Raw genomic sequence first — 55,348 nt, 5'->3', positions numbered from 1 at the left:
CTTGCCATGCAGCGCGGAGCGCACGGCCCGGCAACGCAGCTGGCCATGGAAATCCTTTTGCATTTCGCGGCCATAAAAGGCGCACGGGAACTGATCGACGTGAGACGCGCTCATATCGACGGCTGCATCCTGGCGAATTCGGCGAACCTGCGATTTGCGGAAACATTTCGGGATATGAAGGCCCGTGTCCGCGTGCCGACGACGATGAACGCGATCTCGGTCGAGCAAGACCGGTGGCGAGCGCAGGGCGTGCCAATTGGGTTCGGCGTCCCCGCAAATACGCTGGCAGAGGCTTATATCGAGATGGGCGCGCAGCGCAGTTTTACCTGCGCACCCTATCTGCTGGAAGACGCGCCTCAGGCTGGTGAGGAAATAGGCTGGTCAGAATCAAATGCCGTTGTCTACGCCAACACTGTTCTTGGCGCGCGCACGGAAAAACACCCTGATTATCTCGACCTGTGCATCGCCCTGACCGGCCGCGCGCCGTTGTCAGGCGTTTATCTCAAGGAAAACAGAACAGCGCGAAAAGTGATCAACGTCTGCGGTATCGACCACTGTGACGACAGTTTCTGGCCGATGCTCGGATACCTGGCCGGAATCCATGCGCCTGACGCGATCCCGTTGATCCGCGGTGTTGACCAGCTCAAACCTGCAAAAGATGATCTGAAAGCGCTTTGCGCAGCCTTTGGAACCACGTCCGGAGCGCCGATGCTGCATGTCGGCGGGGTCACGCCGGAAGCGGCCTCTGGCGCGCCCGATGCTCCAGCCATTGATCTTGGTCCCGCGGATTTTGAAAGTGTATGGGACAGCTTCAACACCGGTTCTGCGAAAGTGGACCTTGTGGCGTTTGGCAGTCCTCATGCATCGTCTTCCGAATGCCATGCGCTTGCAAGGGCGCTGGACGGAAAACGCCTTTCCCGAGAGGTCACCGGAATTGTCACGCTCGGACGGGCAACGCTTGCCGCTATGCGCAAGGACGGAACCGCGGCCACTTTGGAAGCCGCCGGTGTGAGGCTGCATGCCGATATTTGCTGGTGCTCGATCACGGAACCGGTGTTTCCGCCTACCGCCAGGGTGATCATGACCAATTCCGGCAAATATGCCCATTACGCGCCGGGTCTGAGCGCCCGCGCCGTACGTTTCGGCAGCCTGTCCGATTGTGTTGTAGCCCTGTTGAGTGGTGAGGCCCCGAACCGACCGCCGGACTGGCTGGCGCCAATATCCGGATAAGGCCGGTATGGAAAGGCACTTGCGTTTCAGCAGCACTTGAAAGCTTCACAAACCGATTCAAGCAAGTGGTAGTCTTGTTGAGGTGGCTTGGCGAAAATATTGTTTCTTTTCAGCTCGTTGTATTGCTGTTTTTCTAATCTGATTCAGCGGCGCCACCGGTTGCGGTCTTCTTGAACGGCGCATGTTCGGCAAGGACTGCGTTTTCGCGCTCAACCGCGCGGCGCTCTTGCTCCAGAAAGTCTGCGACGGCGTCCCGAAGACCCGGATGCGCGATCCAGTGTGCTGAGTAGGTGGTTGTCGGCATGTAGCCGCGGGCCAGCTTGTGCGCGCCTTGCGCACCGGCTTCGACACGGTGCAGCCCGCGTGCGATCGCAAAGTCGATGGCCTGGTAGTAGCAGACCTCGAAATGCAGGAACGGGTGGTGTTCCGTGCACCCCCAGTTCCTGCCGAACAGGGTGTTTGAACCAATGAAATTCAGCGCGCCCGCGATGTATTTCCCGTTGCGTTTTGCCATGACCAGAAGTGTCTGGTGAGCCAGTTTTTCACTGACCACAGAGAAGAAAGAACGATTGAGGTACGGCCGCCCCCATTTGCGCGCCCCGGTGTCCTGGTAAAAGCGGTAAAAAGCGTCCCAATGGGCTTCTGTCAGGTCGTCACCAGTGACCCACTCGATCTCTATTCCTGAGTTTTCAAGCGCCGCGCGCCGCTCCTTTTTGATCGCCTTGCGCTTGCGCGAGGCAAGGTCCGCGAGGAAATCGTCGAAGGTTGCGTAGCCGCGATTGTCCCAATGAAACTGCTGATCGGTCCGCTGCAGATACCCGATTTCGCCAAGATCGTCCCATTCCGGTTTTGTCAAAAAAGTCGCGTGAACCGACGATGCACCGCTGCGGCTGCAAACCTCAACGAGGCCGCTGGCCAGCGCTTGAAGGCCGGCCTCGCGATTGATGTCGGGTGCGATGAGAAAACGCCGGCCCGTGGCGGGGGTGAAGGGGACAGAGATCTGGAGTTTTGGGTAGTAGTCGCCACCGGCCCTGTAAAAGGCATCGGCCCAGCCATAGTCGAAAACGTACTCGCCCTGCGAATGGCTTTTAAGATAAGCTGGAACAGCGCCCCATATCGCCCCGTCTTCGGCTTCCAAAATCATATGCCTCGGCGCCCAGCCAGTGTTGCGGGTGGCGCAGCCGGTTTCTTCGAGGCTACTCAAAAAAGCGTGTGATAAGAATGGGTTGAATGGGAGTTCTTCATGTTGCGATTCATTTTGTTCGCAAAGTGATTCAAGCGGGGCCACCGCGGGATCGCGGCCCAATACGCCCTTTGGTCCGAGCGTCCAGCCAGGGTTCGCAACACGGTCCCATTTCTCCGGGGCAATGTCGTCCAGGGAAGACAAAATGCGAAGCTGTGCGGTCGGAACGTCCGGTTCATCCATTGCGGACATGCAGCCTTGCCTGTTCTGAAATGCGGATCATACGAGATCAAGTAGGGTGCGGGTGAAGGCACGCAAGGTGTGCCTGCCGCTAAGCTTTGTCTGGATCGAAGCCTTCAAAGACGATCTGGTCCGCATATCGGGTTGCCCGATCCCTTTGGTCTGCCGTCCTGACAGTCCATGTCATGATCGGGATGCCAAACGCCTTGCGCCAGAAGGATGGGCCCAGAGCCGGCAGGTCATTGATGCCATATGAGATAAAGTGCGGCCGGGTGCGCGGTGTATGCAGCATGTTGCGCAGGATGAACCGGTCCATACGCGTGAAGCGGCGGTAGTCGGCCTTGTTGTGGGCGCCATCGGCCACGACACCGCGCAGCACGGCAGGATTGTGCCCTCTGGCAATCGACAGCATGTCGGCATCAAAGCTCTTGATGCAGGCGGGGCCCCGATAGGCCGCCACCTGATCGACAACGTGTTTGACGAAATCCTGCTGAGCGCCGCGCGTCATGAGGGACTTAATCTCAATCACCAGCGGAACGCGCCCGTCCACCAGATCAAAAAGATCCGAAAGCAGCCAAAGACTGTCTGTTCCCGTGCGCATGTTCATCCGGGTGAGGGCTGCGGCCGGTGTGTCTATGACCTTCCCCGTGCCATCCGCCAGACGATCAAGGGTGTAGTCGTGGAAAACCAGCGCTTCCCCATCGGCAGTTTCCTGAACATCCACCTCGATGCCGAAGCCGTGTTCAACCGCTGCGGAGATTGCCGATGGGGTGTTTTCAATGATCCCGTTATCGGCATCATGATACCCACGGTGGGCAATCGGCCGGGCCATGATTGCGTCCAAGTCGCTCATGTAAAATCCGTGTCGGGAGAGCAGATTATTCGATCTCGAAGATCGCCTCGATTTCAACCGCAACACCAAATGGCAGGCTGCCTGCGCTCACGGCTGAGCGGGCGTGGCGGCCCTTGTCGCCCAGAACTTCGACCATGAAGTCGGAAGCGCCATTGACGACTTTCGGCTGTTCGGTGAAGTCGGCTACCGAGTTTACAAAGCCGACCAGCTTGACCAGCCTGACCTTGTCGAGATTGCCGGTTGCGGCATTCGCCTGTGCCAACAGATTGATGGCACACAGTTTCGCGGCTGCTTGACCATCTTCCACGGAAATTTCGGCACCGAGCTTGCCGACAAACTGCAGGCCGTCGGCGTTCATTGGCAGTTGGCCGGACACAAAAAGCTGGTTGCCGGTTTGGACAAACGGAACGTAGTTTGCCGCAGGTGCAGCAGGTGTGGGCAGGTCGATGCCGAGTTCGGCAAGACGGGCGTCAATGGTTCCGGTCATAGTCAAAAGCTCCAAATCAAAAAACTGATTGTGTCTTGGCCCATCTTGTATGCGCACGCAAGACGAAAGGCTGTTGAGAAAGCGACACGGTGTGACGAGCAGGGGCGGACGGCGTCTTTGTCTCAAGATCTTTACGCCGCGCTCATGAACTGAGGAAGAATGCATGGTCAGGTAAAGTGCGTGGTGGTGCTTTGGCTCAGAAGCGCCTAAGATTCGGGCCGCACCTTGCCGGTGTGTCGTTTTCACGACGATGTGGTTTGGAGACTTTTATGCATCGTAATCTAGGGACCGCCTTGTTTGCCGCCACACTGATCCTGGGAGTGGCTCCTGCTGTATCTGCCGCCTCAGGCGTTGCACTGGCACCCCACCGGGCTGTCTACGACATGAAGCTTGGTGATATCGATGCCAATTCCGGGCTGGCCGGTTTGAACGGACTGATGGTCTACGACTTTTCCGGAAATGCCTGCGACGGCTACAGTGTCAGCTTCCGGTTTGTGACCGAGTTTCAGGACACGTCCGGATCGCGTCAGGTAACAGATTTGCGCACGACTTCTTTCGAGGCACCGGACGCCCAATCCTATCAGTTCCTGTCCAAGACCTATGTTGACCAAAAACTGTCTGAGTCCACCAAAGGGGAGGCGAGGGTCGAGCAGGGCGGCAAACAGGTGAATCTCAGCGAGCCGGACGAACGGTCTCTTGAAATCGCGTCCAGCGCCATGTTCCCGACAGAACACTTGAAGCGCATCATCAATGCCGCATTCGCGGGCGAAAAATTTGTCGCGGCCGACATTTACGATGGCTCGGAAACAGGTGACAAGGTTTACGCCACGACAACCGTCATCGGCGCTGCGAAAACCGGCGATCTTCCCGCAGACGCGGTCGCGGCGATGAAAGAGCGGTTGAAGGATTCGGAACATTGGCCGGTCACGATCGCCTATTTCGATCCCGCAAAAGATCAGGTCGGCGAGGAAACCCCCGCCTATCAGCTGTCCTTCGTGCTCTATGAAAACGGCATCAGCCGGCGGCTTAATCTCGACTACGGCGACTTCACAATCGAAGGCAAACTGCGCGAGTTGGAGTTTTATGACCACGCGCCGTGCGCTGCGGAATGACAGTCCGCGCTAGTGCTTCTTCTTCGGGTCTAGCACGAGGCCGAGTTCCACTGCCGATTTGCCGAACTTGGTCTTGAGATTGTCCATGGCAAGCTCTGCCTGCTTTCGCCGCTCGGCTTGCTCGTCGATCAGATCTGTCGGGTCGGCGGTGTCGGCTGCACTGAGATCGCTAACACCGATGCCGATCAGACGGAACCGCCGGCCATCGGTCTCCTTGGCCAGGAGATCAACGCCAGCCTGATAGATCCGGTTTGCCAATTGAGTGGGGTCGGATGATTGGCGGGCCCGGGTGATGGTTTTGAAATCCGCGGTTTTGAGTTTCAAATTGATGGTCCGGCCTGCAATGCCCGCTTTTTTCAGACGGGCAGAGACTTTCTCGCACAATTGCCAGAGCACGGGACGCAAGGCATCAAAATCAGAAATGTCCTGATTGAAGGTTGTCTCCGAACTAACGCTTTTGGCCCCGCGTTCGGGTTTCACCAGGCGCTCATCCTCTCCCTGACAGAGCTGGGCAAGGCGCAGCCCCATCGACCCATATCGGGCTGCAAGGTCCGACGGTTCCATGGTCTGCAGCTGGCCTATGGTCTTGATGCCGTCGGCAAACAGCTTTTTCTGAAACACCCTGCCAACGCCCCAGATCAGGCTGACAGGCTGATCTGCCAAAAACCGCTTTGCCTCAGATTGGCCAATGACTGAAAAACCACGCGGTTTCTCCAGATCGGAGGCGACTTTGGCGAGGAATTTGTTGGCGGCCAGTCCGACCGAAGCGGTGATACCGATGTCGTTCTCGATTTCCCGGATCAGCTTTGCAAGCGTTTCAGCCGGCGTTGCGTGATGCAGGCGCTCCGTGCCGGTCAGATCCAGAAAGGCTTCATCGATCGACAAAGGTTCGACGAGCGGCGTCAGGGCCTGCATGCGCTCCCGGATATCCCGTCCAACCGCCGCGTATTTTTCCATATTCGGCTTGATCACAACCGCATCCGGACAGGCTTCTAGGGCCTTGAACATGGGCATGGCGGATCTGACGCCGTAAATCCGCGCAATGTAACAGGCGGTCGACACCACTCCGCGCTGACCGCCGCCGATAATGACCGGCTGATCCTGCAGTTCCGGATTGTCGCGTTTTTCGATGCTGGCGTAAAACGCATCACAGTCGATATGGGCAATCGTCAGGCTGTCCAGCTCCGGATGAGACACAAGACGCGGACTGCCACAGGCCTTGCACCGGACCGTGCCCGCAGCCGACCTTGCCCCGCAATCCCTGCACAGTGCGCGGGCTGTTTCAAATGGCTTTTCCGCCTTGTCCTTTTCCGGCATGTCTACGTGTTTGTGGACCATTGGCCGCCTGCAGCTCACGGCGTTGCTAAGGTGACAAAATAGCTTTGATGAATGCAGCTGTCTCGTTCCAGTCTCCGGTCAGCAAATCTATATGTTCGGCAGGTTGATAGTTTTTCCGGAACCGGTGATCGGCAATGAATTGAATTTTCTTGGAGCTCGGCAGGCTTGCGTGCACCGAGCTGTGGTTCGTCGGGCTGTCGTCGATAAAGGCGACTGGTACCGGCCGGCCTGCTGACAGGGCCGCGACTGCGCCGCCTTTCGGCCCCGAATTTGTGACAACCGGATAGGGAATGCCGGCATCTCGCAAGAGCTTTTCCCGCACAGGCTTGTTGTGGGCACCTGGCAGGTTGGTCAATAACACGATGTCCCAATTATCGGACAGCGACCGGAGCGCGCGTTCCGCGCCGTCGACGGGTTGCTGGCGGTGGCTTTCTTCATCGAAAAACGCTTCGATATGGCGTTTAACCGCCTCAGCCGGCAAGGGCACTGTCTCGCCTTTCCGCGCAATGTTGCCGGTCAGCCGGTATTCAAAATTCAAAAAGATAAGCCCTTGGGCTTTCAAATACTGTTCCAGATGGCTTGCAAGGTGCAGGATGACCTCGTCGACATCGCAGATGATCAACGGCCTGGCGGATCTGGGCAAGCGCGCAATCTGGTCGAGAACCTCCCGCCGGACCGGTTGCGGTTCAGGCATCGAACAGACCGTCGTCTGACAGTGTAAAACGTGCCGCCGCGATCATCGTCGGGCGAAGGTTCGCGTTCTCACAAAAAGCCAGAAGCAGTGCCTCATCTCCCATATAAAACTCCAAAACGCCGGCCAGAAAGCCGGGCTCTGCGGCCGCTTCGCGAATCGATTCCGGCCCGATGCCGGCTACAGCGAGAAATCGGCCAACCTGTTCGGGGTCGCGGGCAAGCTGTGTGAGCGCTTCCGTTGCGATTCCTTGAGCTTCTTCAACAGACATCGTTTTGCCGGGCTTGTTTAGCATTGAGATTTTTTGCCTTTCTGAAACGATTACGGTTTACAAGGAGCCTACTTCGGAGTGGGGGCGTGTGCCACTGCCATCAAAGCAGGCACACAATTTAACAATAGAATGACCGGCAAGTGCCGGAAAAGGGCCGTGCTATGGCAAAAACCGTGCTGATCGTTGAGGACAACGAGCTCAATATGAAGCTCTTCCATGATCTTTTGGAGGCTCACGGCTATCAGACGCTGCAAACCCGGACAGGGATCGAGGCCCTTCAGCTGGCGCGTGAACATCGTCCCGATCTGATTTTGATGGACATTCAGTTGCCCGAAGTCTCCGGGCTGGAGGTCACGAAATGGATCAAGGAAGATGAGGATCTTTGCACGATTCCGATCATCGCCGTCACCGCCTTTGCGATGAAAGGCGACGAAGAACGCATTCGCCAAGGTGGCTGTGAGGCCTACATTTCAAAGCCGATTTCGGTTGCGAAATTTCTTGAAACGGTGCGCACCTATTTGGGCGACGCCTAGACGCCGTTAAACTGTTAAGGCTGGACCAATATTGGGCGGTTTGCGCGTGCGCTTGCAGCTATTAACATTACTAATTTACTAAAAATCCTTCACAGATGTGTAAAAAGTCTGGATTGTGTTGATTTTCTACACCAGATAAGTACGGTGCGAGCATCGGGGTAGGCAATTTTGTTTGCCTGCTCAAGTGTTTCCCGGCGTTTCTTCGAAGATGCCTCATAGAAAAACACACTAAGAATTCCCTACGGAGTGCTCAGGTCCGCCGCATCTCCTGGGTCCGTGGGGTTGGCCGGTGGTGAGACGGGTCGAAGAGTGGCCTCCTCGACACCCCAGTCTCCCGCCGGCCACCAGTTTCTTGTCACTGTAAATACGTACAAAACCGGCGCTGGCCTGGTCCTGGCTCACATTTGGCAATTTCCGGTGCCAGGCAGAGGGTCGGTTCCTGTCAAAAATGCCCAGCCAGCCCCGTATGACGGCTAATTTTTCCCTTTTAAAGAGCGTTATAATCGATTTCCCTTTTATCTTGCGTTAATTCCGCGGTGGAATACTCGGTCCGGTTTCAATTCCCTTTGGGAGACGGGATGTGGCTTTTCTAAAAAGACTTAAGATTACCACTGCACTTGCTTTGGCGAGCGCGTGCTTCTTGCTCCTTGCCATGGCTGCAGTTGGTTTTATTGTCTATTCCGTTGCAGACAATCAGGCGAAGGAAACGGCGGTTTCCAAGCAAAACGCAAGTTTGCGCGTCGCTGCAACGATCTTTCAGGAACGCATTGAGGGCACCCAAGTGACTTGGGCCGGAAACGGCAATGTCAGCCGGATCGAGCTGGCAGCCCTTCCGGTTTTCAATGATCACGAGATGATCGAGACCATCACGCGCATGACCGGCGAAACGGCAACCGTGTTCGCCTTTGACCCGGAAACCAGTGATTTTTGGCGCAAGACGACCAATATCATCAAACCGGACGGCAGCCGGGCCGTCGGTACACCGCTTGGTGTAAATGGCGCGGTTTATCCGGTGATCATGGCGGGCAACACGTTCATCGGCGAAGCCAACATCCTGGGTAAGGACTATTACACCATCTACGAGCCGATCTTTACACCGCAAAGCGAAATCATCGGCATTCTTTACGCCGGCGTTGAAAAGGCAGCAGTCCAGTCGAATGTCGGTGAGATCATGAGCAACTTCGCCATGCTCTCGCTCCCGGTGATTGGCGTGTTCCTGGTATTGACTTGGTTCATGGTCAAGTGGCAGCTCCGCCCGGTCACGGAGCTGGCAAGCGTGACCCGGAAGATCGCAGAGGACGAATTGTCGGAGGATGTTCCATTTGTCGATCGCAAGGATCAAATCGGCGACTTGGCCGAGTCAGTGGAAGTCCTCAAGGTGCGTTCCCAGGAACGGTTGGAACTCGCGAAAAGCCAGGAACGCGCCAAGATGGAAGAGCAGTCTCGGCAAACGGCGATTCAGGGTCTTATCGAAACCTTCCGCACCAGTTCGTCGGCACTGCTCACTTCGGTTGAAGAAACGGCCGACAGTCTCGACCAAACCGCCACCGAATTGAGCTCAATCGCCACGGAAAGCGCAGATCATGCGAGCGAAACCGCGGCCTCTTCTGATGCAGCAACCCAAAATGTGCAAACGGTTGCCAGCGCAGCGGAAGAACTGGCGGCGTCAATCAGTGAGATTTCCGGACAGGTGTCGCGGACCACGGATGTCGTGGGCCGGGCCACCGAAGGCACCCGGGCGACCAATCAAAAGGTCGAAGGCCTTGCGGAATCGGCCGCCAAGATCGGTGAGGTGGTTAACCTCATCCAAGCGATTGCCGAGCAAACCAATCTTCTTGCCTTGAACGCGACCATCGAGGCCGCCCGGGCAGGAGAGGCGGGCCGTGGGTTTGCGGTCGTTGCGTCCGAGGTCAAGGAACTGGCGACGCAAACCTCCAAGGCAACGGAGGAAATCGGATCGCAAATCGCCGCCATCCAGGGGGCTACCAAGGAATCGGTGCAGGCGATTGCCGAGATCACCGAAATCATGGAGGAGGTGAACAAGTACACTGCAACGATCGCCTCCGCCGTTGAGCAGCAGGGATCGGCAACATCCGAGATTTCGGAAAACGTTCAGCGCGCTTCCGAAGGCACGGCGGCAGTATCTGGGAGCATGACCAAGCTTTCCGCCGCTGTACAGCACACGTCCAACTCTTCTCAATCGGTGCTGTCAGCTTCCGGTCAGCTGTCGGAAAAAACCGATGCGCTCAAGGATGAGGTCGAAAAGTTTCTGTCCTCCGTCGCCGCTGCCTGATCGCCGCTGTTGTCACCTGAGGAAAACCTGCCGGCCTTCGGCGGGTTTTTGTCTTCAAAGCTCTGACTGACAGGTCACGCGGAGCGTTTTTCGAAGGTTGAGGGAGCGCCATTCCGATCGTCAAATGCCTGGCGGTTTTTCTCGACCGCGTCCGCATTGGACACCGCCCACTGGGCAATCGCCGCCAGATGCGAGATCAGAGAGGAACCAATAGGGGTTAGACGATACTCCGTGGTTGGTGGGCGCGTATCGAAAACGCTTCTGGACGCAAGACCATCCCGCTCAAGGCTCCTCAGTGTTACAGTCAGCATACGTTGCGAGATGCCTGAAACGGACCGCAGGAGGCTGTTGAAGCCCTCCGGTTTGCTCGCGAGACGCAGCATGACGTGGACGCTCCACTTGTCGCCAATGCGGTCCAGGACATCCCGAACCGGGCAGGGTGTTTGCCCACTGCTGCTGACAGCCTCCTCGATCTCGCGCAGAATGCCCGTCACCGGATTGACGGTTACTTTAAGGTCACTATCCACTTTTTTCGTGCCTCCTTACACCCCGGTTTGCCGGCGAATATATGGAAAGAGCCGATGCGGCATCGTTTCGGCTCACTCTAGTTTAAGGAAGGTGCGATGACCATTTCAAACGATCTCGCTGCGGCCAGGAGCGCCCTGAAGGCGTGGCTGGCCGCTTTTGACCGCCGGGATCTGAATACGCTGATGAGTCTCTATGACAAAGACAGTGTGTATGCGAATGCCGCGTCACCGATCATGCGCGGACCCGGTGAAATCAAGCCGTGGTTTGCCGGTGCTTTCGAGTCAATCGAAGGGCATATGCGTTTCAAGGAAGAGGCCAGTTTCATCCAAGGCGAAACTGCGCTTCTTGTGGGAAAGTACTTCATTCAAAACGACGGCGCAGAGCCGGCCCCTGGCAGCACCGGCCGTGTAGGCTTGATGTTTCGGCGGGATTCGTCCGGGGCATGGAAAATCTTGTTCGATATGGACAACACACCGCCGGACGTGTCGCCGGCCGACTTTGCCTGACCGGCTTCCTGGACTTTGGAGAAAGATGACATGACAAGAATCGCGAAAAAGCCGCAGGACGTCGGCGCCTGTGTAAGTGCCTATCTGGAAGAGGGGGATCTGGAGGGCATCGTTTCAATGTTCCACCCCGACTGCGTCATATGCTTTCCGCCAGAAGAGCCACCCAAGCATGGGCATGTGGCTGTGCGAGAGGTGTTTGCCGGATTGATTGGGGTCAAGCCCAAAGCCTACAGCAAGGTTGTCAATCTGCAGGTGAAAGGGGACACGGCGCTGGTGCAATCCGACTGGCGCTTTTGTGATGCCGGGGGCACCCTTTTGGCCGAAGGCAAATCAACTGAAGTGGTTCGCAAACTGGAGAACGGGGGTTGGGGCTACTTTATTGACTGCCCCCTTGGTCCTCCTGTTTTCAAAGACTGACGTCAGCGACTGAAAACAAAAAACCGCTGGTTTTTGCCAGCGGTTTTTTTTGAGTTGGTCGTGCAAGATCTTACTTAATCTTGGCTTCCTTGAACTCAACATGCTTCTTTGCAACCGGATCATATTTCTTTTTGACCATTTTTTCGGTCATGGTCCGGGAATTCTTCTTGGTGACATAGAAGAAACCTGTGTCGGCCGTCGAAAGAAGCTTGATCTTGATTGTTGTCGCCTTGGCCATGGCCTTGGATCCTGTTTTGGTTGTTTGGGCAAACGGTTCTCATGGCCAGAATGGCTGGCGGGTGATCTGCCCCTGTGTCTGAAATCAGCGCGCAACGTACTCAACGGCGCGCCAAAGTCAAGGGGAAGCAGTCAGTCGGCAGTGAATTCTTCAAGGCCGCAGCCAGCCTGAACTCAGATCTCCTCGCGCAGGAAAGCCCCGTTGCGGAAAAAGTAGTAGGGAATGCGTGTGTCGGGCCTGAGCTCTGGATCTGTCTCGATCCGTTGTTCCAGGTCGGACAGGATGGTCTTGGTGATGAACGGCAGCTCTTTGCCGCGCGCTTCTTCTAGAGTAAGCCAGGCGACGTCTTCAAGTTCTCCGGAGGGGCCAGTCCCGCCGTCCAGCTTGTCGGCAATGGTGTCTGCCCAGACCGCGAAAAACCGCGTATCGAAGCGCCGGGGCCGCTTTGGTGGGGTGATTGCCCGGGCCACGAGACGCAAGGGCGCAAGATCCAGGCAGATGTGCCGCTCCTCGAACGCTTCAAACCCCTTTCCGAGCTTGAGCGCCCCCTCCGTTTTGCGGCCGATGAACAGGCCGGCTTCCTCATAGGTTTCCCGGATCGCCGCAAGGGCGAGCGCCTTAAGCCGCGCATCGGTGCGAACCGCCTTTGGATCCCGGCGCAGTTTCTCCTCAACGGCGGGATGATAGGGAGCTGAGATGGCGATCCGCGAATCGCTTGCATCCAGACGGCCGCCCGGAAAGACATACTTGCCCGGCATGAACGTGTGCCGCATGTGACGCCGTCCCATTAGAACGCGGACCGGACCCTTGCCTGTCCTATCCAGGATCAACAGTGTCGAAGCATCTTTGGGGCGGATATACGGATGGTCGCCGACTTGCTCGTCGCGGGCCAGCTTGTCGGCCATTGTTTCGCTCATCTCATTCCTGCAGCTGGATCGGGTTCCGGCAGGTCTTCGGCCGCGTCCGGGTCGAACCCGTGCATGTAGAGTGCCCATTGCAACGCGACCAAAGCGCCTTTTACAGGACGCATCAGAACGAATGTCAAAAGCAAGGTCAACGGGATCCAGAGCGCCATATGGATCCAAAGGGCTGGCCGCCACATGACTTCGACGATCAACAGCGCGGGGATGATGATGTGTCCGACAATCGTCATGTTGAAGTAGGGTGGGGCGTCATCGGCCCGGTGGTGATGCAGCTCCTCGCCGCAAACCTCGCAAGCATGAGTGGTTTTCAAAAAACCATCGAACAGCGAGCCCTGTCCGCAATTCGGGCATTTGCCGGCAGCACCCCGCAACATGGCCGGCATGACCGGCCGTTTCGGTTTCTCCGGTTCATCCTCGGCCTCGGGTGCACCGGTTTTGTATTCAACATTCATCAGCTTTTCTTGCCCCGTTTGGAGCGCGCAGGCGCAGCACCGCGTTGGCTGGCCCGGCTTTTCTGGACCCTGGACTTCGAGCCTGTCCTTTGCGCGCGCTTTCCGCCGGTGCGTCCTTTGCTCAGGATTTCAAAACGCAATGCGCCTGCGAAAGGAGCTGCCTCCACAAGCCTTACGTCAACGACATCCCCAAGCTGGTAGGTTTCACCCGTCTTGTCACCTATCAGGGCGTGCGACCCTTCGTCGTAGCGATAGTAGTCGATACCGATGGTGGAAGCCGGAATGAAACCGTCGGCACCGGTGTCTTCAAGGCGGACGAACAGTCCGGATTTGACGACGCCGGCGATTCGGCCCTTGAAACTTGCGCCGATCTGGTCGGCCATCCACAAGGCAATCAACCTGTCAATCGTATCGCGCTCGGCCAGCATGGCACGCCGTTCGGCTGCTGAAATCTCGGCACCGATCGCCTCCAGCTTGGCTTCCATGCCATCTTGTAGGCCATCATCGCCAAGCTCCAGCGCCCGGATCAGACCGCGGTGGACGATCAGGTCGGCATAGCGTCGGATGGGCGAGGTGAAATGCGCATAGCGCCGAAGATTCAGACCGAAGTGACCAATGTTCTGAGGGTTGTATTCGGCCTGTGCCTGGGAGCGCAGAATCACCTCGTTCACCAGATGGGCCTGGGGCGTGTCCTTGACCTTTTGCAGGATCCCGTTGAATGCAGATGGCCTGAGACCGCCGGATGAGGGCAGTTTCATGTTCAGCGTCGACAGAAACTCCTTGAGGCTCTCCAGCTTTTCCGGTGTTGAGGCATCGTGGATGCGGTAGACCAGCGGGGTCTTTTTCTTTTCCAGCGTTTCGGCCGCCGCCACATTCGCCTGGATCATGAATTCTTCAATGAGTTTGTGTGCGTCCAGGCGCTCGGGCACGTAAACATGGTCAACGGTGCCGTCGTCTTTCAGCTTGATCTTGCGTTCCGGGAGATCAAGCTCAAGCGGTTCGCGCGCATCGCGCCCCTTTTTGAGGCAGGCGTATGCCGCCCAAAGCGGCTCCAAAATGCCGTCGACGAGCGTTTCGGTCGCTTCGTCCGTAACCCCGTCGATCGCCTTTTGCGCCTGTACGTAAGACAGTTTGGCCGCTGACCGCATCAGCACCCGGTGGAAGCTGTGGCTCGTCTTGCGCCCGGTCTTGTCGAACACCATGCGCACCGCCATTGCAGGGCGGTTCTGCTTCTCCTTCAAGGAGCACATATCGTTGGAAATCCGCTCGGGCAGCATCGGGATCACCCGGTCGGGAAAATAGACCGAATTGCCGCGTTTGAGCGCTTCCTTGTCGAGCGCGGACCCAGGCCGCACATAGTGCGCGACATCGGCAATCGCTACGAAGACAATATATCCGCCCTCATTGTCCGGATTTGCATCAGGTTCCGCATAGACAGCGTCGTCGTGGTCCTTGGCGTCCGGTGGATCGATCGTAATCAGGGGGATCTTGCGCCAGTCTTCTCGCTGGCCAAGCGTGACCGGCCTGGCGGCCTCGGCTTCAGCTTCGACGCTGCCCGGGAAAACATGCGGGATGCCGTGGGATTGCAGCGCAATTTCGGAAATCGCCTTTTCCGAATGCATGGAGCCAAAGCGTTCGACGATAGAGGCAACCGGATGGCCGTAGCGGCCGGACCGGGTCACCTGGACACTGACAAGATCGCCGTCGTCTGCTTCCTTCAGGTCCGTCGGGTCGATGTCGAGTTCGCGCTGCTTGCGGTCGATCGGCTCCAGATAGGGCGGGCGTTTGCCATCCCGTTTTCTGAAAATACCCAGGATCGCGCCTTGGCGCTTTTCCAGAACGCGGATAACCCGCGCTGCGTGGCTGGCCTCATTGCCGGTGTCTGCCTCGGTCAGCCGGATCAAGGCGCGGTCGCCGACGCCAGGCTGAGTGTTTTTTGCTTTTCCCGTGATAACCAGGATTTTCGGCGGCAATCCTGCCTCTTCATCCCAGTCCAGCGGTTCGCCGAGCAGTTCTCCGTCGCGGTCGCGGGTCACGATGTTCGCAACAAAGACCGGCGGCAGATCGCCCGGACGGATCATGCGCTTCTGGCGCTTCTCGATCAGTCCTTCCGCTGCCAGATCCTTGAGCAGTTTTTTCAACTGTATGCGGGCCCCGCCGATAATGCCGAAATGGCGGGCGATCTCACGTTTGCCGGCCTTGCCGGGATTGTCGGCCACAAAGGCGAGAATGTCCTCGCGAGACGGCATCTCGCCTGGAACCTTGGCGTGGGCGCGGTTGGAATGCTTTCGCGGATTGATGCGTTTGGCACTCAAGACGCGTCGTCCCAGGGCACCGCATCCGCAGACGTGTCGACCTCAGCTTTTGCCGCAGCTTTTTTGGTGGCTGTCTTTTTTGCCGCCGGTTTTTTAGCTGCCGTCTTCTTTGCTGCGGGTTTGGCGTCGCCGTCCGCAGCCTTTTTGGATGCCGTTTTCTTGGCAGGAGCCTTTTTTGCCGCTGTCTTCTTTTTGCCGCCGCCCTTGGCAGCCTTGTCCGCGATCAGCTGCACGGCCTGTTCAAGCGTGATCTCCTTTGGGTCACTGTCCTTCGGCAGCGTCGCATTGATTTTGCCGTGTTTGACATACGGGCCGTAACGCCCGTCATAGACGTTGACCGGACCGCCTTCTTCGGGATGTTCGCCCAATTCTTTCAACGGTGTTGCAGCAGCACCGCGCCGCCCGCCGCCCTTGGAACGCTTTTCAGCCAAGGCATCAACAGCGCGATTGATTCCGACTGAAAAAACCTCGTCGGGGGATGACAGGTTGGCATAGGTGCCTTCGTGTAGCACGAATGGCCCGTAACGGCCGATACCGGCCGTGATAATCTTGCCGTCTTCCGGATGCGGGCCAACTTCACGTGGCAAAGAGAGAAGTTGCAGCGCCTTTTCCAGATCGAGATCGGCAGCAGACCAACCTTTCGGCAGCGACGACCGTTTCGGTTTGGCTTCCTCGCCGAGCTGGACATAAGGACCGAAACGGCCCGTGCGCAAGGACACATCCAATCCGGTTTCCGGGTCCTGGCCAAGCACTTTCGGGCCATCTGCGGCTGCATCGCCATCCCCTTCGCCCGGTTTTGCCAGCTGGCGGGTGAAACTGCATTCGGGATAGTTCGAGCAACCGATGAAGGCACCAAAGCGGCTGACCTTCAGGGATAGCTGGCCATCAGAACAGGACGGGCATTTGCGCGGATCGGTTCCGTCTTCCTTGGGCGGGAAAATATGGGGCCCGAGCAATTCGTTAAGCGCGTCGATCACCTGGGCAACGCGCAGGTCCTTGATGTCATCGACATTGCCGGAGAACTGGGTCCAGAAATCGCGCAAGACATCTCTCCAGGACAGCTCGCCTGCTGAAATCTTGTCGAGCTGTTCTTCCAGACTGGCAGTGAAGTCGAACTCGACATAGCGGTTGAAGAAGCTCTCAAGAAACGCGGTAACGATCCGGCCCTTGTCCTGCGGGACAAGCTGTTTCTTTTCCAGCTCGACATACTCGCGGTCGCGCAGCGTCTGCAGCGTGGAGGCGTAAGTGGACGGGCGCCCAATGCCGAGCTCTTCCATCTTTTTGACAAGACTTGCTTCGGTGTAGCGCGGGGGCGGGGTGGTGAAGTGTTGGCTGGCCTCGATCGGGGCCGAAGTGCCATCGACTGCGGCAGCGGTCAGGGCTGCGCCTTTATCCACTGCAGGCAAGCGCTTGGAGGCTTCATCCTCTTCATCATCGCGGCTTTCCTGATACAGCGCAAAGAAGCCGTCGAAACGCACGACAGAACCGGTAGCGCGCAGGGTTGCCGACTTGCCGGACCCCTTGGCAACGATCTCGATCGTGGTCCGCTCCAGAACAGCAGATTCCATCTGACTGGCCATCGTCCGCTTCCAGATCAGCTCATAAAGCTTGGCCTGGTCCTGGTCGAGGAACGGAGCAACATCCTTTGGACGGCGCGTCAGGTCGGTTGGCCGGACCGCTTCGTGAGCTTCCTGTGCGTTTTTGGCCTTGGACGAATAAAGGCGCGGCTTTTCCGGAACATATTTGCTGCCGAAATCGTCGCCGATCACCTGCCGGGCGGCCTCGATAGCTTCATTGGCGATTTGCACGCCATCGGTCCGCATATAGGTGATCAGGCCGGAGGTTTCGCCGCCGATCGCGATGCCCTCATAAAGCTTTTGCGCCACCTGCATGGTGCGGGACGCGGAAAAGCCAAGTTTGCGCGAGGCTTCCTGCTGCAGCGTCGATGTGGTGAAAGGCGCAGCCGGGTTGCGCTTGGCCGGCTTCGAGGCAACGCTGTCAACCGTGAAGTCGGCGCTCTCCAGCATGGTCTTGATGCGGGTCGCATCGGCCTCAGTGGTGATGTCGAGCCTGTTGATCTTCTTGCCGTCAAACCCGGTCAGACCGGCCTGCAGGCCGTCGCCGCCCGGTGTCTTCAGATTGGCAAGGATCGACCAGTATTCCTGCGGCTTGAAGACCTCGATTTCCATTTCGCGGTCACAAATCAGGCGCAGGGCAACCGACTGGACCCGGCCGGCCGAGCGCGCGCCGGGCAGTTTTCGCCACAGAACCGGCGAAAGGGTGAAACCGACCAGATAGTCGAGCGCGCGGCGCGCCAGATAGGCATCGACCAGGGGCGTGTCGAGGTCGCGCGGATTGTCCATCGCTTCCAAGATCGCCTGTTTGGTGATGGCATTGAAGACCACACGCTGAACCGGTTTGTCCTTCAGAACCCGCTTTTTCGTCAGAACCTCAAGTACGTGCCAGGAAATGGCTTCGCCTTCGCGGTCGGGGTCGGTCGCGAGAATGAGCTTGTCGGCGTCTTTGACGGCGCTTGCGATTTCGGAAAGGCGTTTTTGGGATTTGGAATCCACCTGCCAGCTCATGGCGAAGTCTTCATCCGGCTTCACCGATCCGTCTTTCGGCGGCAGGTCCCTTACATGGCCGTAAGAGGCGAGCACCTGATAATCGGAGCCAAGATATTTGTTGATCGTCTTGGCTTTTGCCGGCGATTCCACAATGACGATGTTCATCAGTACCCAAAATGCACAAGGCCGGAAGGCACGCAATGACGGCACTTTCCGGCGATTAAAAGTGTTGTTATGGCCCGAGACGATCTAGGATCAGAGGCCGCGTGTCAAATGGACCTTTGCTCAGCGCCGGTCAAGTGACGGTTCGGTTTCGCTCTTGATCAATACAAAAGAGAGACCCGTTGTCCACGGTGGCGTTCGAGGCGCCCGGCCAGTTCCAGCTCCAGCAGGATGATATGAACGACGCGTGCCGGTTCTTCGGAAAACCGGATAAGTTCATCCAGTTCCACAGGTGTGGGGCCGAGCGCCGAGATGATTTTTTCGCGCGCTTTGTCTGTCGGCTCGCTTGCCTCATAGCCATCGCTGCTCGCCCCGGACTGGAAGGTCTGGTCAAACGGGAGTTCAGGCGCAATGCGCCCGCTCAGCGCTTCCAGAACATCGCCCGCATGGCGGATTAGCATGGCGCCCTGACGGATGAGCGTGTTGGCGCCTTCCGAGCGCGGGTCGAGCGGTGAACCCGGCACGGCGAAGATCTCGCGGTTTTGCTCAAGGGCAAAGCGCGCAGTGTGCAGCGAGCCGGATCCCTTGGCCGCCTCGATGATAACAACGCCGAGCGCCATTCCCGAAATCAGCCGGTTGCGCCTCGGAAAGTCGCGGCCGCGCGGTTTCCAGCCGATCGGCATTTCGCTGATCGCGTTGCCGCCCATTTTCAGAATCTGTGCGAGCAACTGACCGTGTTCGGGCGGGTAAAGCACGTCTATTCCGCCGGCAAAGGCGGCGACTGTGCCGCTGGCAAGCGCGGCCTCATGCGCTGCCGCATCAATGCCGCGGGCAAGACCCGACACGATCACGAAACCTTCCGATCCAAGATCCTGCGAAATCTGGCCTGCAAGCTTTCGTCCGGACAAGGAGGCATTGCGCGCGCCCACGATAGCAATGGTCTTTGGCAGGCGAAGCACATCGCCGCCAACAACGGACAACAGCGGCGGCGGCCCGTCGACATGGCGCAGATGCGACGGGTAATCCGGCTCGCCCATGGCAACCAGCCGGGCGCCGAACCTGTCATGGGCGTCAAGCTCGGCTTCCGCTTCGCTGACAGGACACACGCGAATTCGGGTTTTGCCACCTTTTTTCGACAGGTCAGGCAGGGCGTCCAGCGCCGTTTCTGCCGACCCAAAATGGTTTACCAGATCCCGGAACGTGTGCGGGCCAACGTTTTCGGAGCGTATTAGCCGGAGCCATGCAAGGCGCTGAGCCGTGGAAAGGCTGGGTGTTTTAGTCTGGTCCGTCGCGCCGCTCACCCGGCCTCGCCAGGGGAAGGGGCTTTTGATTTCGAGCCGATTTTGCTTTCCTTGCCTGTCAGCAGTCGCCCGATGTTTTCATGATGTTTTGCCCAAAGCAAGAGCGATAATAACCCGAACAACTCTGCCATTTGAACCTGTTGAAAGCCCAGATAGAGGATCAGCGGCGTTAACAGGCTTGCCGTCAAGGCGGACAGCGAGGAATAGCGGACCGCAAAGGCGACACCGACCCAGATCAGCGCGAATAGCAGCCCCATCGGCCAAAAGACCCCGATCAGGATGCCCAAATAGGTCGCAACACCCTTGCCGCCCTTGAACCGCAGCCAAACCGGAAACAGGTGCCCGAGAAACGCGCCGAGCCCCGTGACCAGCGCCATTTCCAAGCCATAGAGATAATTGACCAGCACCACCGCAAGCGTGCCCTTCAGCGCATCACCCAGAAGGGTTGCCGCCGCCAGTTTCTTGTTGCCGGTCCGCAGCACGTTTGTGGTGCCGATATTGCCCGAGCCAATCTTGCGAATGTCACCATGGCCAGCCGCTTTCGTTAGGACCAGGCCGAACGGGATCGATCCGCAAAGGTATCCAAAGGCGAGGGCCGCGAGATAATAGGGCCAGGCGAATTCCCAACTGATCGGATCAGGCATTTTTGTTTTTCTCTCCAGGCATCGGCCGCTCGGTGCGGTGAAGAGGCGGCGCGGGCGAAGGGCTTCGTCATGCCACGGGCCGCCCGTTTCATCAACATCGATCCACGAACAAGGCGCCTTGGCCCACAGCGTCTTGTCAGCAGCAATTACCGGAAAAATCGATGTCCGAGCCTTCCTGCGCAGACGAGGTCCTGCCGACCGAAAAACGAAAAACCAGCTCGAAGATCAGATCAAAAATCACCGCCCCCTCTGGGTTCACGATCACGGCGTCTTCTGGGGCCATTCATAAAAAGGATGACCAAGAGCCGTTCGCTGATTCCAATGGCGAGCAAATGGGAGCGATCAAGATATGTGATCTCTTTCATCGAGGCGGCGTCGCGGGAAACGGCATTAAACGGGGGCCGCTTTGGAGCCAGCGCCACACAGAGGCGACCGGCTTCGAGAATCTGCTGGTCCCAAGGCCTGTGGGGAGAGAAAACTGGATGAAGCCGGTATCCCGCCAAGTGGTCAGGAAGATGCCATGCCAGTCCTACCAAACGGGCCGCAGCAGCGAGGCTTCGGCCCGATCAGCAAAATCATCCGGCAACCATCGGGTTCCCGGCACAACAAAAGCGCCTGGACATATCTTATTTCCAATCGGCGCCTTACCCGTACTCAGCCAGGCCGGATCTTAAAATCCGTTTGGATTGCCGTCGACAATCGTGCCGGTCCCGCCGGTTTTGCCATCTTTGATCCATGACACGCTGGTGCCGTCCAGCACGACACCCCAGCAGCTTGGTTCCTCACCATAGGCGAAGCACATTTCATCGTCACTGACCGTCCAGGTGCCGGTGTAGCCATTGCCCCGGATCGTGCCGTCCGCGGCATAGAACTCGGTGTAAGCGCCGCTATCGCTCATGCTGCCCTGAACGGTTTTTCCTGAAATTGCCGCTGTGATCGCTTCGCCCGAAGCAAGTTCGGCGGCAAAGGCTCCGGTGCTGAGGGCGGCGAAGGCGGCGGCGAGTGCGAGGGCTTTCATGTGCTGTCCAATCCTACGTGTTCCGGTCAGGCAACCAGATCCGGCTGCATGACCAGTTCTAGGGCAGGGCGCGAAACTGGGAAGTTTTCGTCTCTCCCGCCGTGAAAATGAAACACTGCTGAACCGTGTTCGGACAACTTCGATAACCCTGCTGGTTGCCTGCAGTCTTCCTGATGCGCGGTTCCGGGCCTTGAGAAGATGGTTGAGCAGTCGGCCCTGAACGGAGCGCTGTCTCAACGCGATGGGGCTTGGACGGGCGCGACATTCCAAAAGAGACCGATCTTGTTTTACCCTAAGGAACACTTCGCAAATACAGAATGGTTATGACGAAATAGGTCTGCTCTATTTCCTAATTTTCCCAGTATCGCGGACGATCCATTGCGGCGGATGCAGGGTCCCCTTGGGCATGTCGTTAATACTCGAGAGGAGAAGTTTGCCTAATGGCAAAGCTACCTGATGGGCTAAATGCCTCAAAAATCAATTCGTCCGCACATGGTATTTCCAATATTCCAAAAACCGGGATGGTTTTTCCGAAAAACAACGTAAAGATCGCAAAATCGAAAGTCGTCTTGAATAACTTTGATGGCGTTCAAAAGAAATATGCCAGACAGTCGAAAACGCTGGGTCAATTTGGCTTTAACACCGATAAGGCCATTATGGCCAGCGTAAATAGCATATGCAGCATAAAGCTTACGTTCTTCAAAAAATCGGCGGAAATTCAAAAAGCAAGGGATATTTTGACCGCACATCCTGCGCTGCTTGATGCTGCGAAGCTAGAGGTTTTCACCGATCCAAAAAACCCGGATATTTTATGTAAAAAAAATAACGAAAACAAACTGATTGCTTTAACTTCGTCGGAAATTGATCTGCTGCATTGTAAATTAAAGACATTGTGTCTCGATATTCAAAAAGATCAGAAGCCCTCAAAAGGCAGTAAAAACGGAAAACTACTTATTGATATTGCAAAAAAATACGAAAACAGCATTCAGCTCGGAAAACGCCCTTTAATTCCCACTGCATTTGATATCCAAAACTATACAATGTTCGAACCGGGCGAGTTTGGACCCGGACTGCCAGACTATGAGCCGAGTAAGGTGAAAAACCGCGGAGGGGACTGGGCAGGTGTTCAGTCAGACATCGCCGGTTTTTCGGCCCGCCATAAGGCCGCCAATGTTGTTTTGATTGGCGATATTCACGGTCTGGATTTCTCCTACGATGTTTTGACCTCTCTCGCAAACCGCGGAATTGTTGGGAAAGCCTGGGCCGAAGACTGCCCGGATACAAAGAATACACCGGGCCATACAAATGCATTGGATTCGGTCAGCAAGACTGGGGTGAAAACACAATTCTTCAATGGTGCAAGTATAAAAACCGATACCGAGATTAAAAACGGCGAGGAACGCAGCTATTTGGCCGCGTTTAACAACGCCTACAGTTATGGAAGGAGCAGTTCCAAGCCGGCGGCTATTGTGACCGGCCTGGCTCATATACTGAGGGCTCCGGACAAAGATGATCAAAATGATTTTGAAGCCGGTAAACGCCGACCGGAATACATGCTTACTTTCAACATGCTTCATGAACGCGGAGGTATAGCCTTGATTCCGCTTCCGAATGAGCATTTCAAAGGCCCGATCGACTCCGGACATGTGAAATCATTCATGGAAAGCAGCGAACAGAAATATGACCATGACGGGATCGTCAAACATTACAAGGATGGTAAAGACCATACTCTGTATGATTTCATGAATGGTGGTAGTAAAAAATCTACAAAAAAATACTTTGAGAGTGTCTACAATTACGAGGTGTCGCCTCTGCAGCAAATTCTCAATGAGGGCAGGCTTGAAGACTCCAAAGTTGTCGAGCTTGAAATGAACAACGGTCAGAAGATGCGCTTTTTGCAGATGGCTGTCGCGCCCCCATTCAAACCGGAAAATGCGCTTGGGAGCTTCAAAAACAAGCAAAACCAGATCAAGAGTATTTCCACGCCTTTTACTGTAAAGCGGCTTTCGAAACTTTTACCTGGCAGTCTTCATTCTGTTGCCAATTTCAAGCTTCCGGACGACTTAAATAGGTATAAAAATACTATTGTTACTGGGGTGAATCTGTCCAACTTCGATTTTTCAGGGGTAAAGAAATGGGGAAGCGTTCGCTTTGATCCTCAGACTGTCAACACGCCCGCTGGATATGAGGTTTCGCCTGGCGGTTTTATCTACAATCACGCCAAAGCAAAAAAGGGCGCGCAAAATATTGCCGATGCGTTGAACAAGATTGACGGTTCGAAACAGCTTGGGTCGATGAATAGCAACGATATGAAGTCTTTTTTGGGAAGTCACCACGAAGCATATGGTGCGATACTGGGAAACATGTCGGCGGACCTGTCGCGCAGATGCGGGGTTTCCAAAGTAAAAACGAATAACCAACAATCAGACAAATATTATATCGCTGAAAATTTGCAGGCACCAAGAGAGGTCAGTAAACAAGAGGCTTTCGTTCACATTTTGACGCAAAGTAAAAAAGCGATGCTTGTGTAGAGCAAATCGGCGGACGCAATCGCGGCAGGTGCTTGAGCGTTTTCAATTCTATGAGCGCTGTGGCGCCTTACGCGTGATTGCGCCTTTCAGAGTGTGAAGGGCCAAGACGGCGCAGCGGCCTGCTATCCCGGCAGGTTTTGTGGCACGGGGTGTAGCGGCTGGGCCGGATATTGGTGTGCCGGGTTAAAACGATCCTGTCGGAAATTGTCTCTGTGATCTGGTTACATGCGGCCCTGTCCGCTGAAGGAATCCGCATTCCCAACGGCGGGTGCGGCGGTGGTGGTCATCAACCGTCGCATGCGGTTTCCAGCTGTAATCCGGTTTGGGTGGCGGCGGTGTTTCGGCCGGACTGGTTGTGGGGTGGTGCCGGAAAACGTGTCGTATGGCTGTTGAACTTGGCAGTGTCCGGCCAAGCGACAAATTCAAGCCAACCGAACGCGGTGTTCTGCAACACGCATGTACGTCAGTAGTTGAAACCCTTGCCGCTTTTCAGCGCTGAGCGGAGTGAAAACGCGGGCCAGGTCTCCCGACCGCCGCGCTTCAGGATTTCGGACAGTTGTATCAAGGCCGCATCCAGCCGTCCGGCTTCTACAAAACCCTGACCCATATAGGACCTGGCGAGCAGGTTGTCGGGATCGGCGGTGATTGCGGCCGTGTAGTATTTGTTCGCGCTGATCTGATCGCCGTGCTTTCTTGCAATAAAGCCGCGATAGGTCAGCACAAACGGGTCATTATGCGGCAGACGGTCGAGCAAGGCCGCGGCGTCTTGATACCGGCCTGCATAGGCCAGTTCTCTCACGTCGCGCATCATGGTCTTGCGGTCATTCGTCGTCTCGTCGGGATCGACGCAGCTCTCGCGCTCGGCGTCCCACACCGTCCCGTCGGCGCAATCCCGTGTTGTTTCAGAGGGCCGGGGCGGCGCGTAGTCATCCTCATCGCCAACTGCATGGGCATTTGAACACTGCACGCAAAGAATAAGAGCTAGTACAAGACGCACGCCGATCTCCCGGGCCAGGCTGTCACCCAAGAAAGTAGGCTGCGCACCGCTTCTGGCAATCGGCACGCCCGGTCGAATGGCGTTACCCTCGGTCAAACACCGTCTTGCCGGCTACCACTGTTCTGAGCACCCGGCCCGAGAAGCGGGCATCTTCGAAGGGGGAGTTTTTCGAGCGCGATTTGATCGCCGATTTTTCCAGGATCCAGGGGCGGTCGGGATCAAACACAATAACGTCCGCTGGCGCACCGCTGGCCAACGTTCCCGCATCCAGGCCGAGGCGGCTTGCCGGATTGCAGGTCATGGCCGCAAGCAGCCGGACGAGGTCAATCTGTTCGCCGTGATACAGCCTGAGAGCGGCGGCGAGCAGGGTTTCCAAGCCGATTGCGCCGTCTTCTGCTTCGGCCCAGGGGTGGCGTTTGGTTTCCACATCCTGCGGATCATGGTTTGAGACGATGATGTCAATCGTTCCGTCGGCCAGCGCTGAGATCATAGCCTGACGGTCATCCTCATCGCGCAGCGGCGGCGACATTTTGAAGAAGGTCCTGTAAGGCCCGATGTCGTTTTCGTTGGTCGTCAGATGGTTGATGGACACGCCCGCTGTGATGTCGAGCCCGCGTTTTTTGCCTGCGCGGACGGCATCGGCGCTGTCGGAGGTCGAGATCAGGTTTGCGTGGTATTTGCCTTTCGACATGCCGACCAGCCGCAGATCGCGTTCGATCATGATGATTTCCGCCTCGCGCGGCACGCCGGACAGGCCTTTCCAGCTGGCATTCAGGCCTGCATTCATCACTCCGCCGGCAAGGTCCGGGTCCTCGGTGTGATGGATGACCAGCGCATCGAAATCGCGTGCATAGGTCAGCATGCGGCGCATGACCTGCGCGTTCCGGACCGACTTGTGGCCATTGGTAAAGGCGACGGCGCCGGCTTCCTTCAGCAGACCGATTTCGGTCATTTCCTCACCGCGCAGGCCCTTGGTCAGCGCTGCCAGCGGATGGACATGGACGGTTGCCGTGTCGCGCGCCCGGCGCAGGATGAAGTCAACCAAGGCCGGATCATCAATGATCGGATCGGTTTCCGGCATGGTGCAGATCGTGGTGACCCCGCCCGCGGCGGCGGCGTCACTGGCGCTGGCCAGTGTTTCACGGTGTTCAGCGCCCGGTTCGCCGACAGACACGCACATGTCAACGAGGCCGGGGCAGGCGATGGCGCCGGCGCAGTCGATGATATCCGCGCCATAGGGCGAACCCTGGTTGGCCGCTTCCGGCCCGGCGGCCAGAATGGTGCCGTCGGCAATGATGACCGAGCCCGGCGCATCGAGTTTGCGCGCCGGATCGATCACCCGCGCATTGGAGAGGACGAGGGGTTTGGGTGTGTCAACAGCCACGGTCGGGTCCTCTAGTGATGGTTGGGCAGATGGGCGGCCAACGCCTCAAGCACGGCCATGCGCACGGCCACGCCCATTTCCACCTGTTCGCGGATCAGGCTTTGCGGGCCGTCGGCAATCGCCGGATCAATCTCGACGCCCCGGTTCATCGGGCCAGGATGCATGACCAAGGCATCGTCGCGGGCATAGCCCAGCTTTTCCTGGTCGAGGCCATAATAGCGGTAATACTCGCGCACCGACGGGATGAAGGCGCCGTTCATGCGTTCGCGCTGGAGCCGCAGCATCATGACGATATCGGCGTCCCTTAGGCCCTCGCGCATGTCGCGGAACACCTCGACGCCCATCTTGTCGATGCCACCGGGCAGCAATGTGGAGGGGGCTATGACCCGCACCCGGGCGCCGAGCGCGTTCAGGAGAATAATGTTCGACCGGGCGACGCGCGAATGGGCAATATCGCCGCAAATCGCGACTGTCAGCCGGGCAATCTTGCCTTTGTGGCGGCGTATCGTCAAAGCGTCGAGAAGCGCCTGCGTCGGGTGTTCGTGCGGCCCGTCCCCGGCATTGACCACCGAGCAGCCGACCTTGCGGGCCAGAAGATGCACAGCGCCCGCTGCGTGGTGGCGCACGACAAGAAGGTCCGGGTGCATCGCGTTCAATGTTGCCGCCGTGTCGATCAGGGTTTCTCCCTTTTTCACGGAGGACTGGGAGACCGCCATGTTCATCACGTCTGCGCCGAGACGTTTACCCGCCAACTCGAACGAGCTTTGCGTACGGGTCGAGGCTTCGAAAAACAGATTGATCTGCGTGCGGCCGCTCAGGACAGACTTGCGCTTTTCGACCTGGCGGCTGACCTCAACGGCTTCTTCCGCCCGGTCCAAAAGGCCGAGAATGTCCTGGGGTTGGAGCCCTTCAATGCCCAGCAAATGGCGATGGGGAAAGGGGCTGATCCGATGGGGGGCTGTATCGCTCATCGAGATCATGGCTATAGGTGGAATCGAGCCGTTTCACAAGGCGCGATTGCCCGGGCCCTCAACTGTCCACCGCTAACCGAGAAAATAGATCATCAGCGGGATGGTGACGATAGCGGCGAGAGTTTGCAGAGTCAGGATTTCTGCCATGAGTTTGGCATCTCCGCCCATCAGTTTTGCCATCAGATAAGAGTTGCTAGCCGCCGGTACGGACAAGGCAATGATCACAGCCGTGAGTGCTGTTCCCGTGATGCCGAAAAGCCAAGCAAAGGCTGCGCCCGCCACGGGCATCAACAACAGGCGGATAAACGTGCCGGAGGTGAGCGCCGGACCGGGGCGGCGCAGGGAGGCCAGATCCAGCCCCGCGCCAACGCAGATGATGCCGACCGGCAGTGCTGCGCTGCCGATGATGATCAGTGTGTTGTCCAGAAGACCGGGGATCGGCACCGACAACACATTGACCAGTAGACCGGCCCCGATCGACAGAATGAACGGGTTGGTCGCCAGATCCTTCAGCGTTTTCGACAGGGTGGGCGGTTCGGCGCTGGCATAGTGGGACAGGACCAGAATGCACAGGACATTCAGCAGCGGGATCATCACGGCCATTGCCACTGCGATCAGGGCAACCCCTTCGGTCCCCAGCAAGCTGTCAGCAATTGCGAGGGCCACGAACGCATTCCAGCGCACGGTTCCCTGAAAAATCGACGTGAAACGGTAGCCCGGAATGCCCCAGACCTTTTCCAGAACCGGCCGGAACGCCATGACCAGCACCGCCAGCGTCACGATCGAAGCAACCAGCGTGGCGCTCAGTGCCGCTGCGGGAACCGATGCAAAGTCTAGGAGGGCGATCTTTTGAAACAGAACCGCTGGAAACAGAAGATAATAGGCAAGCCGCTCTATACCGCGCCAGTCGTTGGGGCCGATCAGCCCGCTGCGGGCCAAGACGTGTCCGGACGCGATCACCAGGATCACCGGCAGAATGGCATTGAGTGTTGTCAGCATAACAGGTCCGGACTAGCCGGCCTCGGGCGGGTCATCAAAGGTGGGGCGGCCAGCGGCGCTCATGTGGCCGAGCCGGTCCAAAAACCCTTGCAGAATATAAGCGGCCGCCATTTTGTCTACCACTTCTGCGCGTTTGGCACGGCTTGAATCGGCTTCCAATAACGTGCGGGTGACGGCAGATGTGGACAGGCGCTCATCCCACAGTGTGATCGGCAAGTCCGACTTGGGCGCGAGATTGCGGGCAAAAGCGCGGGTTGCCTGAGCGCGCGGACCTTCTGTCCCGTCCATGTTCAGCGGCAGTCCCAGCACTACGCCGCCGACCTCCTGCCGGGCGCAGATGGACAGCAGCTGCTCCGCATCAATGGTGAATTTCTTGCGCCGGATGGTCTCCATCGGCGAGGCAATGCCACGTCCGAGATCGGACAGAGCAAGTCCGATGGTCTTTGTGCCAAGATCGAGACCGATCAGGCGTGTGTTGCGCGGCAGGACTTTCAGAAAGTCCGCAAGCGAAAGGGTCGAGTCTGTTGCCATGGTCTGCGCTTTATCAGGCCCTTTGCGAAAGCACCAGATGGGCAGCGCTTTTATGAAGCGATGGTGCCGGCCGGATACCGCAAGTGTCCGTCCTGGTCATGGTCTGGTCTTGAGCCTTGTGGCATGGTGGCCAATCTTAAAAAGCGCAAATTCATTTCCGGAGGCTGATTGCATGACACTGACTTGGTATGGGCATTCCGCATTCAAGGTCGAGATCAAGGACGCATCGATCCTGATCGATCCGTTTTTGACCGGAAACCCCGCGTTTCCGTCTGACCTGTCGGTGGACGACGTGGCGGCAGGCGTCACACACCTGATTCTTACTCACGGACATGATGACCACATCGGAGACAGTATCGACATCTTGAAGAAAACCGGTGCCCAGCTGACTGCAAATTTCGAGATTTGCATGTGGGCCGGGGGGAAGGGCATCGAAAACATCAACCCGATGAATTCGGGCGGCATGGTCGACGTCGGGCCGTTCAAAGTCGTTATGACCCCCGCGCAGCATTCGTCTTCCACGCAGACCGAGGGCGGCATTGCGGTTTATCTCGGCAATCCGCACGGGGTCGTCATTGAAGCGCCGGACGAGCCGGTATTGTTCCATATGGGGGATACGGACATCTTTTCCGACATGGGGCTGATCAACGAACTTTATGCGCCGAAGGTTGGCCTTGTTCCGATCGGGGACCGGTTCACCATGGGCGCGCGCGCCGCGGCCTTGGCCTGTAACCGCTATTTCATGTTCGACACGATTGTGCCGTGTCACTTCGGTTCCTTTCCGATCATCGACCAGACGGCAGACAAGTTCATCGAAGCGCTGGGCGATGCGGCCTCAAAGGTCAAATTGCCGAAGCCAGGCGAGACGATAGACATTTGAGTCTGCGGCCAAACGCGAAAAAGCCCGCCAGACAGGCGGGCTTTTTGTGATGAAGGATGCGGATCGGCTAGCGGATGATCGGCTCTTTGATATCTTCCGGCTTCGTTTCTTTAACGACATCCCAATTGAGATCTGCATGGTTGATCAGTTCGGACTGGTTGCTTTCAAATCGCTTTTGAACAGCAAGGCTGTTGTTGAGGTAAAGCTTGCCGTCAACGATTTTCCAGGCTTCCGGAACAACGGGAACCTTGAAGCCTTTGCTGAGGCCAAAAGCACAATAGCCGCCATATTGCGGAGCGTATTTTGCCGGGTCGGCGGCAAACTTGTCCCGATTCTCCGCAGAGGAGAACTTCCAGGTCACGTCGTCATATTCAAACGTGTAGTCGTTGGAGCCGGCGACCGGTTTGCCTTCGGTGAAATAGGCCACAGGGTCCGTGCCGCCGATAGCTGCGCCATCTTTGACGAAGGTGGTGATCTCATCCGCAAAGGCTGGTGCGGAAAAAACGGCAACAGTCAGGGCGAGGGCGCTGAGGCCGGTTTTCAAAAACGGGTTCATGGGTCAAAATCTCCTAACGGATGAAGCAGACAGGGTGTGCGGTATCCGCAAAAACAAATGCGGGCTCCGGTTTCCGATTGCCAATCACGCCTCATCACACACTTGCCAAAACAGATTGATCAGCGGATCACCGGCGCCGCCGGTGCCAGGCCAAGCACCAGAAAAACAACCTTTTCAATTTCAGCTTCCATATCGGTGGCGGAGGACAGCGTCCAAGACGCCGCGCGATGCTTTGCGTCGCAGGTCAGCCAAAGCCAGCCGATCAGTAAATCGGCCCGCTGATCCGCGTGGCTTTCGAATGACGACGCAATCAGGCATTGCCGGACCGAAAAGCGCAGGGTGTCTTCAAAATGCCGCGCCGGAGCCTGATAGGCTGTATGCCGCCGGGTGTTGAACAGCGCACGGCCTGTGCAGGTCCGGGTCAGGGTATTGGCAGCGGCTGTCATCAGGCGGGAGAGATCCCGCGCCACGTTGGACCGCTCGGGGGGTGGGAGCGGGCGGCTGGCAAGTCCGGTTTCGATGCAAGCGATAACGAGCGCCGCCTTGTCCGGCCAGCGCCGGTAGAGCGCCTGCTTGCTGGTGCGGGCGGCGGCCGCGATATCCGAAAGCGCCACGTCCTCCGGCGGGTTTTGTGCCAGAAGCTCCAAGGCCGCGGCCTGAATACGTTCTGTTACCGCGTCCGACCCCGGCCGGCCGCGGCTTTGGGTGCTGTTTGTTTTTATGCCGGTCCTCATTGGGACCGTATATGCAATTTGTTGGCGGGTTGCCAGTGCCGCGGACTTGAACCTTCCTGGTCCTCCCGCGATAGAAGCAGCACATCATATCGTCATCGAGGAACGCTGAATGTCTGTCGATACTGAAACCGTAAAACGCGTGGCGCGTCTCGCCCGCATCAAGGTGAGCGAAGATCAAGCCACCAAAATGACCGGAGAGCTCAATGGCATCCTCGGGTTCGTCGAGCAGCTGGATGAAGTCGATATCAACGGCGTCGAGCCGCTGACCTCCGTCGTCGAGCAAACCATGAAAAAACGGGCAGATGGCGTCACTGACGGCAGCAAGTCGGCTGACGTGACCCAAAACGCTCCGGCGTCCGAAGACAACTTTTTCATGGTGCCGAAAGTCGTCGAGTGAGCCACGGCTCCTCCGGCCAATGTCTCCCGGATTTGGATTACAAAATGACCGATCTTACAAAACTGACCATTGCCGAGGCCCGTGACGGGCTAAAGAACAAGGACTACACGTCCACCGAGCTGACTGAGGCGTTCATCGGCAACATCGAAGCGGCGAATGCGGCGCTCAATGCCTACGTCGCAGTGACAGCCGAAAAGGCCCGCGAGCTGGCCAAGGCATCAGACGCCAAGCTGGCCAAGGGCGAGGGCGGGGCGCTGGAAGGCATTCCGCTTGGCGTTAAAGACCTGTTCGCGACGGAAGGCGTTCACACACAGGCCTGCTCGCACATCCTCGACGGGTTCAAGCCGTCATACGAGTCGACTGTCACCGCCAACCTTTGGGAAGACGGCGCCGTCATGCTCGGCAAGCTGAACATGGACGAGTTTGCCATGGGCTCCTCGAACGAGACGTCCTACTATGGCAACGTGATCAACCCTTGGCGCAAGAAGGGCTCCAACGAGGCGCTGGTGCCGGGCGGCTCTTCCGGCGGGTCGGCATCCGCCGTTGCCGCCAACCTGTGCATGGGTGCAACCGCGACCGATACGGGCGGGTCGATCCGCCAGCCCGCTGCACTGACAGGAACGGTTGGTATCAAGCCGACTTACGGCCGTTGCTCGCGTTGGGGCACAGTGGCGTTCGCCTCTTCGCTCGATCAGGCGGGCCCGATCGCCCATACGGTGCGCGACAGCGCGATCCTGCTTAAATCGATGGCCTCGGTTGACCCGAAAGACACGACTTCGGTCGACATTGAAGTGCCGGATTATGAAGCTGCTATCGGAAAATCCGTAAAGGGCCTGAAGATTGGCATTCCGGCCGAATACCGCGTGGACGGCATGTCGGGCGAGATCGATGCGTTGTGGCAAAAGGGCATTGACTGGCTGAAGGACGCGGGAGCTGAAATCGTCGACATTGCCATGCCGCATACGAAATATGCGCTGCCTGCGTATTACATTGTGGCGCCAGCCGAAGCCTCGTCCAATCTCGCGCGTTATGACGGTGTCCGCTATGGCCTGCGTGTGCCGGGCAAGGACATTGTCGAGATGTACGAAAACACCCGTGCCGAAGGCTTCGGGGACGAGGTCAAGCGCCGGATCCTGATCGGCACCTACGTGCTGTCCGCCGGATATTATGACGCCTACTACCTGAAGGCCCAGAAGGTCCGGACGCTGATCAAGCGTGACTTTGACCTGGCCTGGCAAAACGGTGTCGATGCCATTCTGACCCCGGCAACACCATCGGCAGCTTTTGCCATCGGCGACAAGGAAATGCATTCCGATCCGGTGAAAATGTACATGCAGGATATTTTTACGGTGACCGTGAACATGGCCGGCCTGCCGGGCATTTCTGTTCCGGCCGGTCTGGATTCAGATGGTCTGCCGCTGGGCCTCCAGCTGATCGGCAAGCCGTTTGATGAAAGCACACTGTTCCAGATGGGGCAGGTGATCGAAGACGCCGCCGGGACGTTTACACCGGAAAAGTGGTGGGGCTGAGGCCTCACGGCGAATGCCTGGCAGCCCCGGATCATATCCGGGGCTATGCCTCTATAGTTGCCGGCCCCGGGGCGGCCCACGTCGGAATGGAGATACAATCTGTCATCCACGGCGAACACCGGCGTAACCCGGGATCGCTTCTTTCAAGAACCTTGGCAATTTCAGTCCTGTGGAACGCTTTGTGGCTCTGAGACCGGACTCCGGCTCAAGGCCAAAGAGGCCACCCGGTTCGTTCACCGGCCCAGTGCGATCTTGAAGTGGGAGAAGTCCCTTGCATGACATCGAAACCATCGTGATAGGCGCCGGGGCGGTTGGATTGGCGATTGGCCGGTCCCTGGCGCTATCTGGCCGTCAGGTGATGGTGCTGGAACAGCACGACATCATCGGATCTGAAACCAGCGCCCGCAATTCCGAGGTCATTCATGCCGGGATTTATTATCCGACGGGAAGCTTGAAAGCCCGCCTGTGCGTCGAGGGCAAGCGCTTGCTGTATCCGTATCTGCGGACGAATGGCGTGGGCCATGAGAACATCACCAAGCTGATCGTGGCCGCCCATGAGGATCAGCTGGCGGATCTGACGCGGATCAAGCGTCAGGCCGAGATCAACGGCGTAGATGACCTTAAATTGTTGTCGCGGGAAGACGCGCTGGCGCTGGAGCCTGAGCTAAATGCAGCCGGAGCCTTGTTGTCGCCTTCAACCGGTATTTTGGACAGCCACGGGTTCATGCTCGCGCTGCAGGGGGAGCTGGAGGCGCATGGCGGGCAAGTGGTCCTCAATACTCGCATCAAAGAAGTTGGGTTGCTCGCCGCGGACGGTTTCAAGGTGACCGTCTCTGATGCAGGTCAAGAGGACTATGCAATCAGCTGCCGTGAACTTGTGATCAGCGCAGGCCATGGGGCTACCGGATTGGCCGCGCAGATCCCCGGCACCGATCCGCCGAGGGCGTATCTTGCCAAGGGTAACTATTTCAAGCTGACCGGAAAATCGCCCTTTTCAAGACTGATTTACCCGGTTCCGGAACCCGGCGGTTTGGGCGTTCACCTCACGCTCGATCTGCAGCACCAGGCACGCTTTGGCCCGGACGTGGAATGGATCGAGGCGCCCGATTTTGAGGTGAACGCCGGGCGTGGCGACCGGTTTTATGCGGCAATCCGGTCCTACTGGCCGGGGCTTGAAGACGGGACGCTGGAACCGGACTACGCCGGGATCCGGCCCAAAATCACCGGACCGGGCGAGCCTGCCGCAGACTTCCGCATCGATGGCCCGCAGGCGCATGGCGTTGGCGGCCTCGTGGCGCTGTTTGGCATCGAATCACCGGGCCTCACAGCGTCACTCGCCATTGGCGATCATGTCGAAAAACTTCTTTAGAAGATCACGGGTACGGTCCGTTGCTGCATGGTGCGGCTTTGATTTGCCATGATCGATTGTATTTCCATCATGCCTCGCGCTCCGGCGTGACGAAATGAAGGCAGGCAGACGCTACGGTCCTGCCCATCGCCAGCCCGAATCCGAATTAACATTTGATAACAATTGCTTGTCTTTGCAAAATTGCCGCCAAGAGGTCTGGATTCTTTCTTATTTTTGCCGTAGTCCGGCGCCCTATTGCCCCAAAATAAAACAACCAAGACCGAACAGGGTGACCGACCGACGTGATCGATCGACGCAAATTTCTCGCCGCCACCGCGTTGTGTGCTGGAACACTCGCGACAGGCGGAATTGCCCGTGCGCAGGAGCCCGGTGCGCCAAAAGCGGCAGCCATTGAAACCTCTCAGCCTTTCGACTTCGAAGCTCTTGCTGCAAAGATGCAGGAAAAGGCGGCAAAGGCCTATAGGTCCGAACAAGTCGACCTGCCCGAAGTCTTGACCGGGCTCGACTATGATGAGCATCGCGCCATCCGCTACCGGCCGGACCGGGCCGTTTGGGCCGGTGGTCCCTCAAACTACCAGCTGCAGGCGTTTCATCCCGGCTGGCTGTACAAGCAGCCTGTGGAGCTCTTCGAGGTGTCCGGTGAAGGCGTGAACCCGCTGGTGTTTTCCAGTGCGGATTTCGAATACCGGGCGCCACTGGAAGCAGAAAAATTCGACGGTATGCAGCTCCCAGGTATTGCCGGTTTCCGGCTGCATTACCCGCTCAATACGCCTGAATACCATGATGAATTGATCGCGTTCTTGGGCAGCAGTTACTTCCGAGCGCTGGGCAAGGCCAATGTTTATGGTCTGTCCGCCCGTGGTTTGGCCGTTGATACGGCGATTTCCGGACCGGAGGAGTTTCCTCGGTTTACAAGGTTCTACTTGCAAAAGCCGCAGGACGGCGATGCGGAGCTGACCGTTTTTGCGGAGCTGGAAAGCAAGAGTGTCACCGGGGCCTACAAGTTCATTGTCAAGCCGGGCGCCAACACCGTGATGGATGTTGATGCGCGCATCTTCATCCGCTCCACGATTTCGCGGCTGGGGATCGCGCCGCTCACCTCGATGTTCCTGTTCGGCGAAAATGACCGGGTCGGCTTTGACGACTACCGCCCGGAGGTGCATGACAATGACGGCATGCTGGTGCTGCGCAAGGACGGAAGGCGCCTATGGCGGCCGCTGCGCAACCCGGACACATTGTCCCTGTCTTTTCTAGAGGAAAATGGCCCCCGTGGCTTCGGTCTGCTGCAGCGCGACCGGAGTTTCGACCATTATCAGGACACCGAAGCGCGCTACGAAAAGCGCCCGTCGCTGTGGATCGAGCCGGTCAAGGACTGGGGCCCTGGGCATGTCATGCTTGCCGAAATCCCGGCCGATAAGGAAATCTACGACAACATCGTTGCCTTCTGGGTACCCGAAAGCGGTCTTGAAGCGGGCTCGGAGCACCGTTTCGAATACCGCATGATCTGGGGTATGGATCCGGAGCCAGGCACCGAACTCGGGCGGGTGATCCGCACCGCCACCGGACATGGCGGCGCGGCGGCATCCGACCCCGATCCGGACCTGCGCAAATTCGTGGTCGAGTTCGGCGGCGATAATCTGGCTGCGATGGGGGCCGACAAGGAACTTTCTCCCCGGTTGAACGTTCGTTTCGGTGAACCCCAGGAGATGCTGCTCCAAAGAATTGAAGGCGGCGCCTGGAGATTCATTGTCGACATACGGCGCGATGACAAAAACACGCCGGTGGAAATCATTCTGTCGCTTACCGATGGCGGCGAGGATGTGACCGAAACCTGGATGTATCAGTGGAGCGGCCTGACATGAGCGTGAGCCAACACACTCTCGCAAACACCCTGCCGAGTGAGCCAGCATCAAACCGGCTTGCGGTTTCGACCATGCCGGCAGCCCTTGCACCTTTGAGCATGCCCGATCACGAATTATGTCCACCGCTCTCCGAACGGATTTCTGGGGCGGTTGGCTGGGTCAGATCCCTTTTCCGCGGCGATGTGCCGTCTGGTCTTCGGGCGCCTGCCCGATTGCCCAAACGGTAAAGGCCGGATAGATGGCAAGTGCCGTCTTTATCCGCCGGTGCGGAATGGTTGTATTTGCTGGGGCGCTGACATTTGCTGCAGCCGCCATGTTCGGAACGGTCGCGCAAGCCGACGGGTTCGTTTGGCTGGATGTGGTGCGGATCGGGCTTCTGTCGGTTGCCGCTTTCTGGCTTGCATGGGGCGGATGTATCGCCTTTTTCGGGCTCTTGTTCCCGCCCCAGGCCGTGGCGCGTCATGATCAACCGATTGCTGCGCGCACGGCTGTTTTAATGCCAGTTTACAACGAAGACACCGAGGCGGTCTTTGCCCGGATGACCGCGATGATGCGGTCTGTCGCGGCTTTGCCGGAGGCAGAGCAGTTTGATTTCTTCATTCTGTCCGACACCACCGATTTGACCATTGCCGAACGCGAAGCGGGGGTTTACCGCCGCGTGGTTGACAGGGAAGGGGTGGAAGGCAGGCTTTTTTACCGGCGCAGGGACAAGAACACCGGCCGGAAAGCGGGGAACATCGCCGATTTTGTCCGCACTTATGGTGCGGCCTATGAGTTCATGCTCATCCTGGATGCCGACAGTTTGATGACGGCGTCAGCGATCGGCGAGATGGTGCGCCGGATGGAGGCCGAGCCGAAGCTCGGACTCTTGCAGACATTGCCTCAGATCCGGGGCCTTGAAACGCTCTTCGGCCGCATGCTCCAATTTTCAACCGCTCTGTATGCGCCGTACTTTGCGCGTGGGTTGGCCTCGGTTCAGGGCGGAGAAGGTTCGTTTTGGGGGCACAATGCCCTGGTGCGGGTGCGCGCCTTTGCCGGCTCTTGCGGCATGGCACCTTTGACCGGCAAACCGCCGTTCGGCGGACACATCCTCAGTCACGACACGGTCGAAGCGGCACTGTTGGCCCGCGACGGCTGGCAAGTGCGGATCGATCCAGATCTGACCGGCTCCTACGAGGAAGCGCCGGCCAATATGGTGGAATATGCCAAGCGGGATCGGCGGTGGTGCCAGGGCAATCTTCAGCATGCCCGCTTGATTTTGGCGCCGCGCTTCAAGCTGTGGAGCCGGTTTGCGATTGTTCAGGGTATCTTCGCCTATCTGGCGTCCCCGATCTGGCTGCTGTTTTTGATTGCCAGCCTTGCCGCGCCGCTGTTCGCCTCTGCTCCGGTGTACTTTGTGGGTTTGTCGCCGTTTCCGACCTTTCCCCATCCCGAAACAGCAACCGCGCTGGCGCTTCTTTTCGGTCTTGTGGCGCTGCTCATCCTGCCAAAACTGATGCTGGTCGTGCGTGCGCTCGTCAGGGGCGGCAATCGCGGTTTTGGCGGAGGTGCCCGGCTTGCGTTTGGCGGCTTTTGCGAAACGCTGATGACATCTGTTCTCGCGCCGATTCACATGATGTTTCAATGCCGGTCGGTCCTGCAAATCCTGACCGGAGCGGATGCTGGCTGGCCTGCGGCTGATCGGGCCGACGGATCCTTGTCTTTGGGCGCTAGTTTTTCCGCGACGTGGTGGATGTCGCTCACAGGCGGTGCGGCAATGGCCTTCGCCTACCACATCACGCCGGAATTGTTTTTCTGGTTGATGCCGGTCACCGTCCCGTTGATCCTCGCGCCGGTGCTGGTTTTTGTTACGGCTTCCGTGCGTCTTGGCAGAGCAGCCCGAAGAGTGGGCCTTTTTCAGATCCCGGCAGAACATGCGCCCGAGCCCGTTGTTTTGGCTATGCTCGAAATTCGCAAACCTGTGGCAAGCTGAGTCATGCAGAAAAGCTTCTGACCACGAGGTGTTATCTCCATGAACCCGCCCGGCAAGCAGATTACCAATGGCTTTAACGGCCGCTTGGAGAAACGATTTCAGGCATTTTTTTACGATTGGATGTTTGGTGATGAGATGTCGCCCGAACAGGTTCTGGAGACCTATTTCGACCCAGGGTTCACAGCAGTGATTGATTGGCACAGTCTCAGCCGTGCGGAATTCGGGAGTCGGATCAAGCGGATGCGGCAAGAAGCTGTTGTGCAGAATCAAGTCTTTCATCAAATGATGGAGGACGGTGATCGACTGTTCAGCATGCATGAGCTGTCCGGCGTTTCGTTGGCCAGCGGGAAGCCGTTCGAGACCTTTGCGATTGCGTATTTTGAATTCAACGACAACCGTCTTTTGCGTGGCTATCTCAACAGCGTTACCAAGGGCGATGCCAGAGACCGCGATATCGCATCCCAGCACTGAGGCTAAAAAGGGCCGGAACTTGCGGCCGGCCCTTCCTGCGCATCGGTCACGGTGAGTGCACGTTGCTGCTCTCTATCTGTTGTCCAGCTGGGAACGGACACGGCGCAGTCCCAATTCGGTGATGCGATACGGGCCGCCTCCGCGCGAGGCGATATAGCCCCGCCGTTTCAGTTTTCTGAAAAGTCTGAGGTCGCAGCCCGACCAGTACCAGCCGTCCCGCGTGACCGTGCTGTTTTTCGATATTTTGCCGCTTTCGTCTTTTTCGACCAGGATGCAGCCGCCCTGAGCCAGCAGGTGAAGCACCCGCTGTTCCGGTTTGGATATGTCCATTGGTAGTGATCTTTGAAGTTCAGATGCAAACATTCGCGCACTGCAGCGTTCGCATGCAGCGGTGGCTATTGCTTTTGACCCGGCTTTCAGATGAAACCGGGTGTTACCGGGACTCTTGTTGTCCGCGCATAAAAACTCCGATCAAAGACAGTCCGCAGATAGCACCTCACCCCGCCGAATTCAAGGCGCTTGGCAAGCTGTCAGCTGCGCTCGGCCGGCCAATAACCGCTTTCCAAATCGCGCGCGACGGCGAGCGCCTCGACATCATCGGAGCGGCAGCGGGAGCATCTCAGCTCTTTTTGAAGCTCGCTGAGTTTTTGGTCAGGCGCGAATTTGTCGGCCTTGAGGTACCGGAACCGTCCGCAACTGCGGCAATTGATTGCGAGCCGCTGGCCCATAAGCGCCAGGTCGCTGATCGTCAGCAAAGACCGTTTTGGACCGGGCAGGGTGGTCATGAGCTGTTCCCAAAAGGCGGCTTCGGCGGCTGGTAGGTGGACTGTAACAGCTGCGAAGCCGATCAAGAAGCTGGTTCTCCTGCCGGACCGCAGTTCGTCCCCGACAATCGATTTGTCGCATGGCGGGCAGATGATTTCCCGCTCGCATTCAATCGCGATTGCAGCTAAACACCCCGCCATGATGACTATGTCCGAAACATGGATTGATCTGTTCGGGGTGTCCGGGCTGTTCAATCCAATCGCCCTGATGATTGGTGTATATCTTGGCTGGCACGCCAACCAGGTCTCGAAGATCTGGATTGCCGGTTTTGCAGCTGCCGCGCTGTCGCTGATCGCCGAAACCGCCTGGAGTTTCACGGGCCTGCCGCATCCAATCGATCAAGATGCCGGCGCGCTGGCCATGTTCCCGTTCCGGTTTGTGGCAGGGGCTGTTGCGGCCGCACTGGCTTACCGTGTCCGGCGGATGCGCGGCGAACGGCCCCGCTAGGAGCCGGGTTTGAGCCAGGAGCTGAACAGCGCTGCATTGGGACAGTTCTGAAACGGCTTGGAAGCACCAGCCGCGTTTTCAGACAGCCAGTCCTTGCAGCCTTCGGCATTTTTGCAATGCATGCAACGGCTTGAGGCCTCCCTTAACTCCTGATCGAGGCGCTGTCCCTCCGGCAGGGACTGCATGGCGCCGATCGTCTCGAGCATACGGCCCATTAGGTCTGCCCGTTCGTTCATTCTATCCATCCAGCGCATGCGCGCTCTCCTTGACTGCTTGACCGCGGGGCCCCTCTCGTTCGGGAATGTGACGGAGCCGGTGACCCGGTGCTTTGATACCGATCAATTCGGCACGATTGTGGGCGGCACTGGCACAATTTTTCCTTTCCGATTAACCTGATTTTCCGATGCCGGGCTCTAATGTCCGCGTGAAGGAGAGCTGACATGGTCGGTGCCGTTCAGGGAATTCCGGCAACGCTTCCCGCAGAAAGCGCTGTCCGTTCCGCCGGTCTTGAACCTGGAACGCAAGTGCAGGCGCGCGTTGAAAGCGCAGGGCCCGACAACACGTTGCGCCTTTCCGTCGGCAAATCATCCATTGAAGTGCGTGCCAGCGCGCCGCTTCCCCCCGGCACGGAAGTCACGATCAAGGTGGATGGCGATGCCGCCCGTCCACAAATCCAGATCATTCCGCAAAAGCCGGGTGTCCAGCCGCAACCAGCAGCGCAGCCGGCAATCCAACCGGCGCAGCCGGGCAGCCAGCCGCCGGCAGCGCAGACACCGCAGACAACTCCGCAAGCCTCCCCCGCCACACCCGCTCCACCGGCGCCCCCGGCGGCTGCAGCCCGTCCATCGCTGGCGGCTGTGCTGAACACGCAATCACAGTCTGTGCCGCAAAACGTTGTCGCAGGACCTGCGGCAGGCGGTGCAGGCGCAATCGGGAGCGCGCCGTCTCCCACGGTGCAAGTGCCGCCTACCGGATTGCCAACCGGACAACCCGCAACATCCGCGCCCGTGACTGCACAGCTCCTGAACGTTCAAAGCGCGTCCAATCCGTCGCAGGGTGCTCCGCTTCAGACCGGTCAGCCCCAGGCCGTGCAACCACAAGCCGGGCAAACGCCATCAAGCCAGCTGCCGACAGGTCAGGGGCAATCCGGGCCAGCCGTGAGCCAGGGGGCTGGTTCTGCTCCTCCGACAGCGCCGGTTCAGATCGGCTCCGGCGCGACCCTGGCGCAAGTGCCACAGTCCGGGGCGAATCTTCAAGTCTCTCAGGGACCCGCGCCGCAGCTTCCTGGATCGCAAAGCCCGGCAAGTCCGGCCGCGATCCCGCAAAACGCTGCCCCAAACCTGGCAGCGGCGCAGATTTCTGGCGTGCTTTCAAGCGGTACGCCGACCACATCGCTCCAGGGCATAATTTCGCAGAACAGCGGACCGCAGCAAGTGGTGCGTTCGGCCGCACCCGCGCCGCAAGGTGCACCTTCTGTGCAGGTCGGTGTTGGAACAGCTCCGCTGCCATCCGCAGCGTCAGGACAAGCCATTCAGCCGGGTGGACAGACTGCAGGTCAGGGCGTCATTTCCCAGACGGGTCCCGGCCCGGTCCCGGCCGGTCAAGCGCCATCGCTGTCAGTCGGCGGGGCGCAAACTGTTCCGGGTTCAGCACCTCCGCCCGGTGCGGGACAGGTGATCAGCAATGCTTCTCTCCAACCCGGCCAAGCCGTCCGGCCTCAACCTCCGTTGGTCTTGTCGGGGTCGGCAGCCGTTCCACAGGCTGTGGCCCAGCAAGGCGGCGCCGGTATTGCGGGCGGTTTGGCCGGGGGTGGTACGGCAACCGGGACCCAATGGAGTGCACAGTTGCCTGCAAGCGGGGCGGCGCCCGCAGGATCTGCGGGAACCCCATTGCCACAGATTTCCGCAAACGTGACTGTCCAGCCACAATCCGTCCAGCCGCTAACTGTGCAGAGCCCACAACCCCTGCAGGCCGGTTACCCGATAAAAGGAACACCGGTGTCGCTCACAGCTCCGGCTGGTCAGGCGTCGGCGGCCGGCAGCGGCCCGCAGCCGGTCTCTGCGGCGCTTGCTTCTGCAGCAAAGACTGTTTTGCCGAAACTTCAGGAGCAACAGTCAAGCCTTGCCGGGTTGTTTGCGCAAATTACAGCCATGAAGTCGGCTCAAGCGGCCTCCGGCAGCAAGCTTCCTGACACTGTCGACAAGGTGATGCAGCAAATCCTCGGACTGCGCTTGAACAGCGCAGGCGGGCAGGTGACGGCACAGTCCGTCCACAATGCGGTGAAGGCTTCTGGTATTTTCCGCGAAGGCGCGTTGTTTTCGGGCGCCAAAGCGCCGTTGCCGCAGCAGGGGCAACCGGCGGATCTGAAGTCGCTTTTGATAACTTTGCGCGGGATCCTGCAGGATTTGGGGGCAGGCAGCAAAGCTGCCAAACCCTTTACACAACCGCCGGTGCCGAGCCTCGCCGGCGCGCCGCGGGGTCAGCGTCCTGCGGCAGCGGCGTCTGTTGCGGGCGCGGATGATGCAGATGCGATGAACCGGTTGCTGCAAGAAACGGACAATGCGCTGTCCCGTATCCGGTTGACGCAGATGGTCAGCCGCGGCCTGGGCGGTGACGATCCTCAGGCCGCGCAGGGAAAGCCGATGGATGTTGTGCTCGAGCTCCCCATGACTGTTGGTCAGGAGACAGCGATCGTCCAGATGCAGATCGGCAGGGACCGGGAGGGCAATCAAACCGGCGAAGACGATGACAGCTCGTGGCGTTTGCGGTTTGCCCTCGACCTGACAGCGACGGGTCCGCTTGAGGCCGCTGTCAGCCTGCGCGGCGGCGGTACATTCGTCAGCGTCTGGGTCGAACGCCGCGATACTTTGGATATGCTGCGCGCCGGGCATGAAACCTTGGAGGCAACCTTTGCAGACGCCGGTCTCAATTTGCAGGAACTGAGATTTCTTCACGGATTGCCGAAACGCCCGGAAACACCGTCCGGTGCCTATCTGGATCGCAGATCATGAACAAAAATGACGGAAAAAAGCTTGCGGTCGCGCTGAAATACGAAGGCGAGGGCACAGCACCTTATGTGAGTGCCACAGGCACCGGGTCGGTTGCAGAGCGCATTGAAGAGCTGGCCCGCGAGGCCGGGGTTCCGATCGAGCAAAACCCTATGATGGCCGAGGCCTTGTCGCAGATCGAACTCGACGAGGAAATTCCGATTGAACTTTATCAGGCGGTTGCTGTCCTGATCGGCTACATCATGCGCACAGGGATGGCGCAAAACCCGCCGGACTGACCAGGGCTCCGGGGCCGAAAATCTGCCGCTTTTGTGCGCAAATTGGCGCTTCTAAGCGAGACCCTCTTGCAGCCTCGGCAATTCCCGACTAGGCATCAAGCCGGCGATTTTAGATGGCTGGCCCCGATCCTCCACGGCGCGCCCGGCCATAAAGAACAAAAACAGGATTTAAGACGCATGACGATTGTCGACGCACGCACTCCCGACCCGAAGAAATTCATCAAGGGCGCGACCGGCGACTGGGAAATCGTGATCGGCATGGAAGTCCATGCCCAGGTGACCTCCGAGGCGAAACTGTTTTCCGGCGCGTCGACCGAGTTCGGCAAGGACCCGAATGACAATGTGAGCCTCGTGGATGCTGCCATGCCCGGCATGCTGCCGGTGATCAATGAGGAATGCGTGCGCCAGGCGATCCGCACCGGTCTGGGCCTCAAGGCCGAGATCAACCTGAAGAGCGTGTTCGACCGCAAGAACTACTTCTACCCGGATCTGCCGCAGGGCTATCAGATCTCCCAGTTCAAGCAGCCGATTGTCGGCGAAGGCACCATCCTTCTGGAAATGCCGGACGAAAAGGTCGAGGTCGGTGTCGAGCGCCTGCACCTGGAGCAGGATGCCGGGAAGTCCTTGCACGACCAACATCCGACCATGTCCTTCGTTGATCTCAACCGGTCCGGCGTCGCGCTGATGGAAATCGTGTCCAAGCCCGATCTCCGTTCAGCTGACGAAGCGAAAGCCTACCTCACGAAGCTGCGCACGATCCTGCGGTATCTCGGCACGTGTGATGGCAACATGGACCAGGGCTCCATGCGGGCGGACGTGAACGTGTCCGTGCGCCGTCCGGGCGAAGGCTTCGGCACGCGCTGCGAGATCAAGAACGTCAACTCCATCCGCTTTGTCGGCCAGGCCATCGAGTATGAAGCCCGGCGTCAGGTCGGCATTCTGGAAGATGGCGGTACCATCGATCAGGAGACACGGCTTTTTGACGCGGTGAAGGGCGAGACCCGGTCCATGCGCTCCAAGGAAGAAGCCCATGACTACCGCTACTTCCCGGATCCGGACCTGCTGCCACTGGAATTCAGCCAAGCTTACGTCGATGAGCTGGCTGCGCATCTTCCGGAACTGCCAGACGATAAAAAAGCCCGGTTCATAAAAGACTATGGCCTGACCGATTATGACGCGGATATTCTGGTTGTCGAACGGGAGTCGGCCGACTTCTTCGAGCAAGTTGCCAAGGGCCGCGATGCCAAACTGGCCGCCAACTGGGTGATCAACGAGCTCTTCGGACGGCTGAACAAGGAAGGCAAGGACCTGGCGACAAGCCCGGTGTCAGCCGCGCAGCTCGGTGCGATTGTCGACTTGATCAAGGACGGCGTGATCTCCGGCAAGATCGCCAAGGATCTGTTCGAAATCGTCTGGACCGAGGGCGGGGATCCGGCGCAGATCGTCGAAGACCGCGGCATGAAACAGGTCACGGATCTGGGCGCGATCGAGGCCATTGTCGACGACATCATCGCCGCCAACCCGGACAAGGTCGAGCAGGCGAAGAACAAACCAGGGCTTCTCGGCTGGTTTGTCGGCCAGGTGATGAAACAGTCGCAGGGTAAAGCCAACCCGCAGGCGGTCAACGATCTCTTGAAGCAGAAGATCGGGCTGGAGTGAGCGTGACGGTTCCCGTCTTGTAAAGAAAACCCGCGCCTGGTGCGCGGGTTTTTTGCAAGCAGAGATGGCGGGTCAGCACGCGTTCGCCAAAGGAGAGCCTGTGTGACTCTCAAGTGCGTTTTGCAGCGGCGCCGGCCGCCCCATCAAATAGCCTTGAGCCATTTCGACCCCCAGATGACGCAGGGTTTCCAGCTCCTGTTTTGTTTCGACGCCTTCGGCAATCAACCTGCTCCCGGTTTGGCGCGAGAAGAAGATCAAGCTTGAGGCCAACGCCTGGCGCGCGAGATTGCGGTCAATTTCGGTAACAAGCGAGCGGTCAAGCTTGATGACATCGGCCTGCAGGTTGAGGATGTGCTGGAAGGTGGAATATCCGGCTCCGGCATCGTCGACGGCAACCTTGAGCCCGGCACTGCGCAAAGACGAGAGAGCGTCGTGCAAATGCCGGTAATTCTCGATTGCTGCGTGCTCGGTCAATTCAAGCATGACCCGGTCAAGGGGCGCGCTTGTGAACAGTCGGGCAAAACGCGGTGACAGGACTACGGAAGGAGAGGCGTTGATCGACAGGGTGACCTCTTGAGGTAGGGCCGGTAGGGCTTCCAACGCTTTTTTGATCGCGTGGAGCTGCAATTCCTCGTCGGCACCAACCTCCTGAGCATCCTCGAACCATTTGTCTGGTCCTTGTTGGGGGGCGGTTTCAAACCGGGCCAGAGCTTCAAAGCTGCTGACTGTGTCAGATCCAAGGTCCATGATCGGTTGCAAATGCATGGCCATCAGGTCATTTTCCAGTACGTCCCTGATCCTGAATAGCATTTCCGTTTTCGAACGCTCCTTGAAACTGCTCATTTCGATGAGCTGGGTGGCGATCTCCGCAAATGCCGTCAAGGTGCTCAGATCACGATCGTTCAACGAAGTGTTCGGGTTCCCGCTATAACAACACAGCGTACCGAATACGTGACCGCCGGGCAGCACAATCGGCACCCCGAGGTAACAACCGATGCCGAGCGTTTTTGTCACCGGCATGCAGGCCGTTTGCGGTTCCGCGGATGTATCGGGGATGATGCCTGCCAGTTTCCCGGTTGCAATTTTGTGGCAGTAAGTTTCCTCAAGTAGATCAGCGGCGCCGGGCTGCGGACCTTTGCCGGGTTCGCAATCCACGTTTAGGAATTTGCGCTGTCCGCCGGCGAATTCGCTCAAGAATCCGACTTCCATATCGAGATGGCGTCTCATTGCATGAACCAGATTTTGGATTTGTCCGGAAACTCCGCGCGACGGACTGCGACGTATGAAAGAACTTTCAAGCTCAGAAACACACGTGTTGTTGACCCCATTCGAGCTCTTCATCGCCAATTGGTTCCCTTTGAAAAGAACAGTGATCCTGTTCAACGAGTAATTGGCCTGCTCTCTTAACAAACGTCTAATCCAAGTTGTAAATATGGATCACTTAATCGAAAAAATACCAAGGTATACCCTGAAAGAATTGGTATTTATTCAATCATTGTAAAAAGTAACCAAAAAGAAGATGGGGGAATTAAAAGTTGTGTATTGGTTGTGGTTTTTGATCTCTACCCTGCGCTAGGCAATGCCCGCCGGGTGGGTTAAACGGCTATGGCCGAAACCAAGATGCGCAACATGACATCAAATCACTCCTCCGCCGACCCTGCACCTGTTCCTTTTTATGCCACGCCCTTCGGTGTTTGGGCCATTGCCGCGGGCTGGGGGCTGATGCATTTGCTCCTGAGGGCATTGAACTCTCCGGTGCTGGGAACGGATGACATGTTTGAAAACGTGCTCGTCCAAACACTCGAAGCAGGCTACATGCTGCGCCAGCCACCTCTTTACGAGTGGTTGTTATGGTCCGCCCAGCAGATTTTCGGGCCAACAATCTGGGCGGCGCTCTCTGTTAAGTATGGCTTGATTTCAGTGGCGGCGCTGTTTCTGTTTCTGATTGCGCGCAAGGCTTTGCCGGACCCGCGTCTGGCTGCGCTCTGCGCGTTTTGCTATTCGCTTTTTTATCAGTTCGGCTGGAACCTGCATGAGGGAGTGACGCACACCGTTGTGTTGACAGTCGCCTGTGCCGCAAGCGCGTTTTTCTTCATAAAGGCGTTGGAGACCGGCCAGCTCGGCTTCTATGTCCTGTTCGGCGTTGCTGTCGGAACAGGATTGCTTGGCAAGCATTCCTATCCGATTTTTGTTGTGGCGTTGCTGCTGGCAGCGCTCAGTGATGCGCATTGGCGCTCACGGCTTCGGCTTGCCGGTTTGGCGCTTGTTCCGATCGCGGCCCTCTTCGTCTACAGCCCCTATGCCTACTGGATCTTCAGCGAGGGCTTGAAGCTTCTGCCCTCTGTGTCCCAGACCATGGGCGTGACTGCGCAAACCTCCCACCTTGCACGGGCAGGCGAGGGGCTGGGCCGGCTGTTGTTCGGCTTGCTGGGATTCTCGGTCCCGCTTGTGCCCTTGGTGCTTTTGATCTTCTGGCAGCGGTTCGCAGGACGTAATACCCCTGTGAGCCCCGGAGTTCCCCCGGCCGCGCGCCTGTGTGGCCGCACGGTTCTGGCGATGATTTTGCTGACCGCTGTTTTGATCGCGGTCACGGGTGCCACCTATGTCAAGGAACGGCACATGCACCCCTTGATGCTGCTCTTGCCGATCTACCTGTTTGCGGATCTTGACCGCTATCGGTGGGGGCGCCAATGGCGGATCTTGGGCGCAGTCGCTGCCAGTCTAGTTGTGGTCGTCTTTGTGGCCCGAGTTCCGGGTTTGCTCGCGCCCGATCGGTTCTGGTGCGGCGGAAAATGCCGACACATGAAGCCTTATGAAGACCTTCGGACCCCGCTTTTGGATGTGGGCGCAGGGCAGGCTACGCTTCTGACCGATAATGGCTATACGGGTGGCAATGTGAGGGTCCTGTTGCCCGGTGCCCGGGTGGTGACACCAGCCATTCCGGCGCGTACACCGCCGCGTGACAGCTGCTTCTACATCTGGGAGGAGGGTGATGCGGAACCGGCGTTGCCGGCGGCCGAGCAGTTTGAGGCGGTCAAGGCACAAGCCGGTTTGCAAGGGGCGCCGATTTCCGCACGGTATCTGCAAGGGAACTGGCCCCATCTTTGGAAGACGGACGGCTGGCGCACGACATATTGGGGTGTTGCCGAACTCAAGCCCACAGACCCGGCCTGCCACTTATCTGAATAACCCGAAAGAGGCCCGTCATGCCGACTTGCCGGATAGAAAAAGCCCGCCCTGAACACCTCCAGGCGATCATTTCGATCGTGAATGCAGGCGCAACTTCGGCCCGCCAGAATAAGGAGTTTACCGATTGGCAGGACTACCGTCCGGCCTTCGAGGCCCTGTGTGCCGCCCCCGAGGCCGATATTTACGTCGCGCTGAACACGTCTGGCGAGGTTGTCGGGACATACCAGATCCATTTTCTCAAAGGGCTTGCCTATCAAGGCCGGCCGCGTGTGGAGCTTGAAAGTGTGCATGTGCGAGGCGATCAGCAGGGCAAGGGCGTCGGCCGGACGATGATGGCACATGCCGAAGAGCTTGCACGGGTGGCGGACGCGTGCCTTGTGCAGCTGACGTCAAACAAGGAACGGCAGGGCTCGCATCTTTTTTACAGGCGTCTCGGCTACGAACAAAGCCATCTCGGTTACAAGAAAATGTTGGTGTGAACCGAGGGCAACAACGGACGTACGCACCTTGGTTGAATTGTGAACCGGTCAGTCCTAAATCTCGGGGCAAGGTGATCCGATCCACCTGTCTTCAAGGAGTATTTTATGTCCGTTTCCCAAGTAAAGCCGATCGAACTCTATTACTGGCCGACGCCGAATGGCTGGAAGGTGTCGATCCTGTTAGAAGAGCTGGGTGTGCCTTACGAGGTCAAATTCATCGACATCGGCAAGGGCGACCAGTTTGAACCGGAGTTTTTGAAGTTTTCGCCGAACAACCGCATGCCTGCCATTATTGACCCGGAAGGTCCGGACGGGTCGCCGATCACAGTTTTCGAATCCGGTGCGATCTTGCAGTATCTCGGCCGCAAATTCGGCAAGTATTATCCAGCCGACGAGCGCAAGCGGGTCGAGACCGAGGAATGGCTGATGTGGCAGATGGGCGGCTTCGGGCCGATGCTTGGCCAAAACCATCACTTCCGGATCTACGCACCGGAAAAGATCGAATATGCCATGAGCCGTTATCTCAACGAGACGCATCGGCTGTATGGGGTCTTGGACCGACGCCTTGAAGGCCGCGATTACGTGGCTGCCGGCGAGTACACCATTGCGGACATGGCGATGATCGGCTGGGCGCAAGGCTGGGAACGCCAGGGCATGGATCTCGAAGAATTCCAGAATGTCAAAGCCTGGAAAACGCGGTTGGAAGAGCGTCCCGCGGTTCAAAAAGGCTTGGTTGTCGGCAAGGAAGAGCGCGAGAAATTTGCCCTTCAAGACGACAAGAACGCTCAGAGCGTTCTGTTCGGCCAGCGCGCGCGGTAAGCTCGCCCGAACACGGGTTTACATAAAGGCACCCTGGCGGAAGCCGGGGTGTTTTGGTTCGGGGCGGGATCAATCCCCTGTTCTGCGCCAGGTTTCGGTCTCACACACATTGAATATTGCCCGAACGCAGCCTCGTATTGACAGTTGGTTGGCATCAGGCCGGGTCACTGTCGCGTTCGCGCTGAAACCCCGGCGCGGATCGTAGACCCGGCCTTTCCAGCCGGTTCCCTCCGGTGCAAGCCGCCACAATATCGTCAATCCCAGAATTTTCCGGCCGCGTTTCGACGCGTCGCGGTTGCGAATATCCATGGCAGTTTGTTGTGTTTCGCCCGGTGGTGGCGGAAAGCTGATGATTTTCCCGCATGGCGCGCCGCCGCAGTCCGAAATCTCGACCGTCGCGCCGTCTTGTGTTCGCCACCTGCCGGCAATGTCGGACGCGGATTGAGCGGGCGCGGTGAGCAATAGCGCCAGCAGGAAACCGGCCACCAGCATTCCACTGGCCGATAAAGGCCGGCCGCCAGTGTGGCGGTTCCGGCGGTGTTTCACATTGTGCAGATCCATAGCCGACAAGCCCCGAAGCAAACGCTGCATGCAAGATTATCATGCGCTTGAAGAAGGGTTTATACGGCTGGTCCTGAACCGGATCTGAACAGGCTTATTTGACCCTGGACCAGGTTTCGCCCTTGCAGATCAGGCCGCCCATGACGCAGCCCTCTAGCTTGAGCTTGTTTGCGGATGTCAGCTGGATGAAGCCGGTATAGGTCTTGCCGTCTTCGGCGTTGTAAACCTTGCCCTTCCACTGACCATCCTTTCCAGTCGGTTTCATGGACTGGACGATTTGGACGCCGACGAGTGGGCGGCTGCGCTTGCTCGCATCCGGGTTTTGGGTGTCATTGCGCGGCTGTTTCAGCCAGACCAGTTTTCCGCACAGCGATGCACCGCATGAGCTGATCCGGATTTTGGACGCACCATTGGGCCGTACCCATTCGCCTTTGGCGTCGGCTGCATAACTTGGGGTTGCGAAAGCGGCGGCGAGACCGCAGCCGATCAAGGCGGCTGCAAGTGTGGACTTGAACATGTTTTTCCTCCCAGAAAGCGTCGTGCTTCCGTTTACGGAAACGGAGCCTACAGCGCAAATCCTGAGCTGCAAACCCGTGTCGCTACGTCACATTGGAGAGTTTTTTCGCAATTCCGAGCCGTGTTCAGGATGTTTCGGGCAGAGCGCTTATCCAATCGAGGCTGGTCTGTGCAATGTCCTGCCAGCCGTCTTCCAGCTGCATATAGTGGCATTTGCCTTCAACCTCGACGAAACGCGCCCAGTCGCCGTAGCGGCTTGCCATTGCTCTGCTGGTAGATGGAGGCACAACTTTGTCTTCCGTTCCGGACAGGAACAACAAGGGTGTCTGGACCGTGGCATGATCGATCCAAGTCGTTTGGTTGATATCGTACATCCAAAAAAACAGCTCGAACAGAACAGTGCCCGATTCCGTCCCTAGCCGGTCGCAAATGGCATGTTGCTGGTGTTCTGGCATCGTATTCAGGCCGTAGGCCGCCAGGAGCTCGAAGTCCTGTCCCGGAGCCATCTCCCAAAACCTGCCGGCAGACATGAAACCCTTGCCCAACGCCCGCTCCATGTCGGTGGTTGGCAAGGTGCCGTGGCAAATGCTGCTGTTGATGAGTACAGCCGCCCGGATCTCGCCGCGCGCGGCCAGGAGTTGCGCAATCAGGCCGCCAAGAGAGTGGCCAATAACGATCGGAGGTTGTTCAAGACCGGAGATAAAGGCGCTGATGTCCGAGACATAGTCGGCAATGCTTAGGCCGGTGAGTGCCGTTTGGCGTTCGTCTGAGGCAGGCAGGTCATGATGGCGGTAGGTCGGCGTATGGCAGGAATAGCCCTGTTGCTCAAAAAACCGGGTGAAGGTCTGCATGGTCCACGGAGCCGCATTGGTTCCGTGCAAAAGAACGATTGGCGCATTCGGCATGATGGTCTCCCGCTCAGGCCTGTTATGCCCATGTCCGGGCATGCGACCTTACATCAGCGTAAACAAAATGTTGCTGCAATTCTTCACATTGTCTCTAACGGGCCTTGAAAAACAAATGAAATTTCAAAAATGATGATTTTCGAAGTGTTAAGTTCACACCTCGGTAAGCTTTTGTTTGATTTGCGTTAATTCTAGTTTTTAACGGCCCGTTCAACGCCGTTTTGCAAGATCGGTGTCAGAAACGCTGCGTCATATCACGGTGTTTCGGGGACGCTTCACGGGGGTGAAGCCTCACAAAACGGGGAGTGCGTCATGGCACGGTTTGAAGTTTATTCAGAAGATATGTCCGGTTTCGGCGAAGCGCCGGCAAATCCGGAAATCCTGTTCCAGATGGGTCTGGACAGCGCATGCGGGCGGCATGGCGAGGCCGATCTGATCGCAGCACACAAATGGTTCAATATTGCTGCCCTGAAAGGCAACAGGGACGCTGCCCAATACCGCAAAGAAATCTCGGCGGAAATGAGCCCGTCCCAGATTGCTGAAGCCCAGCGGTCGGCGCGTGAGTGGTTGTCAGCGCATTGAGCGCGCCGCTCCGGCGCTCTGCCGGTCTTCTTCTATGGGCACGGTCTGATCGGACCTGGCCGGTCTATTCTGGGCCAGGTCCGGCATCTTCATCCGCCTATGCCGCGTGTTGCGACGATTCTTTCGCCGCTGCGTCCGCATCCGGAGTGGCGTAGGGCGGCAGATTGTTGACCAGCGCCGCACACGCCAAAGCGATGTAACGCGGAGCGCCTTGTTTCCTGAACTTGGCGATCGTATTCCGAGATCCAATTCCCAGAGCCTCTGCCGTCGCCGCGGTGCTTTTGAAGCCCATCCGTTGGCACCAATGCTGAAACTCGTCTGCGTTCATAAATTCCCCCTAATTTCCTTAGAGTGTTAGTATCTGCCCAGTGCATCGACTATCCCGAGTAGATAGCCGTCAAGATGCAACCATAGAGTGATTTGTCGGAAAAAACAACATTGAGATTTACCGAAGCGGCTTCGCCTGTAACCCATTGAAAACCGGGGACTAAAGCGTGGATATCAGCAGAGCTCGCCTATAGTTTCGACAACCATTGGTAGAAAATTGGGATCGAAGATGCCGCGCAGGGGTTGTGTCTCGTGTTCCGTTTCGCGTGATCGCCTCAAATCCCTCCCGGAAACGTGCAATCAAGTCCGGGTCACTGTTCTTCCGGAATGCCATTTGTAGCGGACCGCTCGGGTCCTTCACCCGATAGACCCGCTCAACTTCCTGCCGGTCCAGCTCATCCGGTGTCACGTGGTGCTCAAAGGAGGCCTCGTTGAAGGCCATGAGACCCAGCCTGCCGCGCGACAGTTTTCGAATGTTCAAGGCATCTTGTCCGACCACGTCCAGGTTGAAAAATTTCTACCCTTTAAGACCCTGAAGAATAATGTTTTCCACAGAAACGCCACTCGTGCGGGCCGTTGTTTCGTTCAGTGTCGAGGCTGTAACATCGTGGCGTGCCGCGCGGCGGAAAACCGAGGTGTCGCAAGCAGCGAAGGCCAAAGCCCATTCAAACTGATCCTGTCACTCCGGGCTTCGGCCGGTGGAAGGCCGATCGAGTGGGGCAAGGTGTTTTGCCGGCTTTGTGCCGTGAGAGGGGGCCGTACCCAAAGCAAGAAGGTCATCGGCGGGTCAACGCCTGTTTCCTCCAGAACCGCCTTCACCGCATGCCCGTTCCTGCGCTTCGCTCCCCGGCAGCGTTTTGATGCGTCTGGCGGGGCGAGGGAACGACGGCATTTTTAACGGGTGAGCCTCATTGCTTTGGCGGTTTGCAGCCCCGGGCGGCTTTCAACCCAAAATGCGGGCAGACACCGCTTCAGGCACGAGGTTTTGAAAAATTCCACAGCCAAGGAAAAAAACCTTGATCTCCAGAAGTCGGACAACTAAACGGGACTAACCGGAGAGGTGGCCGAGTGGTCGAAGGCGCTCCCCTGCTAAGGGAGTAGGCGGGCAACCGTCTCGAGGGTTCGAATCCCTTCCTCTCCGCCATTATCCCCATTGCGAACCAGTGTCACCGCCCTGACGGGCACGGATTTTTCCGTGTTAACAAAGGGGTTTGCGGAAACCGACCGAACCTCATAGACGCGCCGCCTAGCCGAAGCTGGGCTCAGAATGACCCTCAGTCTCAGTTTGGGCGAACCTCACCCGTTTCGGTTCGGTCTCGTTTTCTCGTTACCTTTCAATGCACTGCTGCCGAACTCCGCCAAAACCCAAACGTGCGTTCCGAACGACATCGATGGCAATATAGCCAGAACATGCGGTAGGCGCGTTGCTCGGGATGCTAGCGTAAATCGACGGATTTCTTGGGTAGGTTTGCATCCCATTCCCCCAACCGAAACCGCTGATGACAAATGATTTTCCCGCGTCTAGCCTGGCCGCATGTCGAACGGGCCTTGGACAGATGCAGAGAATGACCTGATCGTCGCGGATTACTTCGCGATGCTGGCTGCGGACTTCGCTGGTCAGTCCTATAACAAGGCCGCGCACAATCGCGATCTTCAGGCCCAGATAGACCGCAACCGCAGTTCGATTGAGTTCAAGCACCAGAACATCAGCGCGGTTCTCAGGGCCCTCGGAGAGGACTGGATCCCCGGCTATAAGCCCGCGCAAAACTACCAGGGCACACTAGAAGAGGCGGTGGCGCGTTGGCTGGAACTCAACCCCGGCTGGCTGTCCCGCATTCCGGACCGGCCCGCGATGGGCCTCCGCGAGGCGGCTCAACTTTGGATTGGACCGCCCCCGACGCTCAGCAACCAACCGCCTCCGGCTGAACTTGAGCAAACCATCGCCACCGCCCGCAAATTCGATGTGGCGGAGCGTGACGAGCGCAACCGCGCGCTTGGCCGGGCGGGAGAGGAACGCGCGCTGGCGCATGAGAAAGCGGTGCTGGCTGGCTACGGGCGCTCTGATCTTGCGTCAAAGGTGCGATGGGTCTCGGAGGAGGATGGCGATGGCGCGGGGTATGATATCGCCAGTTATGCGCCGGATGGTCGGCCCCGTCTGATCGAAGTGAAGACGACCAACGGCTGGGAACGCACACCATTCCATATTTCGCGGAACGAGCTGGCTGTTGCCGACGAACGGTGGGCGGACTGGTGCCTCATGCGGCTCTATCACTTTGCACGCGAGCCGAAGGCGTTCGAACTGCGCCCGCCGCTGGACGCCCACGTGTCGCTGACCGCTACGAGCTTTCAGGCCAGCTTCCATTAAGGGTTAGTCAAACACGCGCCCCGGCTGCTCGACCCATGGCAATTCCGACACGCCGCAGAGGTCGAAGATCGAAAGGACCGTCGGCTCGCGCCGCAGCACCAGTCGTTCCAATACCGAAGGCGACAGCCATGCGAGCCGGATCACGCGGCTGACATAACGGTCGGAGATACCTTCCTCTCTGGCGAGATCGGCGATGGTGTTGACGTCGCCGCGCTCGAGCCTGCGCCGCCAGTCCCACGCGCGGCCGATGGCGCGCAGAAGGCGCGCGTCCTGGCCGCGATCCATGGCGACCTCGATCTCTTTTGGCGGCAGGATGCGGGGGCGGCCGCCTCGATTGCGCAGGGTGAGCGGGATGTGGACCCGGAGGGTATCGGGCTCTGCCATCACGCCACCTCCGGCTTGGCCGGTGCCATAAGCGTCGCAATTGCACCCAAGCCCTCGTGGCGCAGATCGACCGCCAGTCCGGCGTCGCTGGCTGTGACACGCGCCACCAGCAGCCTGACCACGCGCGCTTGCTCGGCCGGGATCAGCGCCTTCCACATGTCGTCAAATTGGGCGAGTGAGGCGCTGATGTCCGCCTCGCCAAGGTCTGGCTGTTGATTTTCACCGAGAACTGACCCGGTGAGGCCCGATTTTTTCACTGAGAACTGACCCATGTTTAAACCCACCCCTGAGTGATTTCGGCGGGGGAATACGGAGTGATAGACATGGCGTTGTTGAGCGTTATCAGACGCTGGCATTTTCGTGATCAGCTTTCGATCCGGGAGATCTCCCGGCGCACCGGATTGTCCCGGAACACAGTGCGCAAGTATTTGCGGGATGATACGGTTGAACCCGTGTTCAAGGTTCCCGAGAGGCCCAGCAAACTTGATGCCTTTGCCGACAAGCTGTCGGCCTGGTTGC

At 58.1% G+C, this 55,348-nt stretch carries 57 protein-coding genes and 1 tRNA gene (1 of these 58 cut by a window edge); 26 read left to right on the top strand and 32 right to left on the bottom strand.

The features are described 5' to 3' along the window. Positions 1-1,230, top strand: partial view of a cis-3-hydroxy-L-proline dehydratase gene (gene lhpI, locus JM93_RS20050; protein WP_145347183.1) — the 3' portion only. The gene continues 459 nt to the left of window position 1, outside the view; the window shows 1,230 of its 1,689 coding nt (coding positions 460-1,689); its start codon lies beyond the left edge, outside the window; it ends in the stop codon at positions 1,228-1,230. A 133-nt stretch (positions 1,231-1,363) separates the two neighbouring features. Here the strand turns inward: lhpI and JM93_RS20045 are convergent, their stop codons facing one another. The 3 genes from JM93_RS20045 to JM93_RS20035 all read right to left on the bottom strand — a co-directional run bounded on the left by JM93_RS20045 (position 1,364) and on the right by JM93_RS20035 (position 3,993). Then, on the bottom strand, positions 1,364-2,665 hold the full coding sequence (locus tag JM93_RS20045; RefSeq protein ID WP_145347181.1) for a GNAT family N-acetyltransferase: 1,302 nt from the start codon (positions 2,663-2,665) through the stop codon (positions 1,364-1,366). 79 nt (positions 2,666-2,744) lie between these two features. After that, the gene (locus tag JM93_RS20040; protein WP_145347179.1) at positions 2,745-3,506 is read right to left on the bottom strand and encodes a glycerophosphodiester phosphodiesterase family protein; all 762 of its coding nucleotides are present in this window, start codon (positions 3,504-3,506) and stop codon (positions 2,745-2,747) included. Between the two features lie 25 nt (positions 3,507-3,531). Next, complete coding sequence (locus tag JM93_RS20035) at positions 3,532-3,993, bottom strand: RidA family protein (protein ID WP_145347177.1); 462 nt, start codon at positions 3,991-3,993, stop codon at positions 3,532-3,534. A gap of 269 nt (positions 3,994-4,262) precedes the next feature. Here JM93_RS20035 and JM93_RS20030 point away from each other — a divergent pair, with 269 nt between their 5' ends. Then, entirely contained in the window at positions 4,263-5,105 is an 843-nt protein-coding gene (locus JM93_RS20030) for a cell envelope integrity EipB family protein (protein WP_145347176.1), read from the top strand. A 9-nt stretch (positions 5,106-5,114) separates the two neighbouring features. On the opposite strand, the gene JM93_RS20025 is transcribed toward JM93_RS20030, so the two are convergent. From JM93_RS20025 to JM93_RS20015, 3 genes are read right to left on the bottom strand one after another with little or no spacing between them, the layout of a single operon-like run. Then, a complete protein-coding gene (locus JM93_RS20025) occupies positions 5,115-6,422 on the bottom strand; it encodes a DNA polymerase IV (RefSeq protein ID WP_145347376.1) in 1,308 nt (435 codons plus the stop codon). A 46-nt stretch (positions 6,423-6,468) separates the two neighbouring features. Next, the gene (locus JM93_RS20020) at positions 6,469-7,137 is read right to left on the bottom strand and encodes a hypothetical protein (RefSeq protein WP_145347174.1); all 669 of its coding nucleotides are present in this window, start codon (positions 7,135-7,137) and stop codon (positions 6,469-6,471) included. Next, the gene (locus tag JM93_RS20015) at positions 7,130-7,405 is read right to left on the bottom strand and encodes a DUF3572 domain-containing protein (protein WP_208995362.1); all 276 of its coding nucleotides are present in this window, start codon (positions 7,403-7,405) and stop codon (positions 7,130-7,132) included. The genes JM93_RS20020 and JM93_RS20015 overlap by 8 nt, the downstream gene beginning before the upstream one ends. 161 nt (positions 7,406-7,566) lie before the next feature. Here JM93_RS20015 and JM93_RS20010 point away from each other — a divergent pair, with 161 nt between their 5' ends. Together JM93_RS20010 and JM93_RS20005 are read left to right on the top strand one after the other, a co-directional pair. Next, positions 7,567-7,938, top strand: coding sequence for a response regulator (locus tag JM93_RS20010; protein ID WP_145347170.1), 372 nt, complete (start codon positions 7,567-7,569; stop codon positions 7,936-7,938). Between the two features lie 580 nt (positions 7,939-8,518). Continuing rightward, a complete protein-coding gene (locus JM93_RS20005) occupies positions 8,519-10,231 on the top strand; it encodes a methyl-accepting chemotaxis protein (protein ID WP_208995361.1) in 1,713 nt (570 codons plus the stop codon). Positions 10,232-10,305: 74 nt separating this feature from the next. Here JM93_RS20005 and JM93_RS20000 read toward each other — a convergent pair whose 3' ends face one another. Continuing rightward, the gene (locus JM93_RS20000; protein WP_244300961.1) at positions 10,306-10,758 is read right to left on the bottom strand and encodes a winged helix-turn-helix transcriptional regulator; all 453 of its coding nucleotides are present in this window, start codon (positions 10,756-10,758) and stop codon (positions 10,306-10,308) included. Between the two features lie 96 nt (positions 10,759-10,854). Here JM93_RS20000 and JM93_RS19995 point away from each other — a divergent pair, with 96 nt between their 5' ends. Then, a complete protein-coding gene (locus JM93_RS19995; RefSeq protein WP_145347168.1) occupies positions 10,855-11,265 on the top strand; it encodes a YybH family protein in 411 nt (136 codons plus the stop codon). A gap of 30 nt (positions 11,266-11,295) precedes the next feature. Further along, the gene (locus JM93_RS19990; protein WP_145347167.1) at positions 11,296-11,682 is read left to right on the top strand and encodes a YybH family protein; all 387 of its coding nucleotides are present in this window, start codon (positions 11,296-11,298) and stop codon (positions 11,680-11,682) included. A 70-nt stretch (positions 11,683-11,752) separates the two neighbouring features. On the opposite strand, the gene rpmG is transcribed toward JM93_RS19990, so the two are convergent. The 8 genes from rpmG to JM93_RS19950 form a co-directional block, all read right to left on the bottom strand. Further along, complete coding sequence (gene rpmG, locus JM93_RS19985; protein WP_055676652.1) at positions 11,753-11,920, bottom strand: 50S ribosomal protein L33; 168 nt, start codon at positions 11,918-11,920, stop codon at positions 11,753-11,755. Positions 11,921-12,093: 173 nt separating this feature from the next. Further along, positions 12,094-12,837, bottom strand: coding sequence for an NUDIX hydrolase (locus tag JM93_RS19980; protein ID WP_145347165.1), 744 nt, complete (start codon positions 12,835-12,837; stop codon positions 12,094-12,096). Next, positions 12,834-13,295 carry a DUF983 domain-containing protein gene (locus JM93_RS19975; RefSeq protein ID WP_145347163.1) on the bottom strand — a complete coding sequence of 154 codons (462 nt, stop codon included), beginning with the start codon at positions 13,293-13,295 and terminating at the stop codon, positions 12,834-12,836. Before JM93_RS19975 ends, JM93_RS19980 begins: the two co-directional genes overlap by 4 nt. Further along, the gene (gene rnr / locus JM93_RS19970) at positions 13,295-15,544 is read right to left on the bottom strand and encodes a ribonuclease R (RefSeq protein ID WP_170230784.1); all 2,250 of its coding nucleotides are present in this window, start codon (positions 15,542-15,544) and stop codon (positions 13,295-13,297) included. Before rnr ends, JM93_RS19975 begins: the two co-directional genes overlap by 1 nt. 62 nt (positions 15,545-15,606) lie before the next feature. After that, positions 15,607-18,342, bottom strand: coding sequence for a type I DNA topoisomerase (gene topA, locus JM93_RS19965; RefSeq protein WP_145347159.1), 2,736 nt, complete (start codon positions 18,340-18,342; stop codon positions 15,607-15,609). Positions 18,343-18,500: 158 nt separating this feature from the next. Beyond that, a complete protein-coding gene (dprA, locus tag JM93_RS19960) occupies positions 18,501-19,640 on the bottom strand; it encodes a DNA-processing protein DprA (protein ID WP_145347157.1) in 1,140 nt (379 codons plus the stop codon). Beyond that, complete coding sequence (plsY, locus tag JM93_RS19955; RefSeq protein ID WP_145347155.1) at positions 19,637-20,284, bottom strand: glycerol-3-phosphate 1-O-acyltransferase PlsY; 648 nt, start codon at positions 20,282-20,284, stop codon at positions 19,637-19,639. Before plsY ends, dprA begins: the two co-directional genes overlap by 4 nt. Before the next feature lie 670 nt (positions 20,285-20,954). Next, the gene (locus JM93_RS19950) at positions 20,955-21,302 is read right to left on the bottom strand and encodes a hypothetical protein (RefSeq protein ID WP_145347152.1); all 348 of its coding nucleotides are present in this window, start codon (positions 21,300-21,302) and stop codon (positions 20,955-20,957) included. A 440-nt stretch (positions 21,303-21,742) separates the two neighbouring features. Between JM93_RS19950 and JM93_RS19945 the strand changes: the two genes are divergently transcribed. Next, positions 21,743-23,833 (top strand): hypothetical protein, encoded by a 2,091-nt coding sequence (locus JM93_RS19945; protein WP_145347150.1) that lies wholly within the window; start codon positions 21,743-21,745, stop codon positions 23,831-23,833. 463 nt (positions 23,834-24,296) lie between these two features. On the opposite strand, the gene JM93_RS19940 is transcribed toward JM93_RS19945, so the two are convergent. From JM93_RS19940 to ruvX, 5 genes are all read right to left on the bottom strand, one after another. Next, positions 24,297-24,830 (bottom strand): tetratricopeptide repeat protein, encoded by a 534-nt coding sequence (locus JM93_RS19940; protein ID WP_145347148.1) that lies wholly within the window; start codon positions 24,828-24,830, stop codon positions 24,297-24,299. 82 nt (positions 24,831-24,912) lie between these two features. After that, positions 24,913-26,214, bottom strand: coding sequence for a dihydroorotase (locus JM93_RS19935; protein ID WP_145347146.1), 1,302 nt, complete (start codon positions 26,212-26,214; stop codon positions 24,913-24,915). An 11-nt stretch (positions 26,215-26,225) separates the two neighbouring features. Next, positions 26,226-27,185 (bottom strand): aspartate carbamoyltransferase catalytic subunit, encoded by a 960-nt coding sequence (locus tag JM93_RS19930; protein ID WP_145347144.1) that lies wholly within the window; start codon positions 27,183-27,185, stop codon positions 26,226-26,228. 72 nt (positions 27,186-27,257) lie between these two features. Beyond that, positions 27,258-28,184, bottom strand: a complete 927-nt coding sequence (locus JM93_RS19925) for an AEC family transporter (protein WP_145347142.1) — start codon at positions 28,182-28,184, stop codon at positions 27,258-27,260. Between the two features lie 12 nt (positions 28,185-28,196). Then, positions 28,197-28,715, bottom strand: a complete 519-nt coding sequence (gene ruvX / locus JM93_RS19920) for a Holliday junction resolvase RuvX (RefSeq protein ID WP_145347141.1) — start codon at positions 28,713-28,715, stop codon at positions 28,197-28,199. A gap of 172 nt (positions 28,716-28,887) precedes the next feature. On the opposite strand from ruvX, the gene JM93_RS19915 reads away from it, so the two are divergent. Beyond that, positions 28,888-29,595 (top strand): metal-dependent hydrolase, encoded by a 708-nt coding sequence (locus tag JM93_RS19915; protein WP_145347139.1) that lies wholly within the window; start codon positions 28,888-28,890, stop codon positions 29,593-29,595. A 67-nt stretch (positions 29,596-29,662) separates the two neighbouring features. Here JM93_RS19915 and JM93_RS19910 read toward each other — a convergent pair whose 3' ends face one another. Continuing rightward, positions 29,663-30,151: a YHS domain-containing (seleno)protein gene (locus tag JM93_RS19910; RefSeq protein WP_145347136.1), complete on the bottom strand. Its 489-nt coding sequence runs from the start codon at positions 30,149-30,151 to the stop codon at positions 29,663-29,665. A gap of 119 nt (positions 30,152-30,270) precedes the next feature. Continuing rightward, complete coding sequence (locus JM93_RS19905) at positions 30,271-30,885, bottom strand: TetR/AcrR family transcriptional regulator (protein ID WP_145347134.1); 615 nt, start codon at positions 30,883-30,885, stop codon at positions 30,271-30,273. 109 nt (positions 30,886-30,994) lie between these two features. On the opposite strand from JM93_RS19905, the gene gatC reads away from it, so the two are divergent. The 7 genes from gatC (at position 30,995) to JM93_RS19870 (ending at position 38,485) form a co-directional block, all read left to right on the top strand. Further along, positions 30,995-31,282: an Asp-tRNA(Asn)/Glu-tRNA(Gln) amidotransferase subunit GatC gene (gene gatC, locus JM93_RS19900; protein ID WP_145347132.1), complete on the top strand. Its 288-nt coding sequence runs from the start codon at positions 30,995-30,997 to the stop codon at positions 31,280-31,282. A gap of 44 nt (positions 31,283-31,326) precedes the next feature. Then, positions 31,327-32,811, top strand: coding sequence for an Asp-tRNA(Asn)/Glu-tRNA(Gln) amidotransferase subunit GatA (gatA, locus tag JM93_RS19895; protein WP_145347130.1), 1,485 nt, complete (start codon positions 31,327-31,329; stop codon positions 32,809-32,811). Between the two features lie 271 nt (positions 32,812-33,082). Then, the gene (locus tag JM93_RS19890; RefSeq protein ID WP_145347128.1) at positions 33,083-34,180 is read left to right on the top strand and encodes an NAD(P)/FAD-dependent oxidoreductase; all 1,098 of its coding nucleotides are present in this window, start codon (positions 33,083-33,085) and stop codon (positions 34,178-34,180) included. Between the two features lie 281 nt (positions 34,181-34,461). Then, positions 34,462-36,042: an OpgD/OpgG family glucan biosynthesis protein gene (locus JM93_RS19885; RefSeq protein WP_145347126.1), complete on the top strand. Its 1,581-nt coding sequence runs from the start codon at positions 34,462-34,464 to the stop codon at positions 36,040-36,042. Beyond that, positions 36,039-36,269 (top strand): hypothetical protein, encoded by a 231-nt coding sequence (locus JM93_RS19880; protein WP_145347124.1) that lies wholly within the window; start codon positions 36,039-36,041, stop codon positions 36,267-36,269. The genes JM93_RS19885 and JM93_RS19880 overlap by 4 nt, the downstream gene beginning before the upstream one ends. 11 nt (positions 36,270-36,280) lie before the next feature. Next, a complete protein-coding gene (mdoH, locus tag JM93_RS19875; RefSeq protein WP_145347122.1) occupies positions 36,281-38,014 on the top strand; it encodes a glucans biosynthesis glucosyltransferase MdoH in 1,734 nt (577 codons plus the stop codon). Between the two features lie 39 nt (positions 38,015-38,053). Further along, entirely contained in the window at positions 38,054-38,485 is a 432-nt protein-coding gene (locus JM93_RS19870; protein WP_145347120.1) for a nuclear transport factor 2-like protein, read from the top strand. 72 nt (positions 38,486-38,557) lie between these two features. Here the strand turns inward: JM93_RS19870 and JM93_RS19865 are convergent, their stop codons facing one another. Then, positions 38,558-38,815, bottom strand: coding sequence for a YjhX family toxin (locus tag JM93_RS19865; RefSeq protein WP_145347118.1), 258 nt, complete (start codon positions 38,813-38,815; stop codon positions 38,558-38,560). A gap of 200 nt (positions 38,816-39,015) precedes the next feature. Further along, positions 39,016-39,270 carry a hypothetical protein gene (locus JM93_RS19860; RefSeq protein WP_145347116.1) on the bottom strand — a complete coding sequence of 85 codons (255 nt, stop codon included), beginning with the start codon at positions 39,268-39,270 and terminating at the stop codon, positions 39,016-39,018. Here JM93_RS19860 and JM93_RS22020 point away from each other — a divergent pair. Then, entirely contained in the window at positions 39,269-39,757 is a 489-nt protein-coding gene (locus tag JM93_RS22020; protein ID WP_208995360.1) for a hypothetical protein, read from the top strand. The two genes, JM93_RS19860 and JM93_RS22020, sit on opposite strands and share 2 nt — an antisense overlap. On the opposite strand, the gene JM93_RS19850 is transcribed toward JM93_RS22020, so the two are convergent. Then, complete coding sequence (locus tag JM93_RS19850) at positions 39,754-40,011, bottom strand: DUF6455 family protein (protein ID WP_145347114.1); 258 nt, start codon at positions 40,009-40,011, stop codon at positions 39,754-39,756. The genes JM93_RS22020 and JM93_RS19850 overlap by 4 nt on opposite strands. 186 nt (positions 40,012-40,197) lie before the next feature. Between JM93_RS19850 and fliK the strand changes: the two genes are divergently transcribed. From fliK to gatB, 3 genes are all read left to right on the top strand, one after another. Beyond that, positions 40,198-42,768: a flagellar hook-length control protein FliK gene (gene fliK / locus JM93_RS19845; protein WP_145347112.1), complete on the top strand. Its 2,571-nt coding sequence runs from the start codon at positions 40,198-40,200 to the stop codon at positions 42,766-42,768. After that, positions 42,765-43,043 (top strand): EscU/YscU/HrcU family type III secretion system export apparatus switch protein, encoded by a 279-nt coding sequence (locus JM93_RS19840; RefSeq protein ID WP_145347110.1) that lies wholly within the window; start codon positions 42,765-42,767, stop codon positions 43,041-43,043. Before fliK ends, JM93_RS19840 begins: the two co-directional genes overlap by 4 nt. A 177-nt stretch (positions 43,044-43,220) precedes the next feature. After that, on the top strand, positions 43,221-44,702 hold the full coding sequence (gene gatB / locus JM93_RS19835) for an Asp-tRNA(Asn)/Glu-tRNA(Gln) amidotransferase subunit GatB (protein ID WP_145347108.1): 1,482 nt from the start codon (positions 43,221-43,223) through the stop codon (positions 44,700-44,702). A 72-nt stretch (positions 44,703-44,774) separates the two neighbouring features. On the opposite strand, the gene JM93_RS19830 is transcribed toward gatB, so the two are convergent. After that, the gene (locus JM93_RS19830; protein ID WP_145347106.1) at positions 44,775-46,043 is read right to left on the bottom strand and encodes a sensor domain-containing phosphodiesterase; all 1,269 of its coding nucleotides are present in this window, start codon (positions 46,041-46,043) and stop codon (positions 44,775-44,777) included. Positions 46,044-46,307: 264 nt separating this feature from the next. Between JM93_RS19830 and JM93_RS19825 the strand changes: the two genes are divergently transcribed. From JM93_RS19825 to JM93_RS19815, 3 genes are all read left to right on the top strand, one after another. Further along, positions 46,308-47,891: a glycosyltransferase family 39 protein gene (locus JM93_RS19825; protein WP_208995359.1), complete on the top strand. Its 1,584-nt coding sequence runs from the start codon at positions 46,308-46,310 to the stop codon at positions 47,889-47,891. 17 nt (positions 47,892-47,908) lie between these two features. Then, positions 47,909-48,370 carry a GNAT family N-acetyltransferase gene (locus JM93_RS19820; RefSeq protein WP_145347104.1) on the top strand — a complete coding sequence of 154 codons (462 nt, stop codon included), beginning with the start codon at positions 47,909-47,911 and terminating at the stop codon, positions 48,368-48,370. 105 nt (positions 48,371-48,475) lie between these two features. After that, the gene (locus tag JM93_RS19815; protein ID WP_145347102.1) at positions 48,476-49,189 is read left to right on the top strand and encodes a glutathione S-transferase N-terminal domain-containing protein; all 714 of its coding nucleotides are present in this window, start codon (positions 48,476-48,478) and stop codon (positions 49,187-49,189) included. Positions 49,190-49,258: 69 nt separating this feature from the next. On the opposite strand, the gene JM93_RS19810 is transcribed toward JM93_RS19815, so the two are convergent. The 3 genes from JM93_RS19810 to JM93_RS19800 all read right to left on the bottom strand — a co-directional run bounded on the left by JM93_RS19810 (position 49,259) and on the right by JM93_RS19800 (position 51,171). Next, entirely contained in the window at positions 49,259-49,780 is a 522-nt protein-coding gene (locus JM93_RS19810) for a DUF2147 domain-containing protein (RefSeq protein ID WP_208995358.1), read from the bottom strand. A 64-nt stretch (positions 49,781-49,844) separates the two neighbouring features. Then, positions 49,845-50,267: a DUF2147 domain-containing protein gene (locus JM93_RS19805; protein ID WP_145347100.1), complete on the bottom strand. Its 423-nt coding sequence runs from the start codon at positions 50,265-50,267 to the stop codon at positions 49,845-49,847. Positions 50,268-50,391: 124 nt separating this feature from the next. Continuing rightward, on the bottom strand, positions 50,392-51,171 hold the full coding sequence (locus JM93_RS19800) for an alpha/beta hydrolase (RefSeq protein WP_208995356.1): 780 nt from the start codon (positions 51,169-51,171) through the stop codon (positions 50,392-50,394). 312 nt (positions 51,172-51,483) lie between these two features. On the opposite strand from JM93_RS19800, the gene JM93_RS19795 reads away from it, so the two are divergent. Continuing rightward, complete coding sequence (locus tag JM93_RS19795) at positions 51,484-51,753, top strand: hypothetical protein (protein WP_208995355.1); 270 nt, start codon at positions 51,484-51,486, stop codon at positions 51,751-51,753. Between the two features lie 97 nt (positions 51,754-51,850). On the opposite strand, the gene JM93_RS19790 is transcribed toward JM93_RS19795, so the two are convergent. Next, positions 51,851-52,081 (bottom strand): hypothetical protein, encoded by a 231-nt coding sequence (locus tag JM93_RS19790; RefSeq protein ID WP_145347097.1) that lies wholly within the window; start codon positions 52,079-52,081, stop codon positions 51,851-51,853. Between the two features lie 1,053 nt (positions 52,082-53,134). Between JM93_RS19790 and JM93_RS19785 the strand changes: the two genes are divergently transcribed. Both JM93_RS19785 and JM93_RS19780 read left to right on the top strand, forming a co-directional pair. Continuing rightward, a tRNA-Ser gene (locus JM93_RS19785) sits at positions 53,135-53,224 on the top strand. A gap of 390 nt (positions 53,225-53,614) precedes the next feature. Continuing rightward, positions 53,615-54,445 carry a protein NO VEIN domain-containing protein gene (locus tag JM93_RS19780; RefSeq protein ID WP_145347095.1) on the top strand — a complete coding sequence of 277 codons (831 nt, stop codon included), beginning with the start codon at positions 53,615-53,617 and terminating at the stop codon, positions 54,443-54,445. A gap of 3 nt (positions 54,446-54,448) precedes the next feature. On the opposite strand, the gene JM93_RS19775 is transcribed toward JM93_RS19780, so the two are convergent. Together JM93_RS19775 and JM93_RS19770 are read right to left on the bottom strand one after the other, a co-directional pair. Further along, positions 54,449-54,829 (bottom strand): hypothetical protein, encoded by a 381-nt coding sequence (locus JM93_RS19775; protein WP_145347093.1) that lies wholly within the window; start codon positions 54,827-54,829, stop codon positions 54,449-54,451. After that, a complete protein-coding gene (locus tag JM93_RS19770; protein ID WP_208995354.1) occupies positions 54,829-55,101 on the bottom strand; it encodes a hypothetical protein in 273 nt (90 codons plus the stop codon). Before JM93_RS19770 ends, JM93_RS19775 begins: the two co-directional genes overlap by 1 nt. A gap of 51 nt (positions 55,102-55,152) precedes the next feature. Between JM93_RS19770 and JM93_RS19765 the strand changes: the two genes are divergently transcribed. Next, on the top strand, positions 55,153-55,348 hold a 196-nt coding region (locus JM93_RS19765; protein ID WP_145347091.1), incomplete at its 3' end, for a winged helix-turn-helix transcriptional regulator.

It is taken from the genome of Roseibium hamelinense (assembly GCF_007830545.1).
GTDB lineage: Bacteria > Pseudomonadota > Alphaproteobacteria > Rhizobiales > Stappiaceae > Roseibium > Roseibium hamelinense.
Note: the sequence above shows the minus strand (reverse complement) of the source record. Positions and strands in the feature narration are given on the sequence as shown.

Excerpts from the sequence above, each read along its gene's own strand:
- JM93_RS19865 (WP_145347118.1), bottom strand. The coding sequence starts at position 38,815 with ATGGACATATCCAAACCGGAACAGCGGGTGCTTCACCTGCTGGCTCAG.
- ruvX (WP_145347141.1), bottom strand. The coding sequence starts at position 28,715 with ATGGCAACAGACTCGACCCTTTCGCTTGCGGACTTTCTGAAAGTCCTG.
- JM93_RS19815 (WP_145347102.1), top strand. The coding sequence starts at position 48,476 with ATGTCCGTTTCCCAAGTAAAGCCGATCGAACTCTATTACTGGCCGACG.
- JM93_RS19830 (WP_145347106.1), bottom strand. The coding sequence starts at position 46,043 with ATGAAGAGCTCGAATGGGGTCAACAACACGTGTGTTTCTGAGCTTGAA.
- gatA (WP_145347130.1), top strand. The coding sequence starts at position 31,327 with ATGACCGATCTTACAAAACTGACCATTGCCGAGGCCCGTGACGGGCTA.
- JM93_RS19810 (WP_208995358.1), bottom strand. The coding sequence starts at position 49,780 with ATGCAGCGTTTGCTTCGGGGCTTGTCGGCTATGGATCTGCACAATGTG.
- JM93_RS19930 (WP_145347144.1), bottom strand. The coding sequence starts at position 27,185 with ATGAGCGATACAGCCCCCCATCGGATCAGCCCCTTTCCCCATCGCCAT.
- JM93_RS20015 (WP_208995362.1), bottom strand. The coding sequence starts at position 7,405 with ATGTCTGTTGAAGAAGCTCAAGGAATCGCAACGGAAGCGCTCACACAG.
- fliK (WP_145347112.1), top strand. The coding sequence starts at position 40,198 with ATGGTCGGTGCCGTTCAGGGAATTCCGGCAACGCTTCCCGCAGAAAGC.
- JM93_RS19820 (WP_145347104.1), top strand. The coding sequence starts at position 47,909 with ATGCCGACTTGCCGGATAGAAAAAGCCCGCCCTGAACACCTCCAGGCG.
- gatC (WP_145347132.1), top strand. The coding sequence starts at position 30,995 with ATGTCTGTCGATACTGAAACCGTAAAACGCGTGGCGCGTCTCGCCCGC.
- JM93_RS19975 (WP_145347163.1), bottom strand. The coding sequence starts at position 13,295 with ATGAATGTTGAATACAAAACCGGTGCACCCGAGGCCGAGGATGAACCG.
- gatB (WP_145347108.1), top strand. The coding sequence starts at position 43,221 with ATGACGATTGTCGACGCACGCACTCCCGACCCGAAGAAATTCATCAAG.
- JM93_RS19800 (WP_208995356.1), bottom strand. The coding sequence starts at position 51,171 with ATGCCGAATGCGCCAATCGTTCTTTTGCACGGAACCAATGCGGCTCCG.
- JM93_RS19870 (WP_145347120.1), top strand. The coding sequence starts at position 38,054 with ATGAACCCGCCCGGCAAGCAGATTACCAATGGCTTTAACGGCCGCTTG.
- JM93_RS20025 (WP_145347376.1), bottom strand. The coding sequence starts at position 6,422 with ATGCCGGAAAAGGACAAGGCGGAAAAGCCATTTGAAACAGCCCGCGCA.
- JM93_RS19795 (WP_208995355.1), top strand. The coding sequence starts at position 51,484 with ATGGCACGGTTTGAAGTTTATTCAGAAGATATGTCCGGTTTCGGCGAA.
- JM93_RS20045 (WP_145347181.1), bottom strand. The coding sequence starts at position 2,665 with ATGTCCGCAATGGATGAACCGGACGTTCCGACCGCACAGCTTCGCATT.
- JM93_RS22020 (WP_208995360.1), top strand. The coding sequence starts at position 39,269 with ATGAGCTGTTCCCAAAAGGCGGCTTCGGCGGCTGGTAGGTGGACTGTA.
- JM93_RS19825 (WP_208995359.1), top strand. The coding sequence starts at position 46,308 with ATGGCCGAAACCAAGATGCGCAACATGACATCAAATCACTCCTCCGCC.
- plsY (WP_145347155.1), bottom strand. The coding sequence starts at position 20,284 with ATGCCTGATCCGATCAGTTGGGAATTCGCCTGGCCCTATTATCTCGCG.
- JM93_RS19990 (WP_145347167.1), top strand. The coding sequence starts at position 11,296 with ATGACAAGAATCGCGAAAAAGCCGCAGGACGTCGGCGCCTGTGTAAGT.
- JM93_RS20035 (WP_145347177.1), bottom strand. The coding sequence starts at position 3,993 with ATGACCGGAACCATTGACGCCCGTCTTGCCGAACTCGGCATCGACCTG.
- JM93_RS19950 (WP_145347152.1), bottom strand. The coding sequence starts at position 21,302 with ATGAAAGCCCTCGCACTCGCCGCCGCCTTCGCCGCCCTCAGCACCGGA.
- JM93_RS19860 (WP_145347116.1), bottom strand. The coding sequence starts at position 39,270 with ATGACCACCCTGCCCGGTCCAAAACGGTCTTTGCTGACGATCAGCGAC.
- JM93_RS19925 (WP_145347142.1), bottom strand. The coding sequence starts at position 28,184 with ATGCTGACAACACTCAATGCCATTCTGCCGGTGATCCTGGTGATCGCG.
- rnr (WP_170230784.1), bottom strand. The coding sequence starts at position 15,544 with ATGCCGTCTCGCGAGGACATTCTCGCCTTTGTGGCCGACAATCCCGGC.
- JM93_RS20010 (WP_145347170.1), top strand. The coding sequence starts at position 7,567 with ATGGCAAAAACCGTGCTGATCGTTGAGGACAACGAGCTCAATATGAAG.
- JM93_RS19780 (WP_145347095.1), top strand. The coding sequence starts at position 53,615 with ATGTCGAACGGGCCTTGGACAGATGCAGAGAATGACCTGATCGTCGCG.
- JM93_RS19880 (WP_145347124.1), top strand. The coding sequence starts at position 36,039 with ATGAGCGTGAGCCAACACACTCTCGCAAACACCCTGCCGAGTGAGCCA.
- JM93_RS19945 (WP_145347150.1), top strand. The coding sequence starts at position 21,743 with ATGGCAAAGCTACCTGATGGGCTAAATGCCTCAAAAATCAATTCGTCC.
- JM93_RS19805 (WP_145347100.1), bottom strand. The coding sequence starts at position 50,267 with ATGTTCAAGTCCACACTTGCAGCCGCCTTGATCGGCTGCGGTCTCGCC.
- JM93_RS19790 (WP_145347097.1), bottom strand. The coding sequence starts at position 52,081 with ATGAACGCAGACGAGTTTCAGCATTGGTGCCAACGGATGGGCTTCAAA.
- JM93_RS19775 (WP_145347093.1), bottom strand. The coding sequence starts at position 54,829 with ATGGCAGAGCCCGATACCCTCCGGGTCCACATCCCGCTCACCCTGCGC.
- topA (WP_145347159.1), bottom strand. The coding sequence starts at position 18,342 with ATGAACATCGTCATTGTGGAATCGCCGGCAAAAGCCAAGACGATCAAC.
- rpmG (WP_055676652.1), bottom strand. The coding sequence starts at position 11,920 with ATGGCCAAGGCGACAACAATCAAGATCAAGCTTCTTTCGACGGCCGAC.
- mdoH (WP_145347122.1), top strand. The coding sequence starts at position 36,281 with ATGGCAAGTGCCGTCTTTATCCGCCGGTGCGGAATGGTTGTATTTGCT.
- JM93_RS19840 (WP_145347110.1), top strand. The coding sequence starts at position 42,765 with ATGAACAAAAATGACGGAAAAAAGCTTGCGGTCGCGCTGAAATACGAA.
- JM93_RS19910 (WP_145347136.1), bottom strand. The coding sequence starts at position 30,151 with ATGAACCCGTTTTTGAAAACCGGCCTCAGCGCCCTCGCCCTGACTGTT.
- JM93_RS20040 (WP_145347179.1), bottom strand. The coding sequence starts at position 3,506 with ATGAGCGACTTGGACGCAATCATGGCCCGGCCGATTGCCCACCGTGGG.
- JM93_RS19980 (WP_145347165.1), bottom strand. The coding sequence starts at position 12,837 with ATGAGCGAAACAATGGCCGACAAGCTGGCCCGCGACGAGCAAGTCGGC.
- JM93_RS19850 (WP_145347114.1), bottom strand. The coding sequence starts at position 40,011 with ATGCGCTGGATGGATAGAATGAACGAACGGGCAGACCTAATGGGCCGT.
- JM93_RS19915 (WP_145347139.1), top strand. The coding sequence starts at position 28,888 with ATGACACTGACTTGGTATGGGCATTCCGCATTCAAGGTCGAGATCAAG.
- JM93_RS20030 (WP_145347176.1), top strand. The coding sequence starts at position 4,263 with ATGCATCGTAATCTAGGGACCGCCTTGTTTGCCGCCACACTGATCCTG.
- JM93_RS19770 (WP_208995354.1), bottom strand. The coding sequence starts at position 55,101 with ATGGGTCAGTTCTCAGTGAAAAAATCGGGCCTCACCGGGTCAGTTCTC.
- JM93_RS19905 (WP_145347134.1), bottom strand. The coding sequence starts at position 30,885 with ATGAGGACCGGCATAAAAACAAACAGCACCCAAAGCCGCGGCCGGCCG.
- JM93_RS20020 (WP_145347174.1), bottom strand. The coding sequence starts at position 7,137 with ATGCCTGAACCGCAACCGGTCCGGCGGGAGGTTCTCGACCAGATTGCG.
- JM93_RS19995 (WP_145347168.1), top strand. The coding sequence starts at position 10,855 with ATGACCATTTCAAACGATCTCGCTGCGGCCAGGAGCGCCCTGAAGGCG.